The sequence below is a fragment of the Streptomyces sp. NPDC005151 genome (assembly GCF_053599875.1).
This window is the reverse complement of record NZ_JBSFYR010000028.1, coordinates 1-54,983: the sequence shown is the minus strand read 5'-3', so window position 1 is coordinate 54,983 and position 54,983 is coordinate 1. Positions and strand designations below refer to the sequence as shown.

The 54,983-nt window shown below is 68.8% G+C and carries 51 protein-coding genes and 10 pseudogenes (1 of these 61 running past the window's edge); 33 read left to right on the top strand and 28 right to left on the bottom strand.

What is annotated here, in order from left to right:
• Window positions 1-56, top strand: partial view of a hypothetical protein gene (locus ACWD6R_RS17490; RefSeq protein WP_451819482.1) — the final stretch only. Its footprint begins 154 nt before the window's first position; only the last 56 of its 210 coding nucleotides appear in the window; the start codon falls outside the window, past its left edge; it ends in the stop codon at window positions 54-56.
• 403 nt (window positions 57-459) lie between these two features.
• Here ACWD6R_RS17490 and ACWD6R_RS17485 read toward each other — a convergent pair.
• Window positions 460-927: pseudogene (locus tag ACWD6R_RS17485) on the bottom strand (lamin tail domain-containing protein); the annotation flags it as partial.
• A gap of 466 nt (window positions 928-1,393) precedes the next feature.
• On the opposite strand from ACWD6R_RS17485, the gene ACWD6R_RS17480 reads away from it, so the two are divergent.
• Window positions 1,394-2,005, top strand: coding sequence for a TetR/AcrR family transcriptional regulator (locus tag ACWD6R_RS17480; RefSeq protein WP_451819481.1), 612 nt, complete (start codon window positions 1,394-1,396; stop codon window positions 2,003-2,005).
• Window positions 2,006-2,086: 81 nt separating this feature from the next.
• A complete protein-coding gene (locus ACWD6R_RS17475; protein WP_451819480.1) occupies window positions 2,087-3,787 on the top strand; it encodes an acyl-CoA dehydrogenase family protein in 1,701 nt (566 codons plus the stop codon).
• Between the two features lie 203 nt (window positions 3,788-3,990).
• Here ACWD6R_RS17475 and ACWD6R_RS17470 read toward each other — a convergent pair whose 3' ends face one another.
• From ACWD6R_RS17470 to ACWD6R_RS17455, 4 genes and pseudogenes are all read right to left on the bottom strand, one after another.
• Window positions 3,991-4,719 (bottom strand): SRPBCC family protein, encoded by a 729-nt coding sequence (locus ACWD6R_RS17470; RefSeq protein ID WP_451819479.1) that lies wholly within the window; start codon window positions 4,717-4,719, stop codon window positions 3,991-3,993.
• A gap of 10 nt (window positions 4,720-4,729) precedes the next feature.
• Entirely contained in the window at window positions 4,730-5,842 is a 1,113-nt protein-coding gene (locus tag ACWD6R_RS17465; protein ID WP_451819478.1) for an XdhC family protein, read from the bottom strand.
• A pseudogene (locus ACWD6R_RS17460) lies at window positions 5,835-6,272 on the bottom strand (VWA domain-containing protein); the annotation flags it as partial. The pseudogene ACWD6R_RS17460 and the gene ACWD6R_RS17465, both read right to left, overlap by 8 nt.
• A 169-nt stretch (window positions 6,273-6,441) precedes the next feature.
• A complete protein-coding gene (locus ACWD6R_RS17455; protein ID WP_266989077.1) occupies window positions 6,442-6,741 on the bottom strand; it encodes a DUF1876 domain-containing protein in 300 nt (99 codons plus the stop codon).
• 267 nt (window positions 6,742-7,008) lie between these two features.
• On the opposite strand from ACWD6R_RS17455, the gene ACWD6R_RS17450 reads away from it, so the two are divergent.
• Entirely contained in the window at window positions 7,009-7,851 is an 843-nt protein-coding gene (locus ACWD6R_RS17450) for a PP2C family protein-serine/threonine phosphatase (protein ID WP_451819477.1), read from the top strand.
• 83 nt (window positions 7,852-7,934) lie between these two features.
• On the top strand, window positions 7,935-8,930 hold the full coding sequence (locus ACWD6R_RS17445; protein ID WP_451819476.1) for an MASE1 domain-containing protein: 996 nt from the start codon (window positions 7,935-7,937) through the stop codon (window positions 8,928-8,930).
• Between the two features lie 15 nt (window positions 8,931-8,945).
• Here the strand turns inward: ACWD6R_RS17445 and ACWD6R_RS17440 are convergent, their stop codons facing one another.
• Window positions 8,946-9,155 carry a hypothetical protein gene (locus tag ACWD6R_RS17440; RefSeq protein WP_451819475.1) on the bottom strand — a complete coding sequence of 70 codons (210 nt, stop codon included), beginning with the start codon at window positions 9,153-9,155 and terminating at the stop codon, window positions 8,946-8,948.
• Window positions 9,156-9,423: 268 nt separating this feature from the next.
• Between ACWD6R_RS17440 and ACWD6R_RS17435 the strand changes: the two genes are divergently transcribed.
• Window positions 9,424-10,932: a sugar transferase gene (locus tag ACWD6R_RS17435; RefSeq protein WP_451819474.1), complete on the top strand. Its 1,509-nt coding sequence runs from the start codon at window positions 9,424-9,426 to the stop codon at window positions 10,930-10,932.
• A 93-nt stretch (window positions 10,933-11,025) separates the two neighbouring features.
• Here ACWD6R_RS17435 and ACWD6R_RS17430 read toward each other — a convergent pair.
• Window positions 11,026-11,442 (bottom strand): annotated as a pseudogene (locus tag ACWD6R_RS17430) (NAD-dependent epimerase/dehydratase family protein); the annotation flags it as partial.
• On the opposite strand from ACWD6R_RS17430, the pseudogene ACWD6R_RS17425 reads away from it, so the two are divergent.
• Together ACWD6R_RS17425 and ACWD6R_RS17420 are read left to right on the top strand one after the other, a co-directional pair.
• A pseudogene (locus ACWD6R_RS17425) lies at window positions 11,440-11,964 on the top strand (LamG domain-containing protein); the annotation flags it as partial. The pseudogenes ACWD6R_RS17430 and ACWD6R_RS17425 sit on opposite strands and share 3 nt — an antisense overlap.
• Before the next feature lie 218 nt (window positions 11,965-12,182).
• On the top strand, window positions 12,183-12,632 hold the full coding sequence (locus ACWD6R_RS17420) for an adenylyltransferase/cytidyltransferase family protein (protein WP_451819473.1): 450 nt from the start codon (window positions 12,183-12,185) through the stop codon (window positions 12,630-12,632).
• Here the strand turns inward: ACWD6R_RS17420 and ACWD6R_RS17415 are convergent.
• Complete coding sequence (locus ACWD6R_RS17415; protein ID WP_451819472.1) at window positions 12,598-13,329, bottom strand: CDP-alcohol phosphatidyltransferase family protein; 732 nt, start codon at window positions 13,327-13,329, stop codon at window positions 12,598-12,600. The two genes, ACWD6R_RS17420 and ACWD6R_RS17415, sit on opposite strands and share 35 nt — an antisense overlap.
• A gap of 133 nt (window positions 13,330-13,462) precedes the next feature.
• Complete coding sequence (locus ACWD6R_RS17410) at window positions 13,463-14,158, bottom strand: ribonuclease H family protein (RefSeq protein ID WP_451819471.1); 696 nt, start codon at window positions 14,156-14,158, stop codon at window positions 13,463-13,465.
• A gap of 140 nt (window positions 14,159-14,298) precedes the next feature.
• Here ACWD6R_RS17410 and ACWD6R_RS17405 point away from each other — a divergent pair, with 140 nt between their 5' ends.
• The 3 genes and pseudogenes from ACWD6R_RS17405 to ACWD6R_RS17395 form a co-directional block, all read left to right on the top strand.
• Window positions 14,299-14,490 carry a DUF6381 family protein gene (locus tag ACWD6R_RS17405; RefSeq protein ID WP_358862302.1) on the top strand — a complete coding sequence of 64 codons (192 nt, stop codon included), beginning with the start codon at window positions 14,299-14,301 and terminating at the stop codon, window positions 14,488-14,490.
• A 541-nt stretch (window positions 14,491-15,031) separates the two neighbouring features.
• Complete coding sequence (locus ACWD6R_RS17400) at window positions 15,032-15,559, top strand: hypothetical protein (protein WP_451819504.1); 528 nt, start codon at window positions 15,032-15,034, stop codon at window positions 15,557-15,559.
• A 13-nt stretch (window positions 15,560-15,572) separates the two neighbouring features.
• Window positions 15,573-15,803, top strand: a pseudogene (locus tag ACWD6R_RS17395) (VOC family protein); the annotation flags it as partial.
• A 33-nt stretch (window positions 15,804-15,836) separates the two neighbouring features.
• Here the strand turns inward: ACWD6R_RS17395 and ACWD6R_RS17390 are convergent.
• Both ACWD6R_RS17390 and ACWD6R_RS17385 read right to left on the bottom strand, forming a co-directional pair.
• The gene (locus tag ACWD6R_RS17390) at window positions 15,837-16,076 is read right to left on the bottom strand and encodes a DUF6296 family protein (RefSeq protein ID WP_451819470.1); all 240 of its coding nucleotides are present in this window, start codon (window positions 16,074-16,076) and stop codon (window positions 15,837-15,839) included.
• 456 nt (window positions 16,077-16,532) lie between these two features.
• Window positions 16,533-16,715: a hypothetical protein gene (locus ACWD6R_RS17385; protein WP_451819469.1), complete on the bottom strand. Its 183-nt coding sequence runs from the start codon at window positions 16,713-16,715 to the stop codon at window positions 16,533-16,535.
• A 165-nt stretch (window positions 16,716-16,880) separates the two neighbouring features.
• Here ACWD6R_RS17385 and ACWD6R_RS17380 point away from each other — a divergent pair.
• Window positions 16,881-18,529: pseudogene (locus ACWD6R_RS17380) on the top strand (IS1182 family transposase).
• A 111-nt stretch (window positions 18,530-18,640) separates the two neighbouring features.
• On the opposite strand, the gene tnpA reads toward ACWD6R_RS17380, so the two are convergent.
• Complete coding sequence (tnpA, locus tag ACWD6R_RS17375; protein ID WP_451819468.1) at window positions 18,641-19,069, bottom strand: IS200/IS605 family transposase; 429 nt, start codon at window positions 19,067-19,069, stop codon at window positions 18,641-18,643.
• Between the two features lie 134 nt (window positions 19,070-19,203).
• Here tnpA and ACWD6R_RS17370 point away from each other — a divergent pair.
• Window positions 19,204-20,375: pseudogene (locus ACWD6R_RS17370) on the top strand (RNA-guided endonuclease InsQ/TnpB family protein).
• Between the two features lie 34 nt (window positions 20,376-20,409).
• Here ACWD6R_RS17370 and ACWD6R_RS17365 read toward each other — a convergent pair.
• The 5 genes from ACWD6R_RS17365 to ACWD6R_RS17345 all read right to left on the bottom strand — a co-directional run bounded on the left by ACWD6R_RS17365 (window position 20,410) and on the right by ACWD6R_RS17345 (window position 24,656).
• Window positions 20,410-20,919 carry a mycothiol transferase gene (locus tag ACWD6R_RS17365; RefSeq protein WP_451819467.1) on the bottom strand — a complete coding sequence of 170 codons (510 nt, stop codon included), beginning with the start codon at window positions 20,917-20,919 and terminating at the stop codon, window positions 20,410-20,412.
• Window positions 20,920-21,003: 84 nt separating this feature from the next.
• Window positions 21,004-21,468: a hypothetical protein gene (locus tag ACWD6R_RS17360; protein ID WP_451819466.1), complete on the bottom strand. Its 465-nt coding sequence runs from the start codon at window positions 21,466-21,468 to the stop codon at window positions 21,004-21,006.
• A 429-nt stretch (window positions 21,469-21,897) separates the two neighbouring features.
• Window positions 21,898-22,935, bottom strand: a complete 1,038-nt coding sequence (locus ACWD6R_RS17355) for an ABC transporter substrate-binding protein (RefSeq protein WP_451819465.1) — start codon at window positions 22,933-22,935, stop codon at window positions 21,898-21,900.
• Window positions 22,936-22,987: 52 nt separating this feature from the next.
• A complete protein-coding gene (locus ACWD6R_RS17350) occupies window positions 22,988-23,851 on the bottom strand; it encodes an ABC transporter permease (RefSeq protein ID WP_451819464.1) in 864 nt (287 codons plus the stop codon).
• Window positions 23,841-24,656 carry an ABC transporter ATP-binding protein gene (locus tag ACWD6R_RS17345; protein ID WP_037693453.1) on the bottom strand — a complete coding sequence of 272 codons (816 nt, stop codon included), beginning with the start codon at window positions 24,654-24,656 and terminating at the stop codon, window positions 23,841-23,843. Before ACWD6R_RS17345 ends, ACWD6R_RS17350 begins: the two co-directional genes overlap by 11 nt.
• A 218-nt stretch (window positions 24,657-24,874) precedes the next feature.
• On the opposite strand from ACWD6R_RS17345, the gene ACWD6R_RS17340 reads away from it, so the two are divergent.
• Both ACWD6R_RS17340 and ACWD6R_RS17335 read left to right on the top strand, forming a co-directional pair.
• Window positions 24,875-26,473, top strand: a complete 1,599-nt coding sequence (locus ACWD6R_RS17340) for an ATP-binding protein (RefSeq protein ID WP_451819463.1) — start codon at window positions 24,875-24,877, stop codon at window positions 26,471-26,473.
• Window positions 26,470-27,168 carry a response regulator gene (locus ACWD6R_RS17335; protein ID WP_451819462.1) on the top strand — a complete coding sequence of 233 codons (699 nt, stop codon included), beginning with the start codon at window positions 26,470-26,472 and terminating at the stop codon, window positions 27,166-27,168. The genes ACWD6R_RS17340 and ACWD6R_RS17335 overlap by 4 nt, the downstream gene beginning before the upstream one ends.
• Window positions 27,169-27,309: 141 nt before the next feature.
• Here the strand turns inward: ACWD6R_RS17335 and ACWD6R_RS17330 are convergent, their stop codons facing one another.
• Genes ACWD6R_RS17330 through ACWD6R_RS17320 form a run of 3 tightly spaced genes read right to left on the bottom strand, consistent with a single transcriptional unit; the run spans window position 27,310 to window position 28,300 of the window.
• Entirely contained in the window at window positions 27,310-27,474 is a 165-nt protein-coding gene (locus tag ACWD6R_RS17330; RefSeq protein WP_451819461.1) for an ABC transporter ATP-binding protein, read from the bottom strand.
• A gap of 8 nt (window positions 27,475-27,482) precedes the next feature.
• Complete coding sequence (locus ACWD6R_RS17325) at window positions 27,483-27,650, bottom strand: hypothetical protein (RefSeq protein ID WP_451819460.1); 168 nt, start codon at window positions 27,648-27,650, stop codon at window positions 27,483-27,485.
• A complete protein-coding gene (locus ACWD6R_RS17320; protein ID WP_451819459.1) occupies window positions 27,647-28,300 on the bottom strand; it encodes an ABC transporter permease in 654 nt (217 codons plus the stop codon). The genes ACWD6R_RS17325 and ACWD6R_RS17320 overlap by 4 nt, the downstream gene beginning before the upstream one ends.
• A gap of 592 nt (window positions 28,301-28,892) precedes the next feature.
• On the opposite strand from ACWD6R_RS17320, the gene ACWD6R_RS17315 reads away from it, so the two are divergent.
• Both ACWD6R_RS17315 and ACWD6R_RS17310 read left to right on the top strand, forming a co-directional pair.
• Window positions 28,893-29,192, top strand: a complete 300-nt coding sequence (locus tag ACWD6R_RS17315) for a hypothetical protein (protein ID WP_451819458.1) — start codon at window positions 28,893-28,895, stop codon at window positions 29,190-29,192.
• A 214-nt stretch (window positions 29,193-29,406) separates the two neighbouring features.
• Complete coding sequence (locus ACWD6R_RS17310) at window positions 29,407-29,841, top strand: CBS domain-containing protein (protein WP_451819457.1); 435 nt, start codon at window positions 29,407-29,409, stop codon at window positions 29,839-29,841.
• A 53-nt stretch (window positions 29,842-29,894) separates the two neighbouring features.
• Here the strand turns inward: ACWD6R_RS17310 and ACWD6R_RS17305 are convergent, their stop codons facing one another.
• Both ACWD6R_RS17305 and ACWD6R_RS17300 read right to left on the bottom strand, forming a co-directional pair.
• Window positions 29,895-30,599 carry a hypothetical protein gene (locus tag ACWD6R_RS17305; RefSeq protein ID WP_451819456.1) on the bottom strand — a complete coding sequence of 235 codons (705 nt, stop codon included), beginning with the start codon at window positions 30,597-30,599 and terminating at the stop codon, window positions 29,895-29,897.
• Window positions 30,592-31,176, bottom strand: a complete 585-nt coding sequence (locus tag ACWD6R_RS17300) for an RNA polymerase sigma factor (RefSeq protein WP_451819455.1) — start codon at window positions 31,174-31,176, stop codon at window positions 30,592-30,594. The genes ACWD6R_RS17305 and ACWD6R_RS17300 overlap by 8 nt, the downstream gene beginning before the upstream one ends.
• Window positions 31,177-31,507: 331 nt before the next feature.
• Here ACWD6R_RS17300 and ACWD6R_RS17295 point away from each other — a divergent pair, with 331 nt between their 5' ends.
• The 3 genes and pseudogenes from ACWD6R_RS17295 to ACWD6R_RS17285 form a co-directional block, all read left to right on the top strand.
• Window positions 31,508-31,951, top strand: a complete 444-nt coding sequence (locus ACWD6R_RS17295) for a hypothetical protein (RefSeq protein ID WP_451819454.1) — start codon at window positions 31,508-31,510, stop codon at window positions 31,949-31,951.
• 267 nt (window positions 31,952-32,218) lie between these two features.
• Window positions 32,219-32,659 carry a hypothetical protein gene (locus ACWD6R_RS17290; RefSeq protein WP_451819453.1) on the top strand — a complete coding sequence of 147 codons (441 nt, stop codon included), beginning with the start codon at window positions 32,219-32,221 and terminating at the stop codon, window positions 32,657-32,659.
• Between the two features lie 249 nt (window positions 32,660-32,908).
• Window positions 32,909-34,249, top strand: a pseudogene (locus ACWD6R_RS17285) (Na+/H+ antiporter NhaC family protein); the annotation flags it as partial.
• Between the two features lie 189 nt (window positions 34,250-34,438).
• Here ACWD6R_RS17285 and ACWD6R_RS17280 read toward each other — a convergent pair.
• Together ACWD6R_RS17280 and ACWD6R_RS17275 are read right to left on the bottom strand one after the other, a co-directional pair.
• Window positions 34,439-35,338, bottom strand: coding sequence for a serine/threonine-protein kinase (locus tag ACWD6R_RS17280; protein WP_451819501.1), 900 nt, complete (start codon window positions 35,336-35,338; stop codon window positions 34,439-34,441).
• Window positions 35,335-37,197: an ABC transporter ATP-binding protein gene (locus tag ACWD6R_RS17275; protein ID WP_451819452.1), complete on the bottom strand. Its 1,863-nt coding sequence runs from the start codon at window positions 37,195-37,197 to the stop codon at window positions 35,335-35,337. Before ACWD6R_RS17275 ends, ACWD6R_RS17280 begins: the two co-directional genes overlap by 4 nt.
• Window positions 37,198-37,527: 330 nt before the next feature.
• On the opposite strand from ACWD6R_RS17275, the pseudogene ACWD6R_RS17270 reads away from it, so the two are divergent.
• Window positions 37,528-37,713, top strand: a pseudogene (locus ACWD6R_RS17270) (SAM-dependent methyltransferase); the annotation flags it as partial.
• A 50-nt stretch (window positions 37,714-37,763) separates the two neighbouring features.
• Here ACWD6R_RS17270 and ACWD6R_RS17265 read toward each other — a convergent pair.
• Together ACWD6R_RS17265 and ACWD6R_RS17260 are read right to left on the bottom strand one after the other, a co-directional pair.
• Window positions 37,764-38,009, bottom strand: a complete 246-nt coding sequence (locus ACWD6R_RS17265) for a hypothetical protein (protein ID WP_451819451.1) — start codon at window positions 38,007-38,009, stop codon at window positions 37,764-37,766.
• A complete protein-coding gene (locus tag ACWD6R_RS17260) occupies window positions 37,993-38,244 on the bottom strand; it encodes a DUF6400 family protein (RefSeq protein ID WP_451819450.1) in 252 nt (83 codons plus the stop codon). Before ACWD6R_RS17260 ends, ACWD6R_RS17265 begins: the two co-directional genes overlap by 17 nt.
• A gap of 543 nt (window positions 38,245-38,787) precedes the next feature.
• On the opposite strand from ACWD6R_RS17260, the gene ACWD6R_RS17255 reads away from it, so the two are divergent.
• The gene (locus ACWD6R_RS17255) at window positions 38,788-39,183 is read left to right on the top strand and encodes a TOBE domain-containing protein (protein WP_451819449.1); all 396 of its coding nucleotides are present in this window, start codon (window positions 38,788-38,790) and stop codon (window positions 39,181-39,183) included.
• 384 nt (window positions 39,184-39,567) lie between these two features.
• Here ACWD6R_RS17255 and ACWD6R_RS17250 read toward each other — a convergent pair.
• A pseudogene (locus ACWD6R_RS17250) lies at window positions 39,568-39,992 on the bottom strand (hypothetical protein).
• A 498-nt stretch (window positions 39,993-40,490) separates the two neighbouring features.
• Between ACWD6R_RS17250 and ACWD6R_RS17245 the strand changes: the two are divergent.
• The 11 genes from ACWD6R_RS17245 to ACWD6R_RS17195 all read left to right on the top strand — a co-directional run bounded on the left by ACWD6R_RS17245 (window position 40,491) and on the right by ACWD6R_RS17195 (window position 54,851).
• Window positions 40,491-40,760 carry a TOBE domain-containing protein gene (locus ACWD6R_RS17245; RefSeq protein ID WP_451819448.1) on the top strand — a complete coding sequence of 90 codons (270 nt, stop codon included), beginning with the start codon at window positions 40,491-40,493 and terminating at the stop codon, window positions 40,758-40,760.
• Window positions 40,761-40,810: 50 nt separating this feature from the next.
• Window positions 40,811-41,617 (top strand): molybdate ABC transporter substrate-binding protein, encoded by an 807-nt coding sequence (modA, locus tag ACWD6R_RS17240; protein WP_451819447.1) that lies wholly within the window; start codon window positions 40,811-40,813, stop codon window positions 41,615-41,617.
• Window positions 41,614-42,492, top strand: a complete 879-nt coding sequence (gene modB, locus ACWD6R_RS17235) for a molybdate ABC transporter permease subunit (RefSeq protein ID WP_451819446.1) — start codon at window positions 41,614-41,616, stop codon at window positions 42,490-42,492. Before modA ends, modB begins: the two co-directional genes overlap by 4 nt.
• Window positions 42,493-42,601: 109 nt before the next feature.
• Window positions 42,602-43,693, top strand: coding sequence for an ABC transporter ATP-binding protein (locus ACWD6R_RS17230; RefSeq protein ID WP_451819445.1), 1,092 nt, complete (start codon window positions 42,602-42,604; stop codon window positions 43,691-43,693).
• A 219-nt stretch (window positions 43,694-43,912) separates the two neighbouring features.
• Window positions 43,913-44,332 carry a TOBE domain-containing protein gene (locus ACWD6R_RS17225; protein WP_451819444.1) on the top strand — a complete coding sequence of 140 codons (420 nt, stop codon included), beginning with the start codon at window positions 43,913-43,915 and terminating at the stop codon, window positions 44,330-44,332.
• A gap of 886 nt (window positions 44,333-45,218) precedes the next feature.
• On the top strand, window positions 45,219-47,753 hold the full coding sequence (locus ACWD6R_RS17220; RefSeq protein ID WP_451819500.1) for a Pls/PosA family non-ribosomal peptide synthetase: 2,535 nt from the start codon (window positions 45,219-45,221) through the stop codon (window positions 47,751-47,753).
• Window positions 47,754-47,813: 60 nt separating this feature from the next.
• Window positions 47,814-51,077, top strand: a complete 3,264-nt coding sequence (locus ACWD6R_RS17215) for a non-ribosomal peptide synthetase (protein WP_451819443.1) — start codon at window positions 47,814-47,816, stop codon at window positions 51,075-51,077.
• A gap of 23 nt (window positions 51,078-51,100) precedes the next feature.
• On the top strand, window positions 51,101-52,105 hold the full coding sequence (locus ACWD6R_RS17210; protein ID WP_451819442.1) for a TauD/TfdA family dioxygenase: 1,005 nt from the start codon (window positions 51,101-51,103) through the stop codon (window positions 52,103-52,105).
• Window positions 52,102-53,172, top strand: a complete 1,071-nt coding sequence (gene sbnB / locus ACWD6R_RS17205) for a 2,3-diaminopropionate biosynthesis protein SbnB (RefSeq protein WP_451819441.1) — start codon at window positions 52,102-52,104, stop codon at window positions 53,170-53,172. Before ACWD6R_RS17210 ends, sbnB begins: the two co-directional genes overlap by 4 nt.
• A 213-nt stretch (window positions 53,173-53,385) precedes the next feature.
• The gene (sbnA, locus tag ACWD6R_RS17200; protein WP_451819440.1) at window positions 53,386-54,459 is read left to right on the top strand and encodes a 2,3-diaminopropionate biosynthesis protein SbnA; all 1,074 of its coding nucleotides are present in this window, start codon (window positions 53,386-53,388) and stop codon (window positions 54,457-54,459) included.
• Window positions 54,460-54,557: 98 nt separating this feature from the next.
• Window positions 54,558-54,851: a transposase gene (locus ACWD6R_RS17195; protein ID WP_451819439.1), complete on the top strand. Its 294-nt coding sequence runs from the start codon at window positions 54,558-54,560 to the stop codon at window positions 54,849-54,851.
• Here ACWD6R_RS17195 and ACWD6R_RS17190 read toward each other — a convergent pair.
• On the bottom strand, window positions 54,779-54,983 hold a 205-nt coding region (locus tag ACWD6R_RS17190), incomplete at its 5' end, for a hypothetical protein (RefSeq protein ID WP_451819438.1). The genes ACWD6R_RS17195 and ACWD6R_RS17190 overlap by 73 nt on opposite strands.

Here is a 54,983-nt window from a genome sequence, read left to right as displayed (position 1 = left end):
ACGACTGGCACTACCAGCCCGAGGCGTTCCATGACGAGGCGGGCGGGGTGCTGTGAGCTTGCGCCGCGGGCGGTATCGGCGCAGCGGCCCATGGACCGCTGCCCCTGACTCAGGCGGCGCACCGCGGCCGGGGGCCGGGGTGCGCCGCGGGCGGATGGGGCGGGGCCCCGCTCCCGGGTCAGGGAGCGGGGGTCAGAGGGTCAGGGGACAGGTGGGTGCAGGGGGTCAACGACGACCGTCGTGATCGCGGTTCTCGTGGCCCCGACCGTCGTGATCGCGGTTCTCGTGGCCCCGACCGTCGTGGCGACGCTCCTCGTGGCGACGCTCCTCGTGGCGACGCTCCTCGTGGCGACGCTCCTCGTGGCGACGCTCCTCGTGGCGACGCTCCTCGTGGCGACGGTCCTCGTGGCGACGGTCCTCGTGGCGGCGGTTGTCGTCGTCACGTCCGTGGCCCCACCACCCGTCGTAGTGACGGCCCCAGGACTTCGAGTCGACCCTGTCGCCGTCCTCGTCGCGCAGGGTCGCCGTGTCGCTGTTGTCCCAGACGTAGCGGCGGAGGTCCTGGTAGACGTCCTGACGGTTGTCGCGGCCGTAGCCGGTGTGGACCCGCACCGAGGAGCGGCCGGCCAGACGCATGTCGAACCGGTAGGTACGGCGGCTCTCGTCGCTGAGGGTCCAGTCACTGAGGTCGACCGTGCGGTAGCTGGTGTTGGTGACGGTGACCCACTCGTCGTTGAGGCTGCGGTTGGTGCCGTTTTCGCGTCCGGGGCTGTCGTACTGGATCTCGCCCAGGACAACGCCGGAATGCGAGTTCGGCCGGCCGTAACCGCGGTCGTTGTCGTCGGCGGCGGCCGGGAGAGCGGCGGCGCCCACCAGCGCGCCGGCAGCAATAACGGTTGCAGTGAACCGCCGTGCGGAACGGGACATGAAAACCCCTCAGGTGCAGGCCCGGACCGTGTGGCCCGAGCGTTGATCGATCCCGGCGTGATGCCGAGAGCGCACACTTTGACCCGATCGCCCGATTTACGACAGACGCCTCGATACGTGTTACGAAATGCAGACATTTCCGTCACACGCGCATGCATTTGGCACGCATTCAACTACCCGGGTACCTGTCAATCGCTGACCGCTGCACCCACCCGTTCGGGACCGGCACATCCGGCACGGTGCGCGCCACGTCAACCCGCGCGCACCACGGCTCACCCCTGCGTGACCGGCACGGAATTCTGTAACAACCATCGCCCACCCGGCCTCGAACGGGCTTTCCGCTACCTGGGGAAAAGAGAAAGGGGGTTCTACCTCCCTGCCGCCACCGACGGCCGCCGATCATTGCGCGGCGGACACAACGGTGGTTCAGTGGGAGCTGAAGTTATGAATCGAGGTTCAGAACATCATGGCCTACCGCCCCACCGCCCGTACCGAGGCGACCCGGCTCGCGCATCGCCAGCGGCTGCTGGACGCCGCGCGGCAGCTGCTGGCCGAGGGCGGATACGCCGCGGCCAGCATCTCCGCGCTCGCCGAGCGGGCCGGAGTCGCCACCGGCAGCGTCTACAACCACTTCGCCTCCAAGCAGGAGCTGCTCGCCGCGGTCTTCCGTCATGTCGCAGGTCATGAGCTCACCGCGGTGCAGCAGGCCGTGGGCGCCACAAGAGGGGCGGCGGAGCAGTTGCGCACCCTGGTCGAGGTCTTCGCGTTCCGGGCGCTGCGGACACCCCGCACGGCCTGGGCTCTGCTTGCCGAGCCGGTCGATCCGCTGGTCGAGGCGGAGCGGCTGACCTATCGCCGCGGCTACCACGCCCTCGCCGAGACGGTCATCGCCGCGGGGATCGAGGCCGGCCAGCTGCCCGCGCAGAACGCCCGGCTCTCGGCCGCCGCCGTAATCGGGGCGATCAGCGAGGCGCTGCTCGGTCCGCTCTCCCCGGTGGGCGAACGCACCGACCCGGAGCCGGTCGTGGCGGACATCGCCACGCTGTGCCTGAGAGCGGTGGGAGCGGGCGGCACCTGACCGCTCCCACCGCACCGCCGTACCAGCAGAGCAACCTCCCGGCCGAAACTCCTACCGCCGACGTCAGACAGGACCGCCGACATGACCGTCACCGCACACCCCACCGACCTCCGGTCAGGGGCTCCCGCACCGCACCCCACCCACGAGGTCACCAATCAGGTGCCACCCCGGACCGGCCTGGACGAGTACGGCACCAATCCGCCGCTCGTCGAGGCGGTACGGGCATTCGGCGCGGCCTGGCACGAGCCGGAGCTCCATGAGATCGGCAGCCTGGTCGGCTCGGAACCGTTCCAGAACAGTGCGGAACTCGCGCACACGTCACCACCCGCGCTCCGCACCCACGACCGGTACGGCAACCGCGTCGACGAAGTCGAGTTCCACCCCGCGTACCACGAGGTCATCGGCGCGGCCGTGGGCTACGGCACGCACACCGCGGCCTGGGCCGATCCGAAGCCGGGTGCCGCGGTCGCGCGGGCGGCGTCGTTCATGCTGTTCGCCCAGATCGAGCCGGGCCACGCCTGCCCGATGTCGATGTCGCACGCCGTGGTCCCCGTACTGCAGCGCGACGCCGAGGTGGGCCGTGACTGGCTCCCGGGCCTGCTGAGCCGCTCGTACGACCCGCGGCTGATCGCCCCGGGCAGCAAGTCGGGGCTGACGTTCGGCATGGGCATGACGGAGAAGCAGGGGGGTTCCGACGTTCGTGCCAACACCACCCGCGCGGTTCCGGTGGCCTCCGACCCCGGCGGCCGGGCCCACCTGCTGACCGGTCACAAGTGGTTCTTCTCGGCCCCGCAGTCGGATGCCTTCCTCGTTCTGGCCCAGGCCCCGGCCGGGCTGACCTGCTTCCTCGTACCGCGTGTGCTGGCCGACGGCACCCGTAACACCGTCCGTATCCAGCGACTGAAGAACAAGCTCGGCAACAAGTCGAACGCGTCCTCCGAGGTGGAGTTCGACGGAACCTGGGCGGTGCGGGTCGGCGAGCCCGGTCGCGGCGTTCCCACCATCATCGAAATGGTCAACCACACCCGTCTGGACTGTGTCCTCGGCACCACCGCGGGCATGCGCCAGTCGGTGTCCGAAGCGATCTGGCACGCGCAGCACCGCAGCGCCTTCGGTGCCAGGCTGGTCGACCAGCCCGCCATGACAGCGGTCCTCGCCGACCTGGCCCTGGAGACGGAGGCCGCGACCTGGACCTCGCTACGCCTCGCCCGGGCGTACGAGACCGGCAGCAGCGAGTCCGAGACGATGTTCCGCCGACTGGCCACCGCGGTGTCCAAGTACTGGATCTGCAAGCGCGGTCCGCACCACGCGTACGAGGCTCTGGAGTGTCTGGGCGGCAATGGCTACACCGAGGACTGGCCACTCGCCCGGCGCTACCGCGAGCAGCCGGTGATGGCCGTGTGGGAGGGCTCCGGCAATGTGATCGCGCTCGATGTGCTGCGTGGTATCGCCAGGACCCCGCAGTCCCTGGATGCCATCTGGGCCGAGCTGGAGACCACGGCCGGGGCCAGTGCTGTGCTGGACGCGCATGTGCGTCGGGTGCGTCAGGAGCTGGTCGCGGATCTGCGCGATCCGCTCGCCGCGGAGCTCCGTGCGCGGGCGACGGTCGAGGGCATGGCGCTCGCCCTGCAGTCCTCGCTGATGCTGCGGCACGCTCCGGCGCCCCTGGCCGAGGCGTTCGTCGCCGCACGCCTGGGCGCGGACCGCGGTCACCAGTACGGCATCCTGCCGCGCGGCACCGACACCACGGCGATCGTGGAGCGGCACTTCGGCGCGCGTTAGCTTGGTGTCCATGGAGTCGAGATCCCGCACACTGTGGCTGCGTATCGAACCCCTCCACGCGGTCACGTATTTCGACGCGCAGTGCCGCGCCATGGGCAAGTCCCTTGGCCTGAAGGGGTTGTGAGCTGCTGTCGGTTTGCTGAGATGAAGTGAGTGGCGGTGAGCGGGAGCGAGTTCCCCGGCAACCGAGGTCGGCCGGCCCCTCACCGGCACCGGCCGTGGCCGGCCCGCCGGCGGCAGATCCCGCGCAGGAGAACCACGGCCAGCGCGGCAAGGGCAGCCGCGCCAAGAACCGCCGCCGCGCGTTCGGCCACCGGCTCACCCGCCGTGCGCAGCCGATCGATCGGTTCCGCCTCGTACGCGCCCGTGCCGCCGCCCCCGAGCGGTGCCGCGGGTCCGGGCTCCGCGGCGCCGGTCCGCGAGACGGGTTCGCGCGCAGCCGGTTCCGCGGCGCCGTTCTGCGCTGCGGGTCCACGCGCAGCCGCTGCCGCCTCCGACAGCTGCGCGGAGAGGCAGTCGGCGAACTGTCCGACGAGCTTGTCGCTGACGTCGCTCATCACCCCGCGGCCGAACTGGGCCGCTCGTCCGGTGATCGTCAGGTCGCTGTCGACGGTGACGGTCGTGCAGTCGTCGCGCTCGGCGAGCGTCCCGGTGACGGCGGCCGCGGCCACGCCCTGGCCCCGCACTTCCTTGCCCTTGGCGGCCAGCACGATCAGGTGCTCCGGTTCGTCCTTCTCCAGGAAGGTCGCCGTGCCGCGGTATGTCACGGTGATCGGACCCACCTTCACCTGGACGGAGCCCTTGATGGTCTCGCCGTCGAAGTCCTCCACGGTGGCGCCGGGCATGCAGCGCGAGACCCGCTCGATGTCGAGCAGCTGCCGCCACGCCTCGTCAACCGGTACCGGAACGGTGAATGAGTGGTGCAGCTGCATGGTCTCCTCCTCACACGGACTTCGGTCGCGGCCGGTGGATCGCCCCGGCCGTGTCCGCCAGGGGGGCGCCGGTACCGCCCCAGCGCAGCGCAACGATCTCCGCGGCGATCGAGACGGCCACCTCCTCGGGGGTGCGGGCGCCGAGGTCGAGGCCGATGGGCGAGCGCAGTCTCGCGAGCTCCGCCTCGCCGAGTCCGGTCTCGCGCAGCCGGGCCAGGCGTTCCTCATGGGTGCGGCGGCTCCCCATCACGCCGATGTACGCGGCCGGGGAACGCAGAGCCACCTCCAGCAGCGGGACGTCGAATTTCGGATCGTGGGTGAGTACGCACATCACGGTCCGCTCGTCGGTGCCGGTGCCGCGCAGGTAGCGGTGCGGCCAGTCGACGACCACCTCCGCCCCGGCCGGGAAGCGGCGGGGATCGGCGAAGGCCGGGCGGGCGTCGCACACCGTGACCCGATAGCCGAGGAACGCGCCGATGCGGGCCACGGCGGCGGCGAAGTCGATCGCGCCGAAGACCAGCATGCGCGGCGGCGGCGCGAACGACTGCAGGAACACCGTGACGTCGTCCTCGCGGCGTTCGCCGCGCGGTCCGTAGTGGCGCAGGCCCGTTGCCCCTTGGGCCAGTTCGCCCCGGGCGTCGGCGGTGACGGCGACGTCGAGGCCGCTGGTGCCCAGGGAGCCGGACACCGTGTCCGGCCATACGGAGAGCGCGGCGCCGCGCGGAGCGGGGCCGTCGGTCACGGTGGCGACCACCACCGGACGGTGTGCGGCGACCGACGCGGCGACCTCGCCGAACGCGGGGTCGGTGACGGCCGACACGGGGCGTACAAGGAGGGTGATCTCGCCTCCGCAGGTGAGCCCGACGGCGAAGGCGTCCTCGTCGCTGTAGCCGAAGGTGTGGAGCTGTGCCCGTCCGGTCTCCACGACCTCCTTGGCCAGGTCGAAGACGGCGCCTTCGACGCAGCCGCCGGAGACGCTGCCCACGACTTCGTCGCCGGGGCCCACCGCCATCGCCGCCCCGGGGCCCCGGGGCGCGCTGCGGGTGACCGCGACGACCGTCGCAAGTCCGAACGGTTCACCGGAGGCGTACCAGCGGCTCAGCGCCGGGAGAATCTCACGCATGGCACTCACCGCGTGCCGGTGCGGCTCCGCCGACGACGGCCGCCAACTGCTCCAGCGTCTGCAGGCTGTTTCCCTCGACGAACGCGTCCACGCCGGGCAGCGCTGCAGCCATGCCTGCGGCCCGTGGTTCGTAACCCGGTCCGGCCCGGCGCGGGTTGGACCGCACCACCCGGTGTGCCGGCCGGTGCAGCCACCGCATCCGATCCGCGGGCAGCGCGTCGCCCCGCTCCCGGCCGTCGGAGAGCACGACGACCACGGCTCCACGTGCGGTGGCGCGCCGGCCCCCGGTGTCGAGGAAGGCACCCGGCGTCTCGCCGAGCCGGGTGCCGCCGCTCCGGTCGGGGACGGCCGCCGCAACGGCGGCCGGTGCCGTGTCCGGAGCGCGGTGCGTCATCTCGCGGGTCAGCCGGGTGCCGATCGTGAACACTTCAATGAGGTACGGGTCATACGTCCTCCCACGGACAGGAACAGCCCCGAAGGCATGAGGAAACACCTTCCCGTTGTCTCCCCCCTCCGCCCTGCAGCCGCGCGCACCACGGCGCCACCGGCCACTCGGCGGCAGGCCACACCTAGATCCGGTCCGATCCGAAAGAAAGGCCCTAGCTCGACACGTCGGTCCAGGCGTACGGCTTGCCGAGGGGACCCTTCGGGGGGCCGGCACCCACTGACTCCATTTCGCGGTCCGCCTCTCTCATCAGCTGGCCGGCGACATCCTTCATCGCGCGGCTCGCAGCGAGTTCGTCACCGATGCTGGGGATATCCACGTCCGTCGGGTTGCAGCGCGCCACCCCGTGGCCGGTGAGCTTCTCCGAACCGGTGTCCAGCACGGCTTCGGCCTTGGTCGTGCCCTCCTCCTCGGACAGATCGAGGCGGAGCTTCCATTCCAGCGTGCGTGTCATTGCGCACCTCCTCGCCCGCGTCCGGCCACGGTGAGCCGCCACGACGCGGTTCTCTTCAGCATCTCTCCACCCGAGTCCGTTCGCGCGCTCCCGGCCCGGCCCCTTCGGGCCGGCACGACGCGATCCCCTGAAGGCGGCTCGCACTGCAGGGTGTTCAACGTCGAAATATGATGCAGGGGCAGCCGGAAGAGGGGCCTCACGGTTCCGTCCCGCCGCGTCAGGCCCTGTGTGTTGCGGCTCGCGAACGAATGCACTGCGGAGCGGCCCATGAACCGGCGTCGTCCTCCCACTTCGGTGAGTGCGGAGGAGCTGCTCACCACGTTGCAGCAACTCACCGCCCGGGCGCGGCAGGAGGTGCAGCTGCACCAGGCGCGCGTGGAGCTGGCCGAGGCGCTGCAGCGCGAGATGCTGCCGGCCACCCTGCCCGCCCGTCCCGGTCTGCAGACGGCGGCCCGTTACACGCCGGCCCGCAGTGGCCTGGACATCGGTGGCGACTGGTACGACGGCTTTCCGCTGCCGGACGGCACGCTCGGCTTCGCCATCGGGGACGTACAGGGCCATGACGTCGAAGCCGCCGCGTTCATGGGGCAGATCCGGATCGGGATGCGGGCGATCGCCGCCACGACCTCGGATCCGGGCGAGATACTGAGCCGCACCAATGATCTGTTGCTGTCCGTCGACAGCACGCTCTTCGCGACCTGCACGTTCGTCCGTCTCGACCCGCGCACGTGGGTACTCGACACCGCGCGCGCCGGACATGTGGCCGGGGTGTGGGCGACGGTCGACGGACGCTCCGGCATCTCCGAGGACGCGGGGGGTCTGCCGCTGGGCATTCAGGCCGGTCCGCAGTATCCGGTCACGCGGCACCGGCTGACGACCCCGGGGGCGTTCGTGCTGCTCACCGACGGGGTGGTCGAGGGGCCGTCGTTCCCGATCGAGGAGGGCCTGGACACGGTGGTGCAGCTGGTGGCCTCACGCGCCGCGGCCGGGGCCGACGAGCTGGCCGACGCGGTGCTGCAGGCGGCGGAACGCACCGGGCACGAGGACGATGCCGCCGTACTCGTCCTGCGCCACGACGCGTCCCGGGCCGCACAGCGTGACGACCGGTGACGCCGGGCAGCACACCGTGAGCATCCCTGAGCCGAGCGTGTCACACAGCCGCCGCCCCGGGCCCGCGGTGTCTCATGAGAGCTGTGAGCCGCAGTGAGGGAACCAGAGGTACGGCGGTGACCGCCCTCAGTATCCTGGCGGTCGCCGCCGCCTATTACGGGGCGGGACAGATCGGTCTGCTCAGGCAGGTGACCATCCACGGAGCCAGAGTCACCCCCCTCTGGCCACCGACGGGCATCGCGCTGAGCTCTCTGATCTATCTCGGCCTGCGTATCTGGCCCGGTATCGCTCTTGGATCCTTCCTCGTCGTCGCCACCGTCACCGGCCCGGTCGACCTCGCCACCCCCGGCATCGTCGCAGGCAACACCATCGCGCCGGTCTGCGCGTACCTCATGCTCCGCAGGGCCGGGTTCCGGAAGGAACTGGACCGGCTGCGCGACGGGGTGATCCTGGTCTTCCTCGGTGCGATGGCCGGGATGCTGATCAGCGCCACCGTGGGCACGGGCATGCTGGCACTCACCGGCAGGCTGCCGCTCGGCCATTTCTGGCCGGTCTGGGCGGCCTGGTGGGCGGGGGACGCCATGGGCGTACTCATCGTCACCCCCCTGCTCCTCGTGATGCGCAGGGCGCGGCGGCCGCGGAGGACCGACCGGTGGGCGGAGGCGACCGCGCTGGCAGTCGTCTGCGTCGTGATCGGCGTGGTGGCCACCAGAAGCTCGCTGTCGATGCTCTACGTGATGTTCCCGGTGCTCATCTGGGCAGCGCTGCGCTTCCAGCTGGCGGGCAGCGCGCCGTGTGCCCTTGTGCTGTCCGTGCTGGCGATCGTCGCAGGCAGTGAGAAAGTGGGACCGTTCAGCGGTCACACGATCCTTGAGATCGTGCTCAATCTGGCGATCCTCAACGGCTCCATGGCCCTCACCGCACTGCTGCTGGCGTCGATCGTCAGCGAGGACATGAATATCCGGCGCAGGATCGAGCAGGCCTGCGAGGAGCTCGCCGAGGTGGTGGACCATCTCGCACCGGGAAGGTCGGCGAGCGCGTGGCCGCCCCGCTACCGGCACGAGCGCGACGGCCGCTGACGTTCACACTGTGCGTCACTTTGGGAAGTGGCGGTCCAGGAAGTCGTTGCGGAAGGTGCCGGACGGGTCGTACCGGGCCATCAGCTTCTCGAAGTCGGCGTACTTCCCGTACCGCGCGCGCAGCGTCTCGGGCGCGGTCGTGCTCTTGTTGTCGGCGCTCGCCGCCTTGGGTGCATTCTCCCGGACGTGGGTGCGGCATTGCGAGGACGTGACATGTCCGCACATAATCCCAGGGCGGAACCCGCCAAATGCCAACAGCCGATCGCAGACCTCCTGTATCCAGTGCGGAACGGGACGAGATCCGAGCCATCGTTTATGTCTGAACTTCACGAGAACTCCAGCGAAATGGCACGTGTGTGGATATCGTGCAGCGAGCGAGGGCGCATCCGTCAGTCCATGGGATCGGCGGATGCGTCCCGTTTGTGGAGATGCAACTGTGACTGGGGGGTTCATGGGGCATGTCGAGCTACCCGAATCCGACATACCGGGATCCGTGGGACTGGCGGGGGCGCCACGACCACGGACCACTTCGAATCGGCCTCGCAGCAGGGAACTTGAACAGCTGTGGAGTGCCCCGACCGTACAGCGCGAGCGTTCCGACCAGACGCCCGCACCGAAGAGAAGACCGGGCCGGTACCTGCCGCTCGTCGTCGGGGCCGATCTTCTCGGGCTGGGAGTACCGGCCTGGCTCATCCTTCGCACGGACGGGATCCCGCGGGCCCAACTGGCGGCGATCGTCGCCGCGTTGGTGTGGTGCGGAGCCCGGCTGGCGCGTGGCCGGTACACAACCGGGCGGCCGGGGTGCCTCCGGAGTGCACTGACCGCGCCCGGGGACTGGCTGCTGCTCGTCGGCGCACTGGCCGTCCTCAGCACGGTGTTCGGCGAGCCGGTACGGCCTGTGACCGCGGTCGTGGCGCTCCTGCCCGGCCTGCTGGTGACCGTGGCCGTTTCGTTCGTGCGCCAACCCCCTTGGCCAGGGCGGCGGCAGCGCGCCGAGCACCGCGTGCTGGTGGTCGGTGAGGCTTCAGGGGTGGACCGGGCGGTGCGGCTGCTTGGTTCCCGAACGGACCACGCATACAACGTCGTTGCGGCCATACCCGTCGGAGAGGCATCACTGGGCTGCGAGGCTCCGGTCCCGGGGCACCTCGCACCGGCTCCCGCCGACGACGACGTGTCGGCGGTGCTGGCCGGAGCCTTCGCCCACGAGGCGGACCTGGCGCTGGTGATACCCGGACCACAGCTTTCCGGGGAGCGGCTGCGGCAACTGTCCTGGGGCCTGCACGACGGGGGGCTGCAGCTGTCCGTGCTGTCGGACCTCTCGGAGATCGCGGCAGGCCGGGTCCGGCCCGCCTCGGCGGCCGGGCTGACGCTGCTGCACATCGAGCCGCCGCTCCGCCAGGGGCCGCAGATGGCCCTGAAGGGTGCGATGGACCGCACGGGTGCGGCGTTCGGACTGGTGCTGCTGGCACCGTTGTTGCTCCTGATCGGGGCAGCCATAAGGCTCACCTCCGAGGGCCCGGTGTTCCACCGCCAGATCCGCCAGGGCCGGCACAACCGGCCGTTCACCATGTGGAAGTTCCGCACCATGGTCGAGGACGCCGAAACACACAAGGCGGAGCTCGTCGCAGCGAACGAGAACGACGGTGCGATGTTCAAGATCCGCCGCGATCCCCGGGTGACGCGGATCGGCCGGCTGCTGCGCCGGAGCTCGCTCGATGAGCTGCCGCAGCTGCTCAATGTCGTCCGTGGCGAGATGTCCCTGGTGGGTCCTCGTCCGCCTCTTCCGGAGGAGGTGTCCCGCTACGACGAGCGCGAGCTCCGGCGGCTCGCGGTCCGGCCCGGGCTGACCGGGCTGTGGCAGGTCAGCGGGCGTTCCGATCTCTCCTGGCAGGAGACGGTTTCGCTCGATCTGTGGTACGTCGACAACTGGTCGGTGGCCACGGATCTGGGGCTCATGGTCCGTACGCTGCGCGCCGTCACCGACGGCCGCGGGGCGTACTGAGAGCAGCGGGGACCGTGATGCGGAAGATGAACCTCGGCCGGGCGGGGCCGCCGCCGCTCTGCGGCGGCCCGCCCGGCCCGGCCCGGGGCGCGGTCAGTCCTGTGCGCCCTGGTGGTCCAGCCACCAGGCGTAGGTCCGGGCGATGCCGTCGCGCAGCGGAATCTGCGGTTTGAAGCCGAGGGAGGAGAGGCGGGAGACGTCGAGAAGCTTGCGCGGGGTGCCGTCGGGCTTCGTCGTGTTCCACCAGACACGGCCTTGGTAGTTCGTCACATCCTGAATCGTGGAGGCGAGTTCGCGGATCGTCAGATCCTCGACGCAGCCGACGTTGACGGGTTCGTCACCGTCGGAACGCTCCAGGAGCAGGAGGCACGCGGCCGCCAGGTCGTCGACGTGCAGGAACTCACGCCGGGGGCTGCCGGAGCCCCAGAGGGTGACCTCCGGCGCGCCATCCCGTCCCGCCTCGTGGAAGCGGCGGATCAGGGCGGGCAGGACGTGCGAGGACTCCAGGTCGCCGCGGGCGGCACCTTCGCCAACGTACGGCCGGCCGGTGCCCCGGCGGGCAGCAGCACGACGCCCGCCGTCAACTTCGCCGCGTTCAACGCGGCCACCAGGGCGCCCACCGGCTGTTCGCTCTCATTCACCCGCAGCAGCGGCACCGCCACGGTCCGGGCGTTCGCGCTCTCCCCCGACAAGTCCACGCTGTACGCCGGTGGATATTTCAACGCCGTCAACGGGACGGCTGCCAACGGTCTGGTGGCCATCAACACCGCGACCTGCACCCTTCGTTCGGGGTTCGCGCCGAGCTTCGGAGCCACCGTGCGGGCGCTCGACGTGGCCGCGAACGGCACGGTCTACGCGGGCGGCGACTTCCAGACGATCAACGGCCAGGCCCGGCGCTTCTTCGGCGCCGTCACCGCGGCCGGTGCCGTGACCGCGTGGAACCCGGCCGCCGACGATCCCGGCCGGGCACTCAAGGTCACCCCGGACGGCCGGAACGTCCTGATCGGCGGCGACTTCTTCACCGTCGGTGGCGCCATCGGACGATCACCTTCCCCCCGGTACAGCCTCTGTTCCCCCGAGGGAACAACCCCAAAAGTGAGCTTATCCGTTCACGTGATGCGCAAGTGGTCTTCACAGTAAGGTCATTGCACCATCAGCACGGATACCGATATCCCGCAGGACCGGATGCCATGTCCGGACACCTGCGACCGGAACACGGACATCATGTTCACCGTGGGGGGAGAGAACGGATGGTGCACAGGGTCGGCTACGCGCCGGGGGTCTACGACCTGTTCCACGTAGGGCACCTGAACATCCTGCGGCATGCCCGCAGTCAGTGCGACTACCTCGTGGCGGGCGTCGTCTCGGACGAGATGGCCGCGCTCGCCAAGAGCCACAGGCCGGTGATCCCGCTGCCGGAGCGGCTGGAGATCGTCCGCAGTGTGCGCTATGTGGACGCAGCGTTCGTCGAGACCGTTCCCGACAAGGTCGAGACGTGGCAGCAGGTCAGGTTCGACGTCATTTTCAAGGGGGACGACTGGCGGGGCACGGAAAAGGGGGAACGGCTCGAGCGCGACTTCGCCGAGGTCGGTGTGGAGGTGGTCTACTTCCCGTACACCGTGCACACGTCCAGCACCCAGCTGCGCCGGGCGCTGGACACCCTCGTCAGTCCTCAGCCCGGAGCACTTTCAGCTCCCTGAACCACTTCACGAGGAACGCCACGAGGAACAGCGCGTGCACGACGGCGAGTGCGGCATAGCCGATACGGAACGCGGTCTCGTCGCCGTACAGCAGGAACACCAGGCAGAACACCCCGTAGTCGGCGGGGAGCAGTGCCACGGCCCGCACCCGGGACACCGGGGCCGGGGCACGGCCGGCTGGTGCGGGGCGGGCGGCCGCCTTGCCGAGCTGCTCGCGCAGCAGACCGGCGCAGAAGGTGAGCACCGCGACGAACAGGAAACCCAGTGGCAGCAGCAGCCAGCCCTCGCCGGGCAGCTGCGCAAACCGGTGGAACGAGATCAGTACGGCGGTGTGTACGAGGATCAGCTTGGCGCAGTCCACGACATGGTCCAGCCACTCTCCGTCCGGCCCGCCGCGTCCGGTCAGCCGGGCGAGCTGCCCGTCGGCCGAGTCGAAGGCGAAGCCGACGGCCAGCCCCGCGTACACGGCGAAGGCGAGCCCCCAGGAGGGCCGGACCAGCGCCACCGAGGCAACTGCGGCGAAAGTGAAGGCCGCACTGACCAAGGTGACTTGATTGGGCGTGAGCCCGATCCGGTAGGCGCCCGCGGCAAGCACACGCCCGGCCGGGCGGTTGACATACCGCGAGTAGAGCGACACACCTTTTGCGGTCTTCTGCGCGCCGCGCAATTCGCGCAGCACCGTGCCCGTGGATCCCATCCGCCCCCCAGCGTCCAGCCGTTCCCGCAGCGCCGGCGGAACACCGAAAGCGCTGCGGTCGGAGCCGCATCATGGCACGGAGAACCTCTGTCAGGAGAGCACTCCCCCGGTCCCGGCCCGGCAGGCTGTCGGCTCAGGCGGGCGCGGACCTGCATTCCGGGTGGCCCCATCCGTTCGGATTCTTCGCGATCATGTCCTTCGCCGCGTACGGCTTTCCGCAGTGGCAACGCCCGGCGAACTTGGCCCGGATGGTGCCCCCGGTGCGCGCGGGGCGTGCCGCGCCCGCCGTCTTCCTCTTCGCCGCCGCGCCGCCGCTTCGGCTCTCGGACGCCCTGGCCGGTGCGGGCGTCGGCGGCGGGGAGCCGTGCACCGTACCAGCCGCCTGCTGCGTCACAGCGGCCTCGCTGGCCGCTTGGTCGGCAAGGGCGTTGAGCGGATCCCCGTCCACCTGATGGGCCGGCACATAGACGAAGCGGACAGTCCGGCCGCTCAGCAGATCGTCGATGCGGACCACCAGCTCCTGGTTGGCCACGGGCTTGCCGGCCGAGGTCTTCCAGCCGTTGCGCTTCCACCCCGGCAGCCACTTCGTCACCGCGTTCATCGCGTACTGCGAGTCCATCCTGACCTCGGTCTCCACGGCCGGATCCGTGGACTCCAGCAGCGACTGGAGTGCGGTGAGCTCGGCGACGTTGTTGGTCGCGGTGCCCAGCGGCCCCGCCTCCCAACGCTGCGGAGTCCCCTGCGCATCGGCCACGACCCATGCCCAGGCCGCAGGCCCCGGATTCCCCTTCGATGCCCCGTCACACGCGGCGATGATGCGCTCGTTCATACCCCTGATCATGCCAGCGCCGATCCGGTCCACGTCCCCACGAGCGGCCGGTAACGCAGCGTAACGGTTCGGAATGCGGTGACAGCCGGACGCTGGTTCTCTGAATGAGCCCGCTCTTCCCTACCGTCCTAGGAGTGACGATGAGCGTTGCAGGCGAAACCAGTGGCCGCGCCCAGGAGATGCGCGACAAGGCCCGGCATCTGACCGAGGCCGCGGAGCGCGCGACCGACCCGGAGCAGCGTCAGCGGCTCCAGGAGAAGGCGCGGAAGCTGCAGGAGCAGAGCGAGCAGCTCGGCAACCTGGGCTCCGGCGACACGCGCCGGCCCAAGTAAACAGCCGCACCAAGTGAACGGTCGGTGGTCTGCCGCTCTTCCATGAGTGAGTGGCAGGCCATCGGCCTCGCTTCCGTTCGGACACGATTCAGACCCCGACACGTGCCGTGGCTGCGCGTTGCGGCGGCACGATGCACCGTACGCAACTGGACGACTCGCGCATAGAACTCACCAGGATCGACGGCCGCCTGATAGGCCGTCAGCACCGCTGGACCGCCGTCGCCTCGGCAACCGGCGAGGTCGACCTGCTGCCCGGCGAATACGACGCGATCCGCTGGTACGACACCGAGGACGGCACCGGAGCCGCGGGTCCGGAACGTCGAAGAGGAGCACCGCGAGCCGCTCCGCCAGGCCCGGGGACGGCGGGGCGTCCTTCTCGTACGCGGCGTGCTCGGCCGCGAGTTCGGCGATGCGCGCGGCGGTCACGGAAACCGGCCGGCGGTCGCTCGACCGCGGCTGAGCCTTCCACCGGGCGGTACGCCACCCGGCGATCGTCCCGCAGCTCCACCGGATCACTGTGGGTGACAGGTGCGCAGTGGTGATGCCGTGGCATGAGGGCGAGGTGCTGTACGCGAGGCGCAACCGCTCCAGTCCCGACAGCGCCATCGCACGCTTCCGGGCGCTGCCGGTCACCCGGGTGCTCCACGCGTTCGAGCAGGTCCTGAGCGCTCATCTCGCCGTGGAGGACGCCGGTCAGGTGGCGGTCGACTTCTACGACGGTGCGTTGCTGTACGACTTCGCCCGGGACACGATGCGCCTGATCGACCTCGACGAGTACCGGCCCGGCCCCCGTGTGCTGGCCGACGACCGGCTGCCGGGGTCGCGGCGGTTCATGGCGCCCGAGGAGTCCGTGCGGGGAGCGCGTGTCGACACGCGGACGACGGTGTTCACCCTGGGCCGTGCGGCTCGGCTACTTCTGGACTCCGGGGACGAGGAGCGGGCGTGGCGGGGCAGTCCGGCACAGCTGGCGGTGCTCGCGCGCGCCACCCGTAGGGATCCGGCAGAGCGGTTCGCGACGGTGCACCGGTTCGCTGCCGAATGGCGGACGGCAACCCGTCCCCTGTTCTGAACCGGACACCGATGAGCAGGAGGAAGTGGACTACTACTGAAGCAGGCTCTGCGAAGGCGGCGAGGAAGGTCCTTGCGGGTGGCTCAAGGACAAGTACGGCGTGTCGTGGCAGGTCGTGCCGAACGTACTCATCGACTGGATCGGCGACCCTGATCCAATGAAGGCAAGCCGGACCACCGAAGCGATGATGACGATCAAGAAGCTCGACATCGCCGCACTTCAGAAGGTCCACGCCGGGGTTTGAGGTCCACCGGGCGGTCGAGGCGGCGCGGTCTCCTCAGGGCTCGGTGTGCTCGTTGACCGCGCGGACCTGCGGTGATCCGAACACCTGGTGTCCGCCGCTGGCCAGCATCCGTACCTCACCGAGCTCGCTGATCTCCGCGCGGACGATTCCCGTCTCGTCCTCGTAGATGGGATAGCCGCCGGCCCCCTCTTTCACGGTGCGCCGAACGATCACGGTGTCGTCCTCCACGGCGGACGCCTGAAATACCAGCTCATAACTTTCCGGGTAATCCATGGGTGGCTCCGGACCAGAATCGGCGGCTGCGAGTGCCCTGCCTGCGTCTTCCATTGTCGCCCACAGAAGGGCGACGTGCCTCAGGGCGGTTCCGTCGTGGTGGAGGAGGCGGCCTGCCGCGGAGCCCTGGAGTGCCTCAGCGCCGATGGAGGACCCGGACCGCTGATCACGAGCGGAACGCTGTCCAGGCTGTTCCGGGCAGGTCTGCGGGTCGGCTGGATCGTGACCTCCACGGCTCGTGCGGAGCACCTCGCCGAGCAGCGAAAGGCGATCGGGCCACATGCGCGCGATCAGGGTGGTGGTGCCGGTCGGGACGCAGCACCGGACCCCTGACCGGTGGCGTCCACGGAGCGGGGTGCGGCCTCGGGCGTGCGCGTGTGCTCAGCCATCGCTCCTCCCTCGAATACGCGGTGAAAGACGACTGGTCTTGATGCCCGTCGCGGGCCTGCCCGCGACTCACTGCGATGCGCGGGTCAGCACCCCGGTGAGCAGCACTTCGAGCAACTGGCGGAGTGTCGCGGTGAAGTCGAGCCGCATGGATGCCGGCGAAGGGTCGGCTTCACAGGCGGCCGGCATCGCGGCCGACGGCTGAGCGTGGGTCCACACCGCACCAGTCACCATGACGGTCGTCGGGCGCACGATCCAGGACACCTGGCCGGCCGTCCCGTAGGTGTCCGGTTCTACCTCTGGTCTTGCCCAGTGCTCCGCCCTGAAGGACTCTGCTGAGAAGGGCGTGATTCGAGCAGGGGTGGGGTCGTTGGTCCCTCACGATTGCCGGGATCGTGGGTGGGAGGGCCGACAGGGATGTCGTTGGAGCCGCGGATTGGTCAGGAAGTGCCGGAGTTGACGGCTCGGGTGGTGCGGGCAGCCTCCCAAGGGGACGCTGGCGGTGCGGATCCGGGAGGCGTTGGGCCCGCTGTTTGAGGATGAGGCGTTCGCCGGGGCGTTCGCCGTCCGGGGGCGTCCGGCTGCCGGGGGCGTTGGCGTTGGTATCGGTGTTGCAGTATGCGGAAGGGCTGACCGACCGGCAGGCCGCTGACCAGGTGCGGGCCCGGATGGACTGGAAGTTTCTGCTCGGCCTGGAGCTGGATGATTCCGGGTTCGATGCCTCCGTGCTGAGCTTGTTCCGTTCCCGTCTCATCGAGCACGGGCTGGAACAGGCGACGCTGGAGCTGGTGCTGGAACGCCTGCGCCGGCTGGACCTGCTGAAGGCTGGTGGTCGGCAGCGGACCGATTCCACGCATGTGCTGGCGGCGGTGCGGACGTTGAACCGGATGGAGTTCGTCGGTGAGACGCTGCGGGCCGCGCTGGAAGCCCTTGCCGTCGCGGCCCCGACATAGCTGTCCGGGCTGGTCTCAGCCGAGTGGGCAGAGCGCTACGGGCCGCGCGTGTACGACTACCGCTTTCCCAAGGGCGAAGACGTCCGCGAGCAGTGGTCCCAGCAGGTCGGCCGGGACGGGTTCTTCCTACTGGAAGCCGTCTACGCTCCCGCGGCTCCGGGCTGGCTGCGCGAGATCGACGCGGTGCAGGTGCTGCGGCAGTCCTGGATCCAGCAGTATCACCGCGACGAGAGGGGGGTGCTCTGGCGGGAGGGCAAGGACCTCCCGCCGGTTCATCACCGGTTGTGCTCGCCCTATGACACCGACGCCCGCTACGGGATCAAGCGCGGCTCCGGCTGGACCGGCTACAAGACACACCTGACCGAGACCTGCGAGCCGGATGCGCCGCATGTGATCACTCAGGTGGCCACCACCGACGCGGTAGTGGCCGACACCGAGGTGACCCAGCCGGTCCACCAGACGCTCGCGGAACGGGAGTTGCTGCCAGACGTCCACGTCGTGGACGCCGGTTACACCACTGCCGCCCTGTTCGTGGCCGCGAGCGAGCGGGGCATAGAACTGCTCGGTCCAGCCCCGCACGACAGTAGTCCCCAGTCCCGGCAGGACCAGGGTTTCTCCCGCTCCGACTTCACCATCGACTGGGAGGCCGAGAGTGCCGTCTGCCCGGGCGGGCATCGCAGTTTCGAGTGGTGGGAGCAGAAGCACCACCGCAACGGCACTCCGGTGCTCAAGGTGTTCTTCTCCGCCGAGCACTGCCGGCCCTGCCCGGAACAAGCCCAGTGCACCAAGCCTCCGTCCGGGCGCCGCGGCAGAGGCATCACCTTCCTCCCGCGCGAGCGCCACGAGGCCCTCGAAGCCGCCCGCCAGGCCCAGGAGACCGACGAGTGGAAGGACCGCTACGCGATCCGGGCCGGCGTCGAAGGCACGATCTCCCAGGCCATACCTGTCACCGGACTTCGCCGCGCCCGCTACCGCGACCTGCCCACAACCCGCCTGGGCCATGTCTTCGCCGCCACCGCACTCAACATCATCCGCATCGACCGATGGCTGACCGGCACCCCATTCGGCGGAACCCGCACCTCCCGCCTCGAAGCCCTCATGCTCGCAGCCTGACAGCCCGGCTTACGCCTTTCTCAGCAGAGTCCTTCAGGGCGGGGGTGAAGGGCGTCCTTGTCCCGGAGGCGCGGAGCGCCGGAGCTCGTTGCGCCTTTGGAACGGTGGGTGTCATGCGCGTCGTTGCTGGTTTTCGATGTACTGGCGGACGGCGGTGAGCGGTGCGCCGTCGCAGGGCCCGGCGAAGTAGGAGCCGGACCAGAAGTGCCCGCCCCACAGGTAGCGGCGGACGTGCGCGTCGTATTCCTGTCGCAGATACCGGGAGGAGACGCCCTTGAGACTGTTGACCAGCTTCGACAGGGCGACCTTCGGCGGATAGTGCACCAGCAGGTGTACGTGGTCTTCCTCGCCGTTGAACTGCTTCAGTTCGGCCTCGAAGTCGGTGCATACCTCCCGCATGATCTCTTCGCAGCGTGTCAGCATCTCGGCGGTGAATGCCTGACGCCGGTACTTGGTGACGAAAACCAAATGAGCGTGAAGGTGGTATGTGACATGGCGACCGGTGCGCACATGGGGATTCGGGTTCCAGCGTGGTGACATGAACCAAATGGTACGGTGACGACGTGAGCGTCGAAATCGGGTACGAGAAGCGGCAGTTCGGGCACCGTGCCCGGCTGGCGCTGGACCCGGTGCTCTCGGCCAGGGCCGATGAGCAGGCTCATGCGGCACGCACGATGTGGAATCTGCTGCACGCGTGGTGGCAGATGATGCCGAAGGACAAGCGGACCCCGGCAAACGCGGACGCGGCGATACGCCAGGCCCGCAAGGACATCGACTTCCTCGCCGTCCTCCCGGCGCAGGCTGCGCAGGCAGTTCTGAAGACGTACCTCCCGGCCGGGAAGAACTGCTGGGAAGGGCGTGCGGCCGCGCCGGACTTCAAGGCCCGCTCGCGGTCGGTGATGTCGGTGGACATTCCGCAGGGCCGGGACCTGAACATCGCCCGCGTCCACCGCCGGTGGGGGATGATCAACATTCCCAAGCTCGGCCGGGTCCGGTTCCGCTGGACGAAGAACCTGCCCGTCGGCAGACAGGCCGATGGTGACAACCGCATCACCGGAGCGCGGCTGGTCAAGGATGCCCTCGGCTGGCACATCGCCTTCCGCGTCCAGACCCTGGCCCCCGAGCCGGAACCGCACCGGGGGCCGGAGGTCGGCATCGACGTCGGCATCACCGTGCCCCTCGCCCTTTCGGACGGCACCACGTACGGCCACGGCGAGTGGCTGACCAAATCCGAGCAGGCCAGGCTTCTGCGTCTGGAGCAGCGGGCCGCCCGGCGCAAGAAGCACCGCAAGCCCGGCGGGAGGACCTCTCGCCGCCTGCACCGCACCTACGCCAGATCGCCGACCTGCGCGCGAAAGCCAAGCGCCGCGCCGTCGACTGGCAGCACAAGACCACCACCGCCATCGCCACGAAGTACAGCGTGGTCGTGGTCGAAGCACTCACCATCACGAACATGGTCACGTCCGCCAAAGGCACCCTAGAACAGCCAGGCAGGAACGTCGCACAGAAATCCGGCCTTAACCGTGCCATCAGCCGGCAGGCATGGGGCCGAACCGTCACGATGCTGACGTACAAGACCGCCCGACACGGCGGCACCCTGCACAAGGTCCCCGCCCCCGGCACCTCCCAGCGCTGCTCCGCCTGCGGCTGCACCACACCCGGCAGCCGGGAGAACCAGGCCGTGTTCGTGTGCAAGAACCCCGACTGCGGCTGGTCCGGCAACGCCGACCACAACGCATCGATGAACGTCCTTCACCTGTACCGGACGGGCCTCGCGCTCGTCCCGGCTGCCGGAAGGGCAGTCGTCAGGCGCGCCCGTCGCGTCAAGCCCGCCACCGCAAGGTAGACAGGAATCTCCCTCGCTCGCGAGGGAGAGCACTTCAACGACGCTCGAGCGAGCCCCGGACGAATGCGGCCTGGCCGACATGCTGCAGGTCGTCCGCGATGACGCTGATCAGCCGGACGCCGAGGGTGACCGGCGGCGACCAGGCCTCATCCACGATGCGGTCCAGGGACCTGGCGTCGAGCCCCCGGATGAATTCGACGCTCCGCTCGTGGACCGCGTCGTGGTAGCCGAGCAGCAGTTCGGGCGAACCCACCTGCACGGACGCGACCTGTTTACTGCTGTGCCCGTACCCGGTGGCTCCCTTCTCGAAAGGCAGGTCGAATCGGGAGGCCCAGTCCTGGGAGAACCAGACCTGCTCCACACCGAACGCGTCCGAGACATGGTCGTCCTGAATCCGGGTGAGGTGCCACACCAGCCATGCGATCGAGTTGGCGCCCTCGTCGAGCCGCACGTGCAGGTCGTCGACGGAAAGACCCTCGACCGCCGAGTGCACCGATTCCTGGACTCGTGTGAACGCATCCGCCAAAAGGTCCGCGCTTTTCATGCGACCACCATCGCCGCTCCCGCACCCGGGCCCTGCCATCGACACGCGTCGATGAGCACCGCCGGTCCGGCGTCGGCCGTCCCGTCAGTGCCGTCCGCACCGGCACCGCCGGCGCCGGGTCGTGCACCCGCCTCCCCGGCGTGAAGCCGCGCCCAGGAAGCCGATCCCCATCCCCAGCATCCAGGAGTCCTTGGCCAGCGGGATGCCGTTCTGCGTAGGTCGCAGACTGCCGGGCTCCCGCATTCCGGGGACCCGGAGGTACAGGCCGACCAGCCCGCCGGAGAACCCGGTCAGGGCAAGCCCGGCCAGCGGGGTCGGAACGAAGGGAGCAAGCAGTGTTCCGCCGACCGCGATCTCCGACCAGGCGAGCAGCCGGGTAAAGCGCTGTGCGTCCAACTTCTTCAGGAATGGATACGCCACGCAGGCCATGCCGTGCACGCCCGCGGCCGTCCCCTCGTCCGCTTTCAGTTTGCTCAACCCCGAGTTCAGGAAGAACGCGCCAGTGGCAAGGCGCGGGGCCACATCGCGTGTTTCAACTTTCATGATCATGGGAGCCTCCGTCGATCCGCTACTCGGCCCCCGTCGACCTTAGCCAGAAGGCGGCAAAGGCGCCTCGCGGAGAGGGCCTGCCTCTCGGTGCTGGATCACACATGCCGCCTCTGCCCGGGCGCCCGTCGGTGTCGCACCGGCCGCGTGCCGCGGGTTCCGCCGTTCGCAGGAAAGCGGAGCCCCCGGGGGAACGACGTGTCCGCCGAGGCGAGTCGTTCGAGTTCGGGAGCTCCGCCGACCAGTGGGTGCGTCATTCAGGCCGTCGCGTGAGCCGGAGGCGCCTGCGCACCGGGACTTACGGCCTCCCCCACGATAGGGAGTGGGCTCCCGACGCCCTGCGACGCCGCTCGCTGATCCACTCCCTACCGCGGGGGAGGCCGTTACCGGCGAGCCGGCCCGCCGGTGCGCAGGCGCGATCGACGCGTGCGGTCAGCCCGCGTTCTTGACGAACTCGGTGGTGTAGGTCTTGTCGAGGTCGACCTTGGCATTCTTCAGGTTCGGGTTGAAGGCCTTCAGCACGCGCTCGACGGTGGCGGGGCCGTCCGCGGGCATGACGCCGTCCGTGGTGAACATGGGCAGCGTGCTCTTGATGGCCTGCGCGTAGAGAGCCGTGCCGCCGCCCTGCGCGTAGTCGGCGGGCATCTTGGCCGCGATTTCGTCGGCGCTGTGCGTAGACATCCACTTCAGCGTCTTGACGAAGGCGTTGGCCAGCTTCTGGACGGTTTCCTTGTGGCTGTTCACCCACTCGGTCTGCATGTAGAGGCTGGAGGAGGGGTAGAGCCCGCCGAGCGCCTGCTTGGAGCCTTCCGGGGTGCGCATGTCAATGAGAATCTTGCCGAGCTTCTTGTCCAGGATGGTGGCGACGGTCGGGTCGGTGGTCATACCGCCCTGGATGGAGCCTTGCTGGAGGGCGGAGATGAAGGTCTGCCCCGCTCCCACCGCGACGGGTGTGAACTGACTGGTCTGGACGCCGCTGTTGACGGCGAGGTACTTCGTCAGGAAGTCGGTCGAGGAGCCGATGCCCGTCACTCCGAGCTGCTTGCCCTTGAAGTCCTTCGCCGACTTGATGTCGCCCGCTGCCTGGTTGGAGACGATCTCGACTTCGCCGGGAGCCTGTGAGAACTGGACGACCGACTCGACCTGCTTGCCCTTCACCTGAAGGTCGAGGGTGTGGTCGTAGAAGCCGACGGTGCCCTGCACATCACCGGAGACCAGGGCCGTCTCGGCCTGGACGCCCGCGGGCTCGGTCAGAAGCTGGACCGAGACCCCTTCGTCCTTGAAGTAGCCCAGGCGCTCGGTGAGCATCGCGGGCAGGTAGATGACCTTGTCGAGGCCGCCGACCATGATCTTGACCTTGACGTTCTTGTCGCCGGAGGCGGAGGTGGAGTTGTCGCCACATGCGGTCAGCGTGGTCAGGGCGAGTGCGCCGGCGACGGCGACGGCCGAGATCCGGGTGAATGTACGCAACTGGTTCACGTCCTTGTGAAGAAGCAATGGGATGTTCGGATGGCGTGCGGCGTCAGCGTGCGGAGTCGGCGTCAGCAGGCTTCCAGCGGAAGAGCCGCTTCTCGAGGAAGGTCAACAGCCCCTCGGCCAGCAGCGCGACGACCGCGAGGATGACCATGGCGGCATAGACGCCGGCGGCGTTGAAGGTGCCCTGGGAAGCGGCGACCAGCAGCCCGAGACCCTTGGTGGCGCCGATGTACTCGCCGACGATGGCGCCGATGAGCGCGAAGCCGAAGCTCACGTGCAGGCTGGTGAAGATCCATGACGTGGCCGAGGGGATGACCACCTGGAAGGTGACCTGGCGGTTGCTGGCCCCCAGGATGCGGGAATTTGCCACGAGGTTGCGGTCCACCTCCCTGGCGCCCTGGAAGGCGTTGAAGAAGACGGGGAAGAACACGAGGACGACCGCGGAGGCCACCTTCGAGGCGGGGCCGAGACCGAACCAGATCAGAAAGATCGGGGCGAGCACGATGCGCGGCAGGGCGTTGAGCACCTTGATGTACGGGCCCAGGACATCGGCGGCGAAGCGGATCCGGCCCAGCGCGATACCGAGCAGCACACCGGCGATCACACCGATGATCCAGCCGAGCAGCGCTTCGTAGAGCGTGTACCAGATCTGCTCCCACAGGGAGCCCTGGGCGGTGCCGTCGACGACCCAGGTGCGGATCTGGTCCCAGATCTTCGACGGCATGGAGAAGTTGAACGGGTCGATGACCGCGGTCCGGGCCAGCCACTCCCACAACCCGATGATCGCGAAGAGCAGTGCCATCCGGCTGCCGAGCACCAGGAACCTGCGGTTGCGGCTGGCCCGCGCTCTGGCCTGGGTCCGCTCGGTCTTGGTCACGGCGGCGCTCGCGGTGATGGATTCAGGCGACATGGAGAGCACCCCTCTCGCGGGTGATGCGGACCTCTTCGCCGAGCGAGGACCAGATCTCCCGGTAGATCTCGAGGAACCGGGGCTCCAGACGCACCTGTTCGACCTTGCGCGGGCGGGGCAGGTCGATCTCGAAGACCTCCTTGACGGTGGCCGGTCCCGCAGTCATGACCACGACTTTGTCGGCCAGCGCTATGGACTCCTCCAGGTCATGGGTGACGAAGACGACGGAGGCGCCGGTCCCGGCCCACAACTCCAGCAGTTCGTCCGACATCAGGGCCCGGGTCTGCACATCAAGTGCGGAGAAGGGCTCGTCCATGAGCAGGATCTCGGGATCGTTGACGAAGGTGGCCGCGAGCGCGACACGCTTGCGCTGACCGCCGGACAGCTGGTGGGGATAGCGGTCCTCGAAGGAGGACAGGCCGACCCGGGCGAGCCATTCCCGGGCGCGTTCCTTCGCCTCGGGCTTCGGCACGCCCCGGAAGCGGGGACCTGCCATCACGTTGGAGAGCACGGTGCGCCAGGGGAAGACCGCATCCTGCTGGAAGACGAAGCCGACTTTGTCGCCGATGCCGCGCACCGGCTCACCGGCCACCAGCACCTCGCCCTCGGTGGGCTCCTCCAGGCCGCTGACCAGGGTCAGCGTGGTCGACTTGCCGCAGCCGGTAGGTCCCACCACGGCAACAAACTCACCGCGCCCGATCGTGAGGTCCAGATCTCGTACGGCGGTGTGGAGCGCCCCCGACGGAGTCCGGAACGCTTTGCTCGCCCCCCGCAGCTCGATGGCGGGGCTCGTTTCGCTGTTCATGAGGCGGGACGCTAGGTGCGTCCCGGGCACGGCGGCACCCTTGCGCTCACAACTCCGGCTTCTGCCCATAACCCGCGGTTCTGCTCGTTCTGCTCACGCTCGCAGAACGAAAGCGCTACGAGGGCTAGTCAGAGGCGACAGCGGCGTTTACGTTGCGTTCACACAAGGCAAAACGGAGCTTTGGGTTCCAGGCTGGCGGAAGGGCAGAGGGCGAACGCATGCGGATACACTGGCCCCGCCGTGTCTTCGCGCAGGTCCTGCTCACTCAGGTGGCCATCACGACCGGGGTGGTCATGCTCGTCACCGGTCTCTTCCTTGCCCCGCTCAGCCACCAGCTGGACGACCAGGCGATGCGTCAGGCCCTGTCCATCGCCCAGACCACGGCCGCCGAACCCGGGCTGGTGCTACACCTGACGAGCACCGAGCCCAGCCCCAGCGGGCCGGTACAGGCCGAGGCAGAGCGGATCCGGCGGGCCACCGGTGCGCTCTACATCGTGGTCATGGACACCCGCGGGGTCCGCTGGTCGCACACCGACACCCGGCAGATCGGCAAGCACGTCTCCACCGATCCCAGCACGGCCCTGGCCGGCCGGGAAATCATGCAGATCGACAACGGAACCCTGGGCCGCTCGGCGCGCGCGAAGGTCCCCCTCCGCGACAGGCGCGGGACCATCGTCGGTGCCGTCTCGGTGGGCATTGCCTACGACAGCGTCCGCGAGCGGCTGCTCGGAACCATTCCCGGACTTCTGCTCTACGCGGGGGCTGCGCTCGCCGCAGGTGTGCTGGCTGCCCTGGCCGTCTCGCGACGCCTGCAGCGCAGCACGCACGGACTGGCCTTCGCCGACATCTCGTCGCTGCTGGACGAGCGCGAGGCCATGCTGCACAGCATTCGCGAAGCAGTTCTCGCCCTCGATGCCCGGGGGCGGATCCGGCTGCTGAACGACGAGGCGCAGCGTCTGCTGGAGCTGACGCCGGACGCCGTCGGACGTGCTCTGAGCGAGGTGCTGCCGACGGGCCGTGCGGCAGAGGTGCTGACGGGGCAGGTCGACGGCGCGGACCTGCTCACCGTGTGCAGGGGACGGGTGCTCGTCGCCAACCGCATGCCGACCGGTGACGGCGGCGCTGTGGTCACGCTGCGCGATCGCACCGAATTGGAGCTGCTCGGCCGCGAGCTGGACTCCACGCACGGCCTTCTCGACGCGCTCCGCGCCCAGGACCACGAGCATGCCAACCGGCTCCACACCCTGCTCGGGCTGCTGGAACTCGGGAGGCACGACGCGGCGATGGAGTTCGTCGCGGAGGTGGCCGATGGTCAGCGGGCGTCGGCGGAGCAGGTCGCGGAGCGCGTCAATGACCCCCTGCTGTCCGCGCTGCTGGTGGGCAAGTCGGCCATCGCGGCAGAGCGGGGCGCATCGTTGCGCATCTCCCCGGGCACGCTGCTCCCCGACGTGGTGGTGGACCCGCGCGATCTGGTGACCGTCCTGGGCAACCTGATCGACAACGCACTGGACGTCGCTTCCGTCATCGAAGTCGAGCTCTTCGCGGAGGGCACCACAGCGGTCCTGCGGGTCAGCGACAACGGCCCTGGCGTAGCACCCGATCTGCGCGAACAGATTTTCACCGAGGGCTGGTCCACCAAGGAGTCCCCCGCGCATCGGGGCCGGGGGCTCGGCCTGGCACTGGTACGCCGTCTCGCGGAGCGTTACGGCGGTGTGGCCCGCGTCAGTGCCAGGGCCGGCGGTGGCGCGGTCTTCACCGTCGTCCTGCCCGAGACACTCGCCGTCCGACAGCTGACCGAAGTGGGAGAGTTTCAATGATCGACGTCCTGGTGGTGGACGACGACTTCCGTGTGGCCGAGATCAACGCGGCGTACGTGGCCAAGGTGCCCGGCTTCCGCATCGTCTCTCGCGCGCACACCGCCGCGCAGGCACTGTCCGTGCTGGAGCGCGAACATGTAGACCTCATACTGCTCGATCACTATCTTCCGGACGAGACGGGACTGACGCTCGTACGGCGACTTCGCCAACGCGGCCACACGGCAGACGTGATCATGGTGACGGCCGCTCGGGATGTCACGACTGTGCAGACTGCCATGCGCTACGGCGCCCTGCAGTACCTGGTCAAGCCCTTCAGCTTCGGCGGTCTGAAGTCCAAGCTGGAGAGCTACGCCGCCCTGCGCCGCACTCTCGAAGGCGTGGGCAGCGGCCGGGGCGAGGCCGGGCAGGAGCAGGTCGACCAGATCTTCGGGGCGCTTCGTACTCCACAGGCCGTTGCCGCAGCCGGCCTGCCCAAGGGGCACTCCGCGCCCACCGCCGACGTCATCCGCCACGTCCTGTCGGCAGCCGAAGAACCGCTGTCGGCACACGAGGTCGCTGTCCGCGCCGGATTGAGCCGCTCCACGGCCCAGCGATACCTCAAGTATCTGGAGAGTGCGGGTCGCATCAGACTCAGTCTCAAGTACGGCGACACCGGCCGACCGGAACACCGCTACGCGTGGGCCGGGGTGAGCTGAGAACCGTGCGGCGCTGAGGCATACGGCACCATCAGCAGCACTCGGGGCGGTTGCGGTGCCGACGGAGATCACGCCGGACGGACCGCCGGTCACGACCGGTCAGCGGAGGCGATACCGGAACCTCGTGATCGAGCCCACCGGTCACGCGGGCAGGCGCGGCACGCTGTCGACCAGGCGACGTGTGTACGGGTGAGCGGGAGCACCCATCACCTGTCCGGTTTCGCCCTGTTCAACAATGTGGCCGCTCTCCAGGACGGTGGTGCGTTCGCACAGCGAGGCCACTACCGACAGGTTGTGGGAGACCATGACGAGAGTCAGGCCCTGCTCCTGCTTCCGTCGAACCGAACGGTGCCGGAGGTTGCCCGGGCGAGCCCGAGCAGGCCGAGTCGTTCGCCGGGAGCGATGGTCAGCGAGAGGCCGTCGACGAGCGTGCGCCCGTCTGCCGTACGGATCCCGAGGTCGCGCACGTCGAGGATGTTCATGCGCGCCTCCGTCGGGCCGCCGGGTCGAGGGTGTCGCGCAGTCCGTCGGCGATGAGGTTCACGCCGATGACGAGCAGGACGAGCAGGATGCCGGGGGCGAGCGCGCCGGCCGGGGCCGTGGTGAAGGTGGCCTGCGCCTCCTGGAGCATGCGGCCCCACGAGGCGTTGGGCGGCGGTGCCCCCAGACCCAGGTAGGACAAGCCGGCCTCGGCCAGCACCGCGAGCCCGAACTGGAGGGCCAGGTTCACCACGAGCGTCGGCCAGATGTTGGGCAGCACATGCCCGGCCACGATCCGCGGCCACGACGTGCCGGACGTGGGCGCGGCCGTGATGTAGTCCTGCGCCAGGACCCGCTTGACCAGAATCCGCACGAGCCGTCCCACGACCGCGCTCTGCGCGAGGCCGATCGCCAGCACGGCCGACCCCAGTGTGGCCGAGTGGGCGGCGACGATGAGCATCGCCAGCAGCAGCGTCGGGAAGGCGATCAGGATGTCGAGGAACGCGGAGAGCGTGTCGTCCAGCCGGCCCTGGGCGAACGCGGCCAGCACCCCCAAGGTGACGCCGACCGCGGCCGCGATGAGGACCGAGCCCAGGCCCGCCTCGAAGGCGACCCGGGAGCCGGTCATCAGCTGGGTGAAGACGCAGGTCAAGCCCGGCCATCGGCAGGCAGGCGTCGAATCCGAACCACTGCCGACGTCACAGCCGACCTCCCGGACGACCGAATCGACAGCACGCGCGCACCGAGGGTGACCGGAGCCCCGTCCTCGTCGATGCCGAACATGCCGGTCGCCCGCCGTCGTCTCCGTACCCGTCCCGACCGAGTCCTGCCATTCTCCGCGGCGCAGCCAGGTCGACGTCACCCCTGTCCGGCGTGCCTGCCGATGCGGATCGCACCACCACCTGACGCACCATCAAGAAGCTTGCTGCGGAACTCCTTGGAGGCAGGATCGGCGTTCGGCGCGTGCGGCTCCCGTATGGGCCGGGACCGCAGGCAAAGGGGCACGAGCGTAACGAGAGGCAGTCCCCCGCCCGGGAGACACGCCCCTTTCGAGGGGCGTCAAGCATGCCGTCACTACCGGTTCGCAGCCGGGCGCACATCTCGCACCGTACGAATCGCCCCCAGCGGGCCGGTGGACGCATGGCAGCGTTGCTCGGCATGCGGCGTGCGGCCTGCCGGAGCACGCTGGTCCTGGGGCTGCTTGTCCCCCCGACCGGCAGCCGGCCAGGAAAGGGGTGGCAGCCATGTTCGCGAGGCTGAGCACCTATCAGGGCTCACCGGTTCCTGCGGAGGGAGACCTGACCGCGAACTGGGAAGCGATTCTCGAGCAGATCCGGGAAGATTCCGGCTTCCGGGGCATGTACTACCTCGTCGACCGAGCCTCCGGGAAGGCCACGTCCCTGACTCTGTGGGATGACGAGCAGGCCATGCAGGCCAGCGAGGACCGGGCCACCCGGCTCCGCGAGGAAGTCGCCCACAGGGAAGGCCAACGGGTTGTCTCGGTCGAGCACTTCGAGGTGGGATTCGGCCACGTGGAGCCATAGCGGTCAGCGGTCCGGACGTCGATCGCGCCGCACAGTCGCCGGGCCGACACTCACGGGCGACGGCACATGACGGGTTGCACGAGCGCCCGGATCCGTGCCCGGTCGCGGCCGATTCGGGATCCACTACTTCGCCGACGCATCCGGGGAGCGACGCTGAGCCATTCGTGTTGTGATCGATGACGGAGGGGCAACGCTGTCGAGGACGGAGGAAATCATGGCTGCCAAGCTGCGAGCGCGAGACATCATGTCCAGTGGCGTGCAGTGCGTCGGTGCGCACCAGTCGCTGCTCGATGTGGCGAAAATGATGCGCGATCTCAACGTCGGTTGCCTGCCCATCTGCGGCGACAACAACAGGCTCACCGGCTTGATCACCGACCGTGACATCGTCATCACGTGCTGCGCCGAGGGTGTCGACCCAGCGACCGTGCAGGCCGGGTCCCTCAGTGCCAAGGTCCACTGGATCGATGCCGAAGCGGATGCCTCCGAGGTCCTGACGACCATGGAGGAACATCAGATAAAGCGGCTGCCGGTGATCGATGTCCAGAGCGGCCACCGCCTGGTCGGCATGATCACGGAGGCCAATCTCGCGAAGAACCTGAGCGACGAACAGATCGCCGAGTTCGCGAGCCGCGTGTACGCGACCGCCTAGACGTCCGGTCAGTCCGCACATCGCGCATTGAGGCGTCTCGCCGACGCCCCTGCTCAGCGGTGGGACTGTCCGAAGGTGGCGTCGGCGAGCACGGAGCCGTCAGCGGTGAGCAGGCGGACGCTGGTGACCGGCGCCGTGCCGGCGGGGTAGGGCGCGCCCCAGGCACCGTAGCCCTCCTTGCTGAGAGCGAAGGAACCGACCTGGACGGTGGAGCCGTCGGCTCGCTGCAGCTCGCACCGGACGGTGCCGGAGTGCCCTTCGGCGTCCACCGTCATGTACAGCCAGGGCGAGGCTCCGGTGTAGAGGAAAATCTGCCCGCGCGACTCGCCCCCGTGGGTGAGTCCGGCGGTGAGCAGCTGCGGCTGCACCGGAGAGACGATCGGCGCGACCGGGGCCGGACGGCCGACGGATGCGCCGAGCACCCAACCACCGCCACCGAGGGCAAGGCCCGCCGCGACTGCCGCCGCAGCGAGGGCGAAGCGCCGCCACTGTACGCGCCGGCGCGGCCGTCGCCCGGAGGGCAGTCCCAGCCGGTCGATCACCCTGTCCTCGAAGCCGACCGGCGGTTCGCTTCCCGGGACAAGATCCAGCAGTGCGTCCGCCGTGGCCACCAGCTCGTGGACGTATTCGCGGCAGGCGGGACAGTGCTCCAGGTGGTCCATCGCCCCGGCCCGCTCCTTGGCCGGCAGAACGCCGAGCGCCAGCTCCGCACCGATCTCCCGGAGCTGCTCACAGGTGAATCCGCGGGTCTCAGTCATCGTGGTCCGCCTGCCTGGTTGCGAGGGACACGCGGAGCTTGCCCATGGCTGCCCTGATCCGGGTCTTGGCGGTACCGAGCGGGATCTTCTCGAAATCGGCGACCTGCTGAGCCGTCATCCCGTAGATGCCGGCCATCACCAGAGCACGTGCCTGATCGCGCGGCAGCGCGGCCACCGCTCGACGCAGTTCCGCTGCGGCTTCGGCGGAGACCGCCTGCCGCTCCGGCGTGCTGGTGACGGTCTCCATCATGTTCTCCAGGTCTGTGGGGTCGACCGGAGTGGCCTTGCGGGCGCGTACGGCGTCGATCGCAAGGTTATGTGCGATGGCCGCCAGCCAGGTGGGCACCGATCCCCGGCGCGGGTCGTAGACCTGAGCGTGTCGGCAGGCGCGCTCAAAGGTCTGCTGAGCGATATCCTCGGCGAGCTGGACGTCTCCGACCACAGCGACGGCCACGCCGAAAACGCGGCGCTGGAACCGCCGAACGAAGGCCACGGCGATCTCGGGATCGCCGGTCATGAGGCCGGCCAGCAGCGCTTCGTCGGGCACCCGCTCCAGGGGAATGCCAATCCTGCGCATACTCCCTACGTAACACGAGCCCCCAGGGATTGCCTCCGCCCGGCAGCCCTCGACACTGCCGAAGAACTGGGACAGAACCCGCGTCGCGGTCCATGTACCGGAGCCTCCTGGCGCGAACGCGCCACGCCGACTTACCCGGACCGGGCCGATCATGAACCCTTGGCCCGGCAGCACCGTAGGTAACAAAGGCACGCTCTTACGAACGACAGTGGCCGACCGGCCCCAGGACCGGAAGGCTTGGCGGGCACCGGAAGCGCCCCGGCGTGACCCCGGTCCGCAGCCCCTGTCAGAAGCACGGCGGCGCCGGCCGCCTCGGACCCCTGGAGTCGTGATGACGTCTCGCACGACCCACCTCGCACTGCGCGGGACCGCAGCGTCCTGCGCCCTGGCCAACGCGGTGATCCATCTCTCGCTGGTCCCCTCCCACCTGCCGGAGATGCCCTACATCGGCATCCTGTTCCTGGTCGGCAGCCTGGTGATGCTCGGCGTCGCCGCAGGGCTCGTCCTTCAGAGGCAACCGCTCGGCGCAGGGCTGATCGGGGCAACTACCAGCATCGGCATGATCATCGGATTCCTACTGTCCCGCACCGTCGGGTTGCCGGACTATCGCGAAGCCGGCTGGGAGCCGCCGTACGGCGTCCTGTCCCTGGTGGTGGAAGGCATCTTCGTTCTCACCTTTCTGGCCTGGCTCAAGGAGGGCGGTACCGAGCGGGTTGCGAATCTGCGGCCCCGCGAAGCTCCCCGCATGAAGGCTCCGTCGGCGCGGTTGCCGTAAACGGGGACACAGCCCCGTTTCGCCACCTCCGACGCCTTCACGAACTCCGCTCACGCACGTGAAGATATGCATATTTCTGCCCTTTGCGAAGTTGTTACCTGTGCGGGTGGTGCGTCACTGAACGCGGTCGTAGCGTCGATACCGGAACGACCGTTGAGAAGGGGCCGGCAGCACCGTCCGGCGTCCGCTCCGGGTTCGCAGATCGCGCCCCGGGGTGGACCAGGCGTACAGGCAGATGGGCTCAGAGAGAGACGGCTGGGAGCGGACATGCAGAGACACAAGCTGAAGGCAGCGGTATTGATCTGTGCCGCGGCATCGCTCGCAACAGCGATCGCACCGGCATCCGCTTCCACAGGGACACGGTCACCCGCCGACGTGGTGATCGTCGACTGCTTCTCGCATCCTCAAGTACGCCCGAACGAGTTCTTGATCGCCTGCGGGGATGGCAACAGCATCCTCACGGCACTTCGGTGGTCGGATTGGAAACCGAATTTCGCCGCGGGCAGCGGGCTCAACGTAGTGAACGACTGTCGGCCCTTCTGCGCCGAGGGCACGTTCCACTCCTATCCCGTGACCGTCAGGCTCGACCGCTCGGAGCCTCTGAAGAAGCATTCCCACCAACAGCACTACACCCAGCTCCGCCTCGTCTTCACCGACAGCAGGCCGTCGCAGATGCCGAGAGAAGTGACGTACCGGCTCTGGACCTGACGGTTCGCCCATCCCTTGGTCGGCCATCCGCCTGGCGCCCCTCGGGCACACTCCAAGGGGCGCCGTCCCGTTTCATCGGCGTGCTCCCTCTGCGCCGGCGCCCACCGGGCGTCACCCTCCGTATCGGCGCCCCGGTCCGCGATCGCATTTCGTGCAGCACCCGGACGAACGCCGCCACCCGGACTTCTTGAGGATCTAAACCGTCTATAACGCGACAAAGAGCGCCAATAACGCTAAATTCCAGTCCCAGTGGACGTGCGGTGTCGCGGTCGGCACGCCCCTGTGCGAACCGGAGCTGATGTGGCGGACGACAAGCAGGCGGAGCCCGAGCGTCCGATCCGTCTGCCGTCGCTCGCGGACGCAATCGTTCCCCTGGTGGTGCTGGCAGTCCTGGTGGCCGGGTCGCTCGCGTTGTTCGGCCTGGGAGCGCTGGACGGGCCGATCCAGGTGGCCTTGATCATGTGCGCGATGGCCGCCGCACTGATCGCCCTGAAGAACGGGCACAGCTGGGCCGCTGTACAGCAGGCCGGCCAGAAGGCGCTGACGTCCATCACCAGTGCCGTCTTCATTCTTCTGGCGGTAGGCGCCCTCATCCTTCTGGCGGTAGGCGCCCTCATCGGAGTCTGGAATCTGTCCGGAACCATCCCGACACTCGTCTACTACGGGATCCAGGCCCTGTCACCAAGCTGGTACTACGCGGCCGCCGCACTGATCTGCGGCGCGGTCGCCATGAGTATCGGCAGCTCCTGGACCACAGCAGGGACGATCGGGGTGGGACTGGTCGGAGTGGCGGACATGCTCGGGGTCTCGACCGCCATCACCGCGGGCGCCGTGATCTCCGGGGCCTACCTCGGCGACAAGCTCTCACCCCTGTCGGAAACGACCGTACTCACCGCCCAGATGGTGCAGGTCGACGTCTACGAACACATCAAACGCCAGGCATGGACGTCCTTGCCCGCCTTCATGATCGCCTTCGTCGTGTTCCTGGTCATCGGTCTGGTCCGGGGCCCCGACGTGCACAATCCGGTGGGCAAGGACATCGAGCTCAGCAGCCTGGGCGACATCTACCACATCACACCGCTCAACCTGCTGCCACTGGTCCTGCTGGCCGCCCTGTCGATCCGAAAAGTGCCCGCGTCCCCGGCACTGACATGCTCCACACTCTTCGCCGGCGTCCTGGGAGCGTTCCTCCAGCCTGCGGTGATACGGGACTTCGTCTCCGGCAGCGGCAACATCGTGATCGAGTCCGTCAAGGGCGTCTGGCGCGCCATGGCCAACGGGTTCTCCATCGACTCCGGCATCGCACAGATCGACGCTCTCCTGTCCCGCGGGGGCATGGAGAGCATGCTGCTTACCCTCTGGCTCATCATCGGCGCGGTGACCTTCGGCGCCCTGCTGGAGGAGTTCGGCCTGATCGCCCGCCTCGTGGACCCGCTGCTCCGCTCCGCCCGGAGCACCGGACAGCTGTTCTTCACCGTGTTCGCCTGCGCCTTCGGCCTCAACATCGTCGCCGGTGACCAGTACATCGCACTCGTGCTGCCCTCACGGGTGTTCCGCCTCGAGTTCGCCAAGCGGGGACTCGCGCCCACGAACCTCTCCGCGAGGAAGGATCGACCACGAGGGCCGCGCCCGACCGCGCCTGCGCTGCCCGGGGCATCCGCTCGAAGGTGCCGTCCCACGCCCCGCGGGAAAGCGCGTGTGCGGTGCGGCCCGGGCCCTGCGCCGCTCGGCCACACTGCGGCGATCGCCGCAAGCGGCTGTCCGCCGTGTTCCGCCGTGTCAGTCGACCACCGGCGGAGCAATGTGGCGTCGCTGCCGAGGCAGAGTCGCATCGAGAGCGGCGGCGAGTTCGGGAATCGTGGGCCTGGCAGCCGGATCGGGCCGGAGGCAGCTGTCGATGGCCGTCGCGAGGCCACGCGGGAGGCGTCGGCGGGACCGGATGGGCGGAGCAGGTTCCTCGAGCTGCGGATACCAGTCGTCCTCGCCGCCCGTGTCGTCGCCGTCGTCGGTCCCGTCCGTGGTGACGCCGATGTCGAACGGCACGTCGCCTACGGCGACTTCGTACAACGTTGCGCCGATGCCCCACACGTCGGCCGCAGCCGACAGCATCCCGCCACGCGCCTGTTCGGGAGCCATGTAGCAGAAGGTGCCGACGCCCGGAGGGGCGCTTCCGGGCGGTCGTGCGACGCTCAGGTCGAGCACTTTGGCGTGCCCGCAGTCGACCACGACGTTGGACGGCTTGAGGTCCAGGTGCAGCAGGACGTGACCGTGGAGGTAGTACATCGCGGAACACAGGTGCACGCCGAGGAGGGCCACGTCCGCGGCGGCCGGCCGCCGACGCAACCGGCCGATGAGGTGGGCCAGAGTTTCGCCCGTCAGCGTTTCCAGCACGACGAGCGGCTCGGGCGACTCGAAGGTGTCGTAAGCGCGGACCAGGTGCGGATGGGTGAATGTCCGGAGCCAACGGCCCTCTCGCAACAGCCGGTCGCGCAGCTGCTCCTCATGGCGGTGGTCGGGGCGCAGGACCTTCACGACGCATCGGCAGTCCCGCTCCTCGCTCCAGGCGTCGTAGAGGTCGAGCCAGCCGGTCCGGGCCAGGTGCGCCAGGACCTCGTACCCCGGCGCGGGGTTCGTTCCGGGCGCGAGGTGCGGAACCGGTCGGGCTGTGGCGCGGCTCATGAGAGAACCTTCCGAGCGGGTGAGGAGGCGGAGAGGGCGGGGCCGGTCACTCCGTTCAGCCGGTGAAGCCGGGCGTAGGCCCCTTCGCGCAGGAGCAGTTCTTCGTGCGTGCCGCGCTCGACGACCCGGCCGTGGTCCAACACCACCGTGGAGGTGGCGTCACGGGTGGTGATCAGATTGTGGGAGATGACGATGGTGGTCCGCCCGGCCATGAGCCGGCGCAGCGGTTCCATGATCCGGCGGCCCGACTGGATGTCCAGGCCGGTGGTCGGTTCGTCCAGGACCAGTACGGGCGCGTCCCTGATCATCGCGCGGGCGATCGCGAGGCGCTGGGCCTGCCCGCCGGACAACGTGCGGCCGCGCTGGCCCACCACGGTGTCGTAGCCCTCGGGAAGCAGCTGGATGAAGTCATGGGCGTCGGCGGCGCGCGCCGCCGCGACAATGTCCGCCTCTGCCGCGTCCGGGCGGCCGTAGGCAATGTTCTCCCGTACGGTGCCGTGGAACACGAGCGTCTCCTGAAGTACCACCGCGACGTTCTCGCGCAACTCGGACAGCTGCAGGTCCCTGAGGTCGGTGCCGTCGAGGAGGATTGACCCCTGATCCGGATCGTAGAAGCGCAGTTGCAGCTTCCCGACCGTGGATTTTCCCGCACCGCTCGCACCGACCAGCGCCAGCGTCGTGCCGGGCGTCACCTGGAACGACACGTCGGACAGCGCCCACCGGGACGTACCCGGATAGCGGAAGGAGACGCCACGGAATTCGACGTCGCCCCGGGCCCGCCCGATCCTCCGGGCGCCGGCGGCTTCGACGACCTGGGGGCGCTGGTCGAGCAACTCGATGATCCGCTCGGCGGAGGCGGACGCCGCATAAAACGTGTTGGTGAGGTGTGACAGGTCGCGGATCGGACTGTAGAGGCTGCTCAGCAGCGCGAGGAAGACCAGCAGCCCGCCCAGGGTGAGCTGCCCCTGAGCCAGTTTCCACGTGCCCAGGCCCATGACGGCCAGCGCGCCAGTCAGTTCGATGACCTCGACGATCGGGCTGTAGACAGCACGGATGCGCGCCGAGGCCATCGCCGCGCGGAACTTGCCCACGCTCTCGCGTGCGAACCGGTGTTCCTCGGTCTCCTGCCGGTTGTATGCCTGCACCAGCGCGATGTTGCCGAGCGACTCCTCGGCGATCGCGCTGATCGAACCGCTGCGCCGCCGCCGCTCCCGCGATGCGGCCTTGATCAGCCGGGAGAAGCGGCGGGCCGCGCACCAGAAAAGCGGCACGATGACGAGCGCGAGAATGGTCAGATCCCACCGCAGGTAGAACAGCAGCCCCAGGAAGACGCCCAGCCGGATCACGTAATAGAGGCCGTCCGCCACCCCGGAGAGGAGGAACGTCTCGACCGCGTCGACATCGCCCGTGATACGCGACAGCACGTCCCCCAGCCGCCGCCGTTCGAAGAACCCGAGCGAGAGGCCCTGGACGTGCCGGAACACATCCGACCGGAGGGCCAGCAGGAAACGCTCGCTGACCCAGGTGGACGTCACATCGTCGGCGAACTCCAGAACGCCGGAGCCGATGATGAGCCCTGTGTATGCCAGGGCGATCCAGAGGAAGGGACGCAGATCGCGCGGAACGAGAACGTCGTCCACCACGATCTTGAAGAGCCAGATCTCGGCCGCGTCGACGACGGGTCCGATCATGCTGAAGACGAGTATCGGAATGAGGAAGCGCCGGCCACCGCGTGTGTAGGGCCAGAAGCGCCGGAACGCGTCACGCGGGGCGACCGGCGGCGCGGCGGCGACGACCGCGTCGGAATCATCGGCCACCGACAGCAGCCGCCGCAGAACATGAAGCGAGATACGCCTCATAGACGCGTTCCTCAAGATCGCCGGCTGAGCAGGCCAGGAGCCCTGGCCCGCTCAGCCGTCCTGTGCAGTCACCAGTGGTGACCGTGGTGGGAGTGACGACGATGGCGACGCCGATCCCTTCCGGGGTCGTCGAAGCGCCTCGACCTCATGTCCCTCTCGTCGTGACGGTGTTTCGCGGGGATGAGGAAACTGAAGATCGCCATGAGCTTTCCTCCTGAAGAGCTTCCAGACGGGATACGCTCCAGAGCGCTCTCGGGATTGCCTTGTTCGAGAAATTTTCCTGCCCGAATCCGCCTCGCCCGGGCACCGACTGCCGTCGAGGGAGGGGGTGACGATGTCGTCGCGTGGGTGTTCTCGATGTCGTTCTCGGCTCCGCACCTGTTCGGCACACATCGCGACGACTTCGAGGCAGACGTGCGTCGACTGTTACGGGATCTCTCCCCGTCGGGCAGGTTCTCCGAACTCCGTCCGAGCACAGAGGCGTTCGTCCGATGGAGAGACCCCGCCGAGCGGTGATCAAGCGGCCACCGGCATGATCTGCGACTTTTCGCTCGACCCGCCGCCGGTCAGAAGTCGGGGGCGCTGTCGTCGCGGCAGGTGACGCCAGGCCGCGTGTTCACTGACCACATATGCGTGCACTGCGGACACTGAAGGTGAACGACCGGCCCCTTGGTGGATATCAAATAGCGCCAGTGATCAGCGCAGTTACGGCGGTCGGCGCAGGTCCCACAATGGCGGGCGTCGTCGCAGACGGGGCAGGCCATCCAGGCGCGGCGGGCGACGTCCGCCTGTGGGTCAATGGGCAGCTTCACGGCCCGGCTCGCTTCCTGGCAGGACACCGGCCGCCACCAGCAGGTCATGGGTGCGCCGCTGCTCGGCGTCCAGGCCCGAGTAGAGGAGTGCGTACGCCTCGTCCTCGCCTTGGAGAACGGTGACCGGGTCCCAGTCGGGCCCGAGTGCGGCCACGACCTCGACCCGCCGCCGGGCTTCCTCGAAGGTCAGATCGATCGTGAAGGGTATGAGATCGGTGGGATCTTCCTTGTTCATGGCGAAACTTCCGATGCGCTGGTGGAATCTCACATGTACCAGGCGACCACAGCAACGGGGAAGGGTGACCTAAGTTGCCCTGGGGCGACGCAGCGCCCGGCCCATCGGCGAGGAATCCTCGGATCGGCTGACAGGGGTGGGGCGTTGCCGGCGCCAGAGCCCCGACGGCAGACACGGTCCACGTACGGCACTGTGACGTACTTCATGGCCTGCCTCACGGAATGGACTGCGACCCGGCCCTGGAGAGGTGGGCCGGGTCAGCCGGGGTGCTGTCGCGTCGCGGCCCGGCGGTCAAGGCCCTGGGCACGGCACCCGGCCGCGCACCGAGTGCGGAGCCCGGGACCGGTGCCTGCCCCACCTGCCGACAACCCTCCCCGAGGCAGCCCTGCGTACGATGCCACCAGGCAAAGCCCTACTAGACTTTCACGACCGCATCCCCGCCGGGGCCGGACGCCGCAGCCCACTCAAGTGGTGCGGCGTATGCCAACGCCACCTCGGGCAAGAGCTTGCATATGCAAGGAATATGTATCTATCTTGGCGCGTATGCAATCCTACACAATCGGGCAGGCGGCCCGTCTGTTGGGCGTGAGCCCGGATACCGCGCGGCGGTGGGCGGATGCCGGCCGGGTGGCCACGCATCGCGACAAGGGCGGACGCCGGCTCATCGACGGCAAGGATCTGGCCGCCTTCTCGATCGAGGTCGCCAGGACCGGTGGTGGTGAGGAGGACGCCTCATACACCTCTGTCCGCAACGCCTTTCCGGGCATCGTCACCGCCGTCAAGCTCGGCGATGTCGCGGCCCAGGTGGAGATCCAGGCCGGGCCGCACCGGCTGGTCTCGCTGCTGACCCGGGAGGCCGTGGAGGAGCTGGGCCTGGAGGTCGGCGTGGAGGCCACCGCCCGCGTGAAGTCGACCAGCGTGCACATCGACCGCACCTGAGCGGACACGTACGGGCGGCGGCCGTGGGTCACGCCTTCACCGAGCAGGAGTGCGCCCCGCACCGGCCAATGCCCCGCCGTCGCCGTACGACACGGAGAGCACAATGGCCATGTCGCGTCTCCTCAACTCCGTTGCAGGGCGCGGTGGTCCGGGCCGACGCCAGGGCGTAACGGGACTCGGCCAACGCTCCGTTCAGGTCCGGCGCACGGCCTTCTCGGACGCCCTGCGGGACGCCACCGGCGTGCGCTTCACGGAGCTTCCGCCGACCCGCGACCGGGTGTGGCCGGCCCTGGATGCGGCGGGCGTGGCGGCTGCGCATCAGCCGGGGACGAGCAGCCCCTCATAGAACTGCCGAAGCCCTCCACCGGGTTCGTCTCGCCGGTGTCACGTCCACGCCGTGTAGCCGCCGTCCACGCGTATCGCGCTGATGCCGCTGATGTGCCGGGCGCCGCAGCGGTCCCGCGGCAGCACGAGCTGGTGGCCGGCCCCGTCGAGCGGGGTGTCGTCGATGCTGGCCGCAAGCAGGACGGACGGCCGAAGTCGGGGTCGATCTCCGCCCAGGACAGGACGGCGTGGTGGCCGTCCGCGCCCGTCACGGCGATCAGGAAGCGCAGGCGGTCCTTGCGCCGGGTGGGGTCGAAGGCGGGACCGGCGTCGGACAGGACATCGTGCAGCAGCGGTCCTGCGAAGCGCTGGTGCTGGATTCCGCTGGTGGCGCACTCAAAGGTCACCTGTACCCGGTGCTGGGGCCAGGCGAGCAGGTCGGGCACCCTCAGAGCCTGTCGGGTGACCTCTGATCGGGCGGCCACGCCCTGGCACGCACGCTTCCCGCGTTGCCGAAATGCCCTAGTAGCTCCTTCCCCAAGCTCTCAGCTTCGTTCGAGCAGGGGAGACCCCATCCGAGGACCTTCCGCGCCTTGGAATCGCACGCGCCAGACCGCGTCCGCTTTCCGATCGAAGGTCACCCGACAGGCTCTCAGCCGGGCAGGCCGCGCGAGGTCGCCGGTCAGGGCGACCTCGGCCACCGGATCGGCGGCCGGAAGGGAATGACTCACGGGCTACCACCTCCCAGATGTCGATACCCGGGCAGCAGTCCCGTATAAACGCACATGCCCACCATCACCCATAGACAGTCCAGCTCATGCAATGCCACAGAAGACTTCCACCTCGTATCTGCGGCAGTATGATCTGCTCATGCACACCTACCGGATCGGGGAAGCAGCCGCCTTGATGTCAGCGCCGACACACTGCGGCGCAGGGTCGACGGCGGGACACTGCAGGCCGAGCGTGACGAGCTGGGCCGGCGGATGATCCGCGGGTCGGAACCGGCTTCCTTCGCCCGGGAGTTGCGCCGCGCCGAGCGGACGAACAACGGATCCTCGGCGCGCAACCGCCTCGCCGGGATCGTCACCGACGTGATCCTCGGAGAGGTGTCGGCGCGGGTGGAGATCCAGGCCGGGCCGTTCCGGGCGGTGTCCATGATCAGCCGGGACTCGGCTGAGGAACTGACGCCGGAACCGGGTGTTCCGGCGCTTGCCGTGATCGAGTCGACCAACGTGGTCGTCGAGAGACCGTAGAGGAGTCCGACGGACTCTTCCGGAAGAAACCAGAGGGAGTAGACCCCGTGATGACCCGTTCCGCACGCCGGACCCGCCGGACCCTGCAGGTGGCCGGCGCAGGCGCCGCTGCGCTGCTGGCACTGAGCGCCTGCTCCTCGTCCGACAACTCCTCGGCGTCCACGGGCTCGTCGAAGAAGCTCTCCGGCACGGTGACCGTCTTCGCCGCCGCCTCGCTCAAGGAGAGCTTCACGACCCTGGGCAAGGGGTTCGAGAAGGCCCACCCGGGTACGAAGGTCACCTTCAACTTCGGCGGCAGCGACACCCTCGCCGCCAGCATCACCGGTGGCGCCCCGGCCGACGTCTTCGCCGCCGCCAGCCCGAAGACGATGGCGATCGTCACCGATGCGAAGGACGCGGTCGGCACGCCGTCCACCTTCGTGCGCAACCAGCTGGAGATCGCGACCCCGCCGGGCAACCCCGACAAGGTCTCCTCCCTCAAGGACCTCACCAAGTCCGGCCTGAAGGTCGTGCTGTGCGACAAGACGGTGCCGTGCGGGGCGGCCGCGCAGAAGGCGCTGGAGGCCAGCAAGCTCAAGCTCACCCCGGTCTCGTACGAGCAGGACGTCAAGAGCGCCCTGACCAAGGTGGAGCTGAAGGAGGCCGACGGCGCCGTGGTCTACAAGACCGATGTGAAGGCGGCGGGTGACAGGGTGGAGGGCGTGGAGTTCCCCGAGTCCGCCGAGGCCATCAACGACTACCCGATCACGCTGCTCAAGGACGCGCCCAACGCCGACGCCGCGAAGGCGTTCATCGCGCTGGTGCAGTCCGCCGAGGGCCAGAAGGTCCTGACGGCGGCCGGGTTCCTCAAGCCGTGACCGCGCTGGACAAGTCCGGCGCCGCGGACGAGCTCCTCATGGGTGGCGACGCCCGCGGGGGCCGGCCGCGGCGCCGGCGCGTCCGCGCGGACGCCCGGGGCAGGGTGCCTCTGCCTCTTCTGCTGCCTGCCCTCGCCGGCCTGGCGTTTCTGTTGCTGCCACTGATCGCCCTTCTCGTGCGGGCTCCCTGGCGCAGCCTGCCGGACCAGCTGACCAGCACGGAGGTGTGGCAAGCCCTTCAGCTGTCCCTGGTGTGCGCGACCGCGGCGACCGCGGTGAGCCTGGTGCTGGGTGTGCCGCTGGCCTGGCTTCTCGCGCGCACGGACTTCCCGGGGCGGGGTTTCGTACGGGCCCTGGTGACGCTGCCGCTCGTCCTGCCGCCGGTGGTGGGTGGTGTGGCACTGCTGCTGGCGCTGGGGCGCAACGGTGTCGTGGGGCAGTGGCTGGACTCGGCCTTCGGGATCACGCTGCCGTTCACGACGGCGGGGGTGGTGGTCGCGGAGGCGTTCGTGGCGATGCCGTTCCTCGTCATCAGCGTGGAGGGCACGCTTCGGGCGGCCGATCCCCGGTACGAGGAGGCCGCCACCACGCTGGGCGCCTCCCGCTTCACCGCGTTCCGCCGGGTCACCCTGCCACTGATCGCGCCGGGCATCGCAGCGGGTTCCGTGCTGGCGTGGGCCCGCGCGCTCGGCGAGTTCGGCGCGACGATCACCTTCGCGGGCAACTTTCCCGGCCGTACGCAGACCATGCCGCTCGCCGTCTACCTCGCCCTGCAGAACGACCCGGCCGCCGCCATCGCGCTGAGCCTGGTCCTGCTCGCCGTGTCGATCGCGGTCCTGGCCGCACTACGGGACCGTTGGATGACGGCGCGATGACCCGAACCGCCCGTGAGCCACTCGCAGTCCGCCCCGGATCGCCGAGGCGCCGGACCGCCGGCGCGTCCCTTACTGTTCCCCCACCCCGCAACCGCTGGACGAACCCCTCATGACGGACATCGACGACGCCACGGGCAGCCTCTCCACCACTGACGCATCCGCCGCGGGCCTGGACGCCCATCTGGTCGTCAACCGCGGCCCCTTCCACCTCGACGTGGCGCTGACGGCCGCGCCCGGCGACGTCGTGGCGCTCCTCGGGCCCAACGGCGCGGGCAAGACCACCGCCCTGCGCGCACTCACAGGTCTCACCCCGCTCACCGGCGGTCATCTGCGCCTCGACGGCGTCGCGCTGGACCGTACGCCGCCCGAGTCCCGTCCGGTCGGCGTCGTCTTCCAGGACTACCTGCTCTTCCCGCACCTCTCCGCCCTCGACAACATCGCATTCGGCCCCCGCTGCCAGGGCGCGTCCAAGGCCGAGGCTCGCGCACAGGCCGCCGAGTGGCTGGACCGCATGGGCCTCGCCGACCACGCCGGCGCCAAACCCCGCCGGCTCTCCGGCGGGCAGGCCCAGCGCGTCGCCCTCGCCCGCGCCCTGGCCACCCACCCCCGGCTGCTGCTGCTCGACGAACCGCTGGCCGCGCTCGACGCCCGCACCCGCCTCGACGTACGTGCCCAACTCCGCCGCCACCTCGCCGACTTCGAGGCGGTCGCCGTGCTGGTCACGCACGATCCGCTGGACGCCATGGTGCTGTCCGACCGGCTGGTCGTCATCGAGCACGGCCGGGTCGTCCAGGAGGGCGCCCCTTCCGACATCGCCCGCCGTCCGCGTACCGACTACATCGCCCAACTGGTCGGCCTGAACCTCTACAAGGGGCTGGCCGAGGGGCACACCGTACGGCTCGACTCCGGCCCGGCGATCACCACCACCGAGGATCTCACCGGCCCCGCCTTCGTCGCGTTCCCGCCCGGCGCGGTCACCCTCCACCGCGACCGGCCCACCGGCTCCAGCGCCCGCAACCTGTGGCACTGCAAGGTCACCGGACTCGAAACGCACGGTGACCAGATCCGCGCGGACCTCACCGGCGAGCTCCCCCTCGCCGCCGACCTGACCACGGTCGCCGCAGCCGAACTCGACCTCCATCCGGGAGCCCCTGTCTGGGCCACGGTCAAGGCCGCACAGACACACGCATACCCAGCCTGACGCAGCGCTCGCCCCAGCCGAGGCCGGAAGCCCCGAACGCCAGGGATTCAAAGCCCGGCACATCCGTGACTTTCGGGCAGCCCGACCTGCCAGGCACTCCCACCCTCACCTGGCGGATGCGACGGGCCGCAATACGGCCACCGCCCGACACGACTACGGTGAGGCTCACCACAGGCTCAAACCCGGACAATCCACACCTTTTCTGCGAGGCGTCCCGTCATGACCCTGAGCATCCGCAACCAGCTTCCCGGCACCGTCACCGCCATCACCCCGGGCGAGGTCATGGCGACCGTCAAGGTCCGCCTCGACGGCGGCCAGGACATCACCGCGGCGATCACACGGGAAGCCGTCGAGGAACTCGGCCTCGCAGAGGGCTCCGCCGTACGCGCCCTGATCAAGTCCACCGAGGTCTCCCTCGCCACCGCCGCGGTCGAGGGACTGTCCATCCGCAACCAACTCCCCGGCACGGTCGGCGACGTCGCCACGGGCGGTGCCATGGCCTCCGTCAAGGTCACCGTCCCGGGTGGCGAACTCACCGCCGCGATCACCAAGGACGCCGTCACCGACCTGGACCTGACCCGCGGCTCCTCCGTCGTCGCCCTGATCAAGTCGACCGAGATCTCCCTCGCCGCCGTGTGATTCACCCATACGCAGTCGATCCGGCGGTACACAGTTCGGCCCCCACACCGATTCCGGTATGTGGCCCAACGCCTTTCCCCCGATCAGGGCCGGCGGATCCGGCTCAGGCCAGACGTTCATGGGCCGGCGCCCTCGGGCATCGTGCGGACGGGACGCCGATCGATCGCGGCAAGGATCTCGACACCGTTGCGTGACGGCCGTGTGGGCCACGGACTTGGTTGCCGGGGCAGACGGTACTGCCTCAAGGCTGTGATGTCCCAGATGTCGTCACCGTCCCGCGCCCCGATCGCCCGGGCATGGACTTCTGGCACCGTCTCTCTTTTTACCTGCTCCGACTCATGGCCGTACTGCTCCGCCATTCGAAAAGATCTGGCGACGCTCCGAAGCGGTCATCGTCGGTCTGGGTCCAGTCAGTCATCAGGGCTCGGGCGCCGAACCGGCACCCCTCGGAGCCCTGGGCCAATCGCTGCAATGTGACGGCAACAAGACTGATGACTGTTGCGCGCCACCGGCGCATCCCCCTCCCGGATCAGGCCCACGCCACTCGTATGCAGTAGGGCGAGACCCGTGCGCAGCTCATCGCCGTCCCATTGGGCGGGATCGTGGATGAGGAATGAAATCGGGCAGCGAGTCCGCCGCTCTCCCGACGCCAGGCCTCCGGTAGCGAGGACCCCCTGGCGCCGCCGAGAGCTACAGCCGCGCCAACGTGATCGAGTTCGAGTGGCAGCCCGACGGTGAACAGCAGAGACTGGGCAACGGTTTAGGAACTGGACAACAGATCCCGACCTCAGAATTCCGGATTACTCGCTCCGGCCATCGAAAAGCGCGAGTATCAGGGCGCCGCCATAATGGCCGATGGCGCTCGACTGTTCCTCAAGGAGCTCGCATGGAGGAGAAATCCGTCGACACGTTGGTGCCCGGGCCGGATGAATCTGCGATCGACAAGCGCAGGTACACCGGCCCGAGGACCGGCATCGAGAGAGACCTTGCCGAGGTGCTGGCTGACGTCATGTGCGTCGAGCGGGTGTCGGTCGACAGCCACTTCTTCGATGACCTCGGCGCCAACTCGTTGGTGATGGCCCAATTCTGCGCACGGCTCAGGAAGCGGACTGACCTCCCCTCGGCGTCGATGAAGGATATCTACCGGCACCCCACGATCGGAAGTCTGGCGACGGGGCTCGCGGACGCCGCGCCCACCCCTGTCGAGTCGTCGGTCCCGGTGTCGACCGAGGTGCTGCCGCCAGCCGGCACGGTGCGGTACGCCCTCTGTGGAACGCTGCAGTTCCTGCTCTTCCTGGGATATTCCTTCCTCGCCGGACTTGTTGCCGACCGAGGCTATGCGTGGGTCTCCGCCGGCTCGGATGTGATCGGCATCTACCTGCGATCGTTCGTCTTCGGCGGCATCGGATTCGTGGGTCTGTGCACCTTCCCGATCGTGGCCAAATGGCTCCTCATCGGCCGGTGGAAATCGCGCGAGTTCCCGGTCTGGGGTCTGACGTATCTGCGCTTCTGGACCATCAAGGTGCTGATACACGCCAACCCGATGATTTTCTTCGTCGGTAATCCCCTGTACGTGCTTTACCTGCGAGCCCTGGGCGCACGGATCGGCAAGGGGGTCACGATTCTCTCCCGCAACGTTCCGGTCTGCACCGACCTGCTCACGATCGGCGACGGCACGGTGGTCCGCAAAGACTCGTTCTTCCTCTGCTACCGGGCACACGCCGGCCGTATCCAGACCGGCCCGGTCACCCTTGGCCGGGACGTGTTCATCGGCGAGAAGACCGTGCTCGACATCGACACGTCGATGGGCGACGGAGCGCAACTCGGCCACACGTCCACGCTGTACAGCGGCCAGGTGGTCCCTGACGGCCGGCGCTGGCACGGATCACCGGCACAGCCCACCGAGCATGACTACCTGAGGATCGGGCCGGCCACGTGCGGCACGCTGCGTCGGGCCGGCTTCGGTCTCATCACCGTGCTTCAGCTGTTCTTCCTCTACGTGCCGCTGACTGTCGGGGGCGTGTACATGCTGGTGACGCTGGTTCCGGCGCTGCACAACCGGCTGGGCCCGGGTGCTGTGGGGTTCACCTCGCCGGATCTCTACATCGACGCGCTGATCCTTTCCTTCGTGCTGTTCTTCGGCTTCGTCGTCGTGGGCCTTGCCGTCCTGTTCACCGTTCCGCGCCTGCTGAACCTGGCCGTCAAGCCGGACAAGGTCTATCCGCTCTACGGGTTTCATTACTCGATGCACCGGGCGATCGGGCGCATGACCAACATCAAGTTCTTCACGTGGCTGTTCGGTGACAGCTCCTACATCGTCCACTATCTGCGGGGCCTCGGATACGACTTGTCCCGGGTCGAGCAGACCGGGTCGAACTTCGGCACGGAAGTGCAACACGAGTCCCCGTTTCTGTGCTCTGTCGGCAGCGGAACGATGGTCGCTGACGGGCTCTCCATCATCAATGCCGACTTCTCGAGCACGTCCTTCCGGGTGTCCCGGGCCTCGATCGGTCCACGCAACTTCCTCGGGAACAACATCGCCTATCCCTCAGGGGCCAGGACGGGCGAGAACTGTCTCCTCGCGACGAAGGTGATGATTCCGCTCGACGGCGAGGTACGCGAGGGGGTGGGCCTGCTCGGCTCACCATGCTTCGAGATTCCCCGGTCGGTCGAGCGCGACTCCCGGTTCGACCATCACCGGACCGGCGACGAGTTGCGCCGCAGCCTCGCCGCAAAGAACCGCTACAACATCCGCTCGATGGTCTTCTTCCTGCTCGTGCGGTGGCTGCACTTCTTCGTGCTCACGATGCTCGCCTTGGCGAACGTCGATCTGTACGACTCCTACGGGCATGTGCTGGTCGCTGTGTTCCTCGTGTTCAGCCTTGGGTTCACCGCTGTCTACTTCGTACTGGTGGAGCGCGGCATCGCGGCATTCCGCGCGCTCCGACCGCAGTTGTGTTCCATCTACGACCCGTACTTCTGGTGGCACGAGCGCCTCTGGAAGGTGCCTGACACGTACCTCAACGTCTTCAACGGCACCCCTTTCAAGAACGTGATCTGGCGGATGCTGGGGGTTCGGCTCGGCAGCAGGGTCTTCGATGACGGCTGCTATTTGACGGAGCGGACGCTCACCACCATCGGGAGCGACTGCACGCTCAATGCGGGAAGCAAGATCCAATGCCACTCTCAGGAGGACGGCACCTTCAAGTCCGATCGCAGCACCATCGGCGCCGGCTGCACCATCGGTGTGGGAGCACACGTCCACTACGGCGTGACGATGGGCGACGGCGCGGTCCTCGCCCCGGACTCCTTTCTCATGAAAGGCGAGGAAGTCCCGCAGCACGCACGCTGGGGAGGAAATCCCGCCGCGGAGACGCGAGATGCCCCTGATCAGCCCGAGGCATTGGCGCGGAAGGCGTAGCGCCGCCCTTGTCGGCGCCGAACAGCACGGTGGCGACGGTGAATGGAGAGGGACGACCAGATGGGAACGCAAGTGCAGGCCGACCGGCAGTTCTGGCGCGCGGTGCTCGTCGCCGGTGGATTCACCGCAATACCGCGGTGGACGCTCAATCCGGTGACGGGTGTCGGCGAACACGAGGCGACGATCCCGGACGATGTCGTGGCAGCGTTGGGCCGGTTGGCCAAGGACCTGGCGGTGCCGCTCGACTCGGTGCTGCTGGCCGCGCACGCCAAGGTGCTCGCCGCGCTGTCCGGCGAGCACGAGGTCGCGACCGGCTACGTCACGGTGGAGGGCAGCCGGCCGCTGCCCTGCCGGCTGACGACCGAACCCGACTCGTGGCGGACGCTGCTGCTGGACACCCATCGAGTCGCGTCAGATCTGCTGGTGCACAAGGACTTTCCGGTCGATGAGCTCAGGCGCGAACTGGGCCTGGCCGAACCGTCGATCGAGACCGTGTTCGATCCGCACGGCTCGGGCGGCGAACTCGCCGGTGACACCGTGCTGTGGGTGGGATTTTCGCAACGCGACGGTCGGCTCGTGCTGCGGCTGCGGTACCGGACCGACGCGCTCGACGCGGACTACGCCGTCAGGATCGCCGGATACCACCTCACCGCGCTCGCGCTGATCGCCGCCGATCCGGACGCCGAGCACGGGCGTCAGAGCCTGCTCTCCACCGAGGAACTCCGCTTCCAGCTCGAGGGGCTCGCCGGTCCGCGCCTGGAGCTCCCGGACCGCCGGTTCCACGAGTTGTTCGAGCAGCGGGTGGCGGCACACCCGGACGCCGTCGCGGCGGTGCACGGTGAGCGGCAGCTGACGTATCGGGAACTCAACGCGCGTGCCAACCGGTTGGGACGGGCCCTGCTGGCGCGGGGGCTTCGCCCCGAGGGTGTCGTCGCGGTGGTGACCGAGCGTAACCTGGACTGGATGGCCGCCGTGCTCGCGGTCTTCAAGGCCGGCGGCGTGTATCTGCCCATCGAGCCGCATTTCCCGGCCGATCGCCTCGCAACCATGCTCTCCCGTGCCGCATGCGGGCTCGTGCTGACCGAAGCCGGCAGCACTTCCACGCTCGACCAGGCCCTCGACTCGCTGCCCGGGGTCCAGAAGCTCTTCGTCGGCGCAGCCTACGAGGAGGACCATGCCGACGACGATCTGGGCCTCCGCGTCGCACCGGACCAACTCGCCTACATCTACTTCACCTCGGGGTCCACCGGGGAGCCCAAGGGCGCGATGTGCGAGCACGCGGGCATGCTCAACCACCTCTACGCCAAGATCGACGACCTGGAGATCGGCGAGGGACAGGTGGTCGCCCAGACCGCACCCCAGTGCTTCGACATCTCGCTGTGGCAACTGGTGTCCGGGCTCCTGGTCGGGGGGCAGACCCTGCTGGTGGAGCAGGAGGTGATCCTGGACGTCCGGCGGTTCGTCGACAAGATCATTGAGGGCCGGGTCGCCGTCCTCCAGGTCGTACCCTCCTACCTGGACGTCGTCGTGTCGTGTCTGAAGCATCACCCCCGCGAGCTGCCGGACCTGCGCTGCGTGTCGGTCACCGGCGAGGCGCTGAAGAAGGAGCTCACGCAGCGCTGGTTCGCCGCCCAGCCCGGGATCAAGCTGGTCAACGCCTACGGGCTGACCGAGACCTCGGACGACACCAACCACGAGGTCATGGACCGCGTGCCCGACGGGGACCGGGTCCTGCTGGGTCCCGCGGTCAACAACGTGCACGTCTATGTCGTCGACGAGCACCTGACCCCGGTGCCGCTCGGCGCCCCCGGTCTGATCGTCTTCTCCGGCGTCTGCGTCGGCCGCGGATACGTCAACGACCCCGAGCGCACCCGGCAGGCCTACCTTGCCGATCCGCACCGTGAGGGCGCCCGGCTCTACCGGGGCGGCGACTACGGCCGCTGGCAGCCCGAGGGAAAGCTGGAGTTCCTCGGTCGCCGGGACAACCAGGTAAAGATTCGTGGCTTCCGGATCGAGATCGGCGAGATCGAGAACACCCTGTTGCGGGTGCCCGGTGTACGCGACGGTGCAGTGGTGGTCACCGAGAGGGCCGACCAGAGCAAGCACCTGGTGGCGTTCTACTCCGGTCGGCGGCCACTCGAGGTCGACGTCCTGCTGGACCGGCTCGGCGAGTCGCTGCCCGATTACATGGTCCCGTCGGCCTTCCACTGGCGGGAAAGTCTGCCGCTGACGGCCAACAGCAAGATCGACAGGAAGGCTTTGCAGGCGCTCACCGGAGAACTCGGCCTCGTCCAGGACGACTACCGCCCACCGAATACGCCGACCGAACAGCAGTTGGCGGCCGCATGGGCGAAGGTGCTCGGCATCCCGCAGAACCAGATCGGACGGCGGGACCACTTCTTCGACCGGGGCGGCACGTCGCTGTCGGCAGTGAAGCTGGCGATCACCCTGGACCGTGCGGTGTCCCTCAAGGACGTCACCCGTCACCCGATCCTTGCCGATCTGGCCGGGCTGGTCGACGGCAGGTCCGAGCTGCGCTCCGGGCGCTGCGGGCTGCTTCAGTCACTGTCGGAATCGGACGGTACGCAGGGCGCTGCCCTGGTGTGCTTCCCCTACGCCGGCGGCAACGCGGTGAACTTCCGGCCGATGGCCGGGGCGCTGCCGGGCGGCGGGCCGGCGGTCTACGCCGTCGAGCTGCCCGGTCACGACGTGGCCGCCGGGAGCGGGCCGTTCGCCCCGATGGCACAGGTGGTCGAGCAGGTCGTCGTCGAGATCATCCGGCGTGGCCTCACCAGGGTCCTGCTCTGGGGCCACTCCTCGGGCACCGCGTTGGCCGTGGAGACGGCCAGAAAGCTGCAGGAGCGCGGGGTGGACGTCCAGCGGGTGTTCCTCGGCGCGCAGCTGCTCGGCAACGCCGCCGACCGGCGCGCCGGCATCACCGAGCTGACCGGGCGCAGCGACGCCGAGATCACCGGCATGCTGAGCGCGGACCGCGGGTACCCCGAGCTCGGTGAGCTGGATGCGCAGCACGCCGAGCACATCGGTGCCGCCTACCGGCACGACTGCCTGTCCGCACACCGCTATTTCGCCGACGCCCTGGACAGCCCGCCGGCGCTGAAGCTGTGCGCGCCGGTCACCGTGGTCGTTGCCGCCGACGACCCGAGCACGGCGGAGTACCCGCGCCGGTACCGCGACTGGCAGCTCCTGGCCGAGCAGGTCGACCTGCACGAACTCGCCGACGGCGGCCACTACTTCCTGCGTACCCGTCCGACCGAGGCGGCACAGGCCGTGCTGCGCGCCGCCGAACTGTTCGCTTCGTCCTGACCGGCAACTGAAAGGAAACCGAGATGTCTTCCATATCCACGGCGTCGCAGGTCGACGTCGAACTCGAACCCGGCAAACCTCCTCTCCTCCGGGCCGAGGCCACCGGCTCCGTGCTGAGCTGGGCGGCCGAGCACCGGGACGCGCTGCGCGCTGTCGTCGCCGAGCACGGTTCGGTCCTGGTCCGCGGCCTCGGGCTACGCGACGCGGACGGGACCGGCGCCGTCTTCTCGAGGCTGGCCACCGGTCTGATGACCGAGAAGGAGGTCTTCGCACCCCGACGGACCTACTCCGACGGCGTGTACTCCTCATCGAAGTGGCCGCCGAACCAGCCGATGTGCATGCACCACGAACTGAGCTACACGCTTGAGTTCCCCGGCCTGATGATGTTCGCCTGTACCAGCGCGCCCACCGACGGCGGGGCAACCGCGGTGGCCGACGCACCGACCGTGCTCGACGCGCTGCCCGCCGACTTGACCGAGCGGTTCGAGCGGGAGGGCTGGCTGCTCACCCGCAGCTACAACGACGAGATCGGGGCGTCCGTCGCCGAGGCGTTCGGCACCGCGGACCGTGGCGCCGTCGAGAGCTACTGCCGTGCCAACGCGATCATGTTCGAGTGGCAGCCCGACGGCGGACTGCGCACCAGACAGCGCCGCAGCGCCGTGGTGCGTCACCCGGTCACCGGCCGACGCTGCTGGTTCAACCAGATCGCGTTCCTCAACGAGTGGACGATGGCCCCCGAGGTGCGCGAGTACCTGGCGGACGTCTACGGCGCCGACGGGCTGCCGTTCAATACCCGCTTCGGCAACGGCGACCCGATCGGCGAGGACGTCGTGCAGCTGCTCAACAGCGTCTACGAGGCCAACACCGCACGCGAGCCGTGGCAGGCCGGCGACCTGATGCTCGTCGACAACGTCCGCACCGCGCACAGCAGGGAGCCCTTCGAAGGACCGCGCGAAGTGCTCGTCGCCATGGCCGACCCGGTGCGTCTGGCCGACTGCTCGCCGACCGTCGAGGTGACCACGGGATGACCACCATCGGTTCCACCGCTATGAAGTCCGCAATGTCCGCTCCGGTCACCGTGTCACCGTTCGCCGTGGTCTCCGGTGCCCAGGTCCAGCGCGCACTGCACGGGCGCGAGAAGCAGATCGTGGAGTTGGTCGAGGCCACCTACCGGGTGCACGGCGCCGGTGATTCGGTGAACCCGCCGTCGTACTTCCTGCGCTTCCCCGACCGCCCGTCCTCCCGGATCATCGCGCTGCCCGCCTCGATCGGCGGCGAGGTGCGGGTGGACGGCCTGAAGTGGATCTCCAGTTTTCCGGAGAACGTGACGGCCGGCATCCCGAGGGCCTCGGCCGTGCTGATCCTCAACGACCATGACACCGGCTACCCGTTCGCGTGTCTGGAAAGCTCGATCATCAGCGCCACCAGGACGGCCGCGTCGGCGGCGTCGGCGGCCGACTGGCTCAGCCGCGGCCGGCCGCGACCGACGCGTGTCGGGTTCTTCGGGGTGGGCCTGATCGCCCGTTACATCCACACCTTCCTGGCCGGCACCGGCTGGTCGTTCGACGACATCGGTGTGCACGACCTGTCCGCCGACAGCGCGGCAGGCTTCCGGTGCTACCTGGAGCAGTCGGGGACCACCGGCCGGATCACCGTGCACGACAGCGCCGAGCAGTTGATCCGACACAGCGACCTGGTGGTCTTCGCCACCGTCGCCGGCCGGCCGCATGTCAGCGACCTGTCATGGTTCGCACACAATCCGCTGGTGCTGCACGTGTCGCTGCGCGACCTCGCGCCGGAGATCCTGCTCGCCTCGGCCAACATCGTCGATGACATCGAGCACTGCCTGAAGGCCGACACCTCGCCGCATCTAGCCGAGCAGCTCACGGGCAACCGGGAGTTCCTGCACGGCACGTTGGACGACGTGATGGCCGGGCGCGTGGCGGTGCCGGCGGACCGGCCGGTGGTGTTCTCGCCCTTCGGCCTCGGGGTGCTCGACCTCGCGGTGGGCAAGGACGTCTACGACGAAGTGGTCCGCCGCGGAGAGTTGCGCGTCGTCGACGACTTCTTCCACGAACTGAGCCGGTACGGATGAGCCGGCCGAGAGCCCAGGCAGCTTGTCCAGGACTCATCCCAGGAGAGATCGCCGGTCAAGTCGCCGCAGGTCAGGGCGTGCGAGACAGCGACCGCTGACGCAGGGCCCCGTCCGGCCCGGTTGGACACTGGCTCCCGCCCGCAAGAGCGAGAAGCCCGCCCACGGCCGGATGGACGTTCCGAAAGTGCTCTGCTCCAGACAGAGGAGACCATCGTGCCCGTCGTATCCGTTCCCTACGCCTACAACGAAGAGGAGCTCTATGTCGACCTTCGGTCGATCTTCGGGCACTCGCTCTTCCTGAAGTGTGAGGGCTTCAACTTCGCCGGCTCGATCAAGTTGAAGGCCGCGACCGAGATGGTGGAGACCGCTGAGCGGGATGGAATCCTGACGCCGGAATCGATCATGGTCGAGTCCTCATCCGGGAACCTCGGCGTGGCGCTGAGCATGATCGCGGCAAGCAAGGGCTACCGGTTCGTGTGTGTGACGGACTCCCGCGGCAACCTGACGACCAGGATGATGATGGAGGCGTTGGGCAGCCAGGTGCACATGATCGCCGGACAGGAGGCCAACGGCGGCTTTCTCGGCGCGCGGATCGAGTACGTCCGTGCGCTGTGCGCCTCCGACAACCGGTACGTGTGGCTCAGTCAGTACACCAATCCGAGTAACTGGAAGGCGCACTACCGCAGGACAGCGCCGGAGATCGCCCGCCAGTTCCCGCGGCTGGACGTGCTGTTCGTCGGGGCCGGCACCACCGGGACCCTGATGGGCTGCGCGCGCTACTTCCGGGAGTGGCACCGGCCGGTGCGGATCATCGCAGTGGACAGCGTCGGCTCGGTGTCCTTCGGCGGTTCGCCGGGCCGCCGGATGATTCCCGGCCTGGGGATGAGCATGCGCCCGCCGCTGCTCGACGAGTCCTATGTGGATGAGGTGATACGTGTCGAGGAGGCGGACACCGTCCGTACCTGCCATCGTCTGGCCAGGCACGGATTCCTGTTCGGCGGCTCCACCGGCACGGTGGTCAGCGGCGCAACGGACTGGCTGGCCCGGCATGACGCGCGCGATCTCACCGCGGTGGCCGTCGGCCCGGACCTTGGCGAGCGGTACCTCGACACCATTTACCAGACCAACTGGCTGCAGGATCTCTACGGCGAGGACGTGCTCGACTCCGACGAGGTGGCTGCCGGTTCCTGGGCAGCCTCTTCCCGCGCCACCGACACGGTGGGGCCGACTGGACCTGCAGACCGGCGACCTCAAGGGCAACCAGCGCCATCAGTTCCAGGATCATGAGGCCCAGGTGTACTTGGCCATGACGTCGGTGGCAGTCGGCTGTGAGGTGACCCCTGCGGTGTGGACACTCTGATGGCGGATCTTGATGGTCCGGGAAGATGGTTTACATGGCAGGGCGGATATACACCCCGGAGTTCCGGGCGGACGCGGTGGCGTTGTGGAATGCCTCGGCGGGACAGCGGACGATGAAGGACGTCGCCACCGACCTGGGCATCACCCGCGAGACACCGCGGCTGTGGGTGCGGGCGGCCGAGGGCCACGCATTTACTTGGCACACGCCTTGTAGCTCGACTTTCGACGTTCTGACAGGTCTGGGGTCTCACGCGGCGGCGTTGGTGCTGGCGGCGGCCCATGCCTGTTGGACGGTGCGGATTTCCTGCTCGGTGGGTTGACCTGGGCGGGTGGGCATAAATCGGGCGGCGATGATCACTCGGCGGAGCTTGGCGACCATGTCGGACAGCGAGGGGTCGGACTTGGTGGTGTACCAGGGCGCGCGTTCGCGGTGCTCGGCCACGTCGCTGGGC

Bases quoted from the DNA above. Each gene is read 5' to 3' on its own strand.
- ACWD6R_RS17480 (WP_451819481.1), top strand. From the start codon at position 1,394: ATGGCCTACCGCCCCACCGCCCGTACCGAGGCGACCCGGCTCGCGCAT.
- ACWD6R_RS17475 (WP_451819480.1), top strand. From the start codon at position 2,087: ATGACCGTCACCGCACACCCCACCGACCTCCGGTCAGGGGCTCCCGCA.
- ACWD6R_RS17470 (WP_451819479.1), bottom strand. From the start codon at position 4,719: ATGCAGCTGCACCACTCATTCACCGTTCCGGTACCGGTTGACGAGGCG.
- ACWD6R_RS17465 (WP_451819478.1), bottom strand. From the start codon at position 5,842: ATGCGTGAGATTCTCCCGGCGCTGAGCCGCTGGTACGCCTCCGGTGAA.
- ACWD6R_RS17455 (WP_266989077.1), bottom strand. From the start codon at position 6,741: ATGACACGCACGCTGGAATGGAAGCTCCGCCTCGATCTGTCCGAGGAG.
- ACWD6R_RS17450 (WP_451819477.1), top strand. From the start codon at position 7,009: ATGAACCGGCGTCGTCCTCCCACTTCGGTGAGTGCGGAGGAGCTGCTC.
- ACWD6R_RS17440 (WP_451819475.1), bottom strand. From the start codon at position 9,155: ATGTGCGGACATGTCACGTCCTCGCAATGCCGCACCCACGTCCGGGAG.
- ACWD6R_RS17420 (WP_451819473.1), top strand. From the start codon at position 12,183: ATGGTGCACAGGGTCGGCTACGCGCCGGGGGTCTACGACCTGTTCCAC.
- ACWD6R_RS17415 (WP_451819472.1), bottom strand. From the start codon at position 13,329: ATGGGATCCACGGGCACGGTGCTGCGCGAATTGCGCGGCGCGCAGAAG.
- ACWD6R_RS17410 (WP_451819471.1), bottom strand. From the start codon at position 14,158: ATGAACGAGCGCATCATCGCCGCGTGTGACGGGGCATCGAAGGGGAAT.
- ACWD6R_RS17405 (WP_358862302.1), top strand. From the start codon at position 14,299: ATGAGCGTTGCAGGCGAAACCAGTGGCCGCGCCCAGGAGATGCGCGAC.
- ACWD6R_RS17400 (WP_451819504.1), top strand. From the start codon at position 15,032: ATGCCGTGGCATGAGGGCGAGGTGCTGTACGCGAGGCGCAACCGCTCC.
- ACWD6R_RS17390 (WP_451819470.1), bottom strand. From the start codon at position 16,076: ATGGATTACCCGGAAAGTTATGAGCTGGTATTTCAGGCGTCCGCCGTG.
- tnpA (WP_451819468.1), bottom strand. From the start codon at position 19,069: ATGTCACCACGCTGGAACCCGAATCCCCATGTGCGCACCGGTCGCCAT.
- ACWD6R_RS17365 (WP_451819467.1), bottom strand. From the start codon at position 20,919: ATGAAAAGCGCGGACCTTTTGGCGGATGCGTTCACACGAGTCCAGGAA.
- ACWD6R_RS17360 (WP_451819466.1), bottom strand. From the start codon at position 21,468: ATGATCATGAAAGTTGAAACACGCGATGTGGCCCCGCGCCTTGCCACT.
- ACWD6R_RS17350 (WP_451819464.1), bottom strand. From the start codon at position 23,851: ATGTCGCCTGAATCCATCACCGCGAGCGCCGCCGTGACCAAGACCGAG.
- ACWD6R_RS17345 (WP_037693453.1), bottom strand. From the start codon at position 24,656: ATGAACAGCGAAACGAGCCCCGCCATCGAGCTGCGGGGGGCGAGCAAA.
- ACWD6R_RS17340 (WP_451819463.1), top strand. From the start codon at position 24,875: ATGCGGATACACTGGCCCCGCCGTGTCTTCGCGCAGGTCCTGCTCACT.
- ACWD6R_RS17335 (WP_451819462.1), top strand. From the start codon at position 26,470: ATGATCGACGTCCTGGTGGTGGACGACGACTTCCGTGTGGCCGAGATC.
- ACWD6R_RS17330 (WP_451819461.1), bottom strand. From the start codon at position 27,474: ATGGTCTCCCACAACCTGTCGGTAGTGGCCTCGCTGTGCGAACGCACC.
- ACWD6R_RS17325 (WP_451819460.1), bottom strand. From the start codon at position 27,650: ATGAACATCCTCGACGTGCGCGACCTCGGGATCCGTACGGCAGACGGG.
- ACWD6R_RS17315 (WP_451819458.1), top strand. From the start codon at position 28,893: ATGTTCGCGAGGCTGAGCACCTATCAGGGCTCACCGGTTCCTGCGGAG.
- ACWD6R_RS17310 (WP_451819457.1), top strand. From the start codon at position 29,407: ATGGCTGCCAAGCTGCGAGCGCGAGACATCATGTCCAGTGGCGTGCAG.
- ACWD6R_RS17305 (WP_451819456.1), bottom strand. From the start codon at position 30,599: ATGACTGAGACCCGCGGATTCACCTGTGAGCAGCTCCGGGAGATCGGT.
- ACWD6R_RS17300 (WP_451819455.1), bottom strand. From the start codon at position 31,176: ATGCGCAGGATTGGCATTCCCCTGGAGCGGGTGCCCGACGAAGCGCTG.
- ACWD6R_RS17295 (WP_451819454.1), top strand. From the start codon at position 31,508: ATGACGTCTCGCACGACCCACCTCGCACTGCGCGGGACCGCAGCGTCC.
- ACWD6R_RS17290 (WP_451819453.1), top strand. From the start codon at position 32,219: ATGCAGAGACACAAGCTGAAGGCAGCGGTATTGATCTGTGCCGCGGCA.
- ACWD6R_RS17280 (WP_451819501.1), bottom strand. From the start codon at position 35,338: ATGAGCCGCGCCACAGCCCGACCGGTTCCGCACCTCGCGCCCGGAACG.
- ACWD6R_RS17275 (WP_451819452.1), bottom strand. From the start codon at position 37,197: ATGAGGCGTATCTCGCTTCATGTTCTGCGGCGGCTGCTGTCGGTGGCC.
- ACWD6R_RS17260 (WP_451819450.1), bottom strand. From the start codon at position 38,244: ATGAACAAGGAAGATCCCACCGATCTCATACCCTTCACGATCGATCTG.
- ACWD6R_RS17255 (WP_451819449.1), top strand. From the start codon at position 38,788: ATGCAATCCTACACAATCGGGCAGGCGGCCCGTCTGTTGGGCGTGAGC.
- ACWD6R_RS17245 (WP_451819448.1), top strand. From the start codon at position 40,491: ATGATCCGCGGGTCGGAACCGGCTTCCTTCGCCCGGGAGTTGCGCCGC.
- modA (WP_451819447.1), top strand. From the start codon at position 40,811: ATGACCCGTTCCGCACGCCGGACCCGCCGGACCCTGCAGGTGGCCGGC.
- ACWD6R_RS17230 (WP_451819445.1), top strand. From the start codon at position 42,602: ATGACGGACATCGACGACGCCACGGGCAGCCTCTCCACCACTGACGCA.
- ACWD6R_RS17225 (WP_451819444.1), top strand. From the start codon at position 43,913: ATGACCCTGAGCATCCGCAACCAGCTTCCCGGCACCGTCACCGCCATC.
- ACWD6R_RS17220 (WP_451819500.1), top strand. From the start codon at position 45,219: ATGGAGGAGAAATCCGTCGACACGTTGGTGCCCGGGCCGGATGAATCT.
- ACWD6R_RS17215 (WP_451819443.1), top strand. From the start codon at position 47,814: ATGGGAACGCAAGTGCAGGCCGACCGGCAGTTCTGGCGCGCGGTGCTC.
- ACWD6R_RS17210 (WP_451819442.1), top strand. From the start codon at position 51,101: ATGTCTTCCATATCCACGGCGTCGCAGGTCGACGTCGAACTCGAACCC.
- sbnB (WP_451819441.1), top strand. From the start codon at position 52,102: ATGACCACCATCGGTTCCACCGCTATGAAGTCCGCAATGTCCGCTCCG.
- ACWD6R_RS17195 (WP_451819439.1), top strand. From the start codon at position 54,558: ATGGTTTACATGGCAGGGCGGATATACACCCCGGAGTTCCGGGCGGAC.